Origin of the sequence: Pseudoalteromonas sp. S1727, from assembly GCF_005886375.1 — a bacterium.
In the GTDB taxonomy this organism is placed as follows: domain Bacteria; phylum Pseudomonadota; class Gammaproteobacteria; order Enterobacterales; family Alteromonadaceae; genus Pseudoalteromonas; species Pseudoalteromonas haloplanktis.
This window is the reverse complement of sequence record NZ_PNDT01000028.1, coordinates 1-57,671: the sequence shown is the minus strand read 5'-3', so window position 1 is coordinate 57,671 and position 57,671 is coordinate 1. Positions and strand designations below refer to the sequence as shown.

Below are 57,671 nucleotides of genomic sequence, written 5' to 3'. Positions count from 1 at the left end.
TTGCAGTTTTAATAGTTTTGCAAAATACAGCGAAGCTATGTGTATTTTGTATAAACAACAAATGCAGCAATACAGTGATAACACCAGTAGTCGTAGTTATCGCAATGCTGCTAGAGATTTTGAAAAAAACTGCAGTAACCCACCGCCAGTAGAAAAAACGCAAGCACCGGTAACACAACCAAAAAATTCACTGTCAGAGCCTGTTACTGAGCAAGCTGAAGACAGTAAGTCAATAAAGTCTGAACAAGCGAATGTGGCTGTAAACCCCCTTGACAGCAATACCGAACAAAGCGCTGTTCAAGTAGAGCAAAGCGAAGCCGAAACACCGAGCAAAGTTGTTGGTACATCAACACCTGTGATAGAGCAACGTGAAGTTACAACCACTGTGGCAGAACTAAGTGATGAACCAGTTACTGAGCAAGATGCAGCGCCTGTAAGCGTTTTACCTCCAGTGACACCAATAAATACCGACCTTACCAATAACGATGCGCAAACGGGAGCATTATTAATACCGAGCTTGCTGTTATTAGCTGTATTGTTATTAGCTGGGTTATTGCTGCTGCGTTTACGTGCCAAAAAGAATCCAGCACCTGAGAGTATCAAAGGCAATCAAGAGAGCATGGCTGCAGTATCGAGCACTACAGAGAAAAAACCCAGTAAGCCAATCGCACCAATAGTGAATGATGAGAGTAAATCAATTACAACGCCACAGTCTATAACACCACAGCCTGTAGCCGATATTGCGAATGAGCCTGAGCCACAAAAGGCTGTGGAAGATTCTGTTAACCAAGAGCAATTGACGCAACGCCTGTTAAGCAGTGTGCATGACTTTAAAGAGCCTGAGGTACGGACGTTTGATCCAGATGCTCCATTACCAGGGCAAAAAGCTCGGCAAGAGAGTAACAAGCAAACCAGCGATAAAGTCATTACAAATGACACGGAGCTCACAGTAGATACTGCAACACTGGCGCCTATTTCAGAGCCCGATAATGAAACTAATACAGATATAAATATGTTTGCGGCTAATAATTCTGAACAAGAAATTGTCACTGCGGAACAAGAGGAAATAACTCAGCTTGAAAATGATGAGGACGTAGCACACCTACTTAACAATAAACAGGAAGCTAAGCTGACAGAGGATTCTTTTGATCAAATTCCTGATAATACCGACCTAGATAACGATGATAATGTTGCTAAAGCCTTAGCGGCACTTAATGAAGAACTTGCTGCTGAGCAACAAGGCGATAACCATACAAGTATTGACGAGCAACATGCGTCATCCAGTAGTGAGCGAAAAGCGAATCCATTTGCTAACTTATCGCTGGATCCGAGCTGGGATCCTAATTCGACAGAAAAGCCGACCATAGCGCCGAAAAAAACGGTGCCTAAATCAGCAAAGTTAATCGCTGCCGAAGAACGAGCAAAGCAATTAAAAACGGACGATGAATAACTGCCCCGCATGTATTAGCTCGCGTTTCATGTGGTGAATAAGTTTATCTTGATCGTTTTTGGGCTGGGCTTAGAAGTGATTTTTTCGTGTCTCGCCAATGAAAAAGCACAACGATAATAACCATTAATAAACAGCTCAGTGCAATTACTATTAACGGTGACACTTGCTCTAGTAAACTTATTTGTGTTTGTTGGTTGAGCTGCTTCCCTAAAAAATCAAGAGACTGTGACTGGTGTTTGGGTAAGGTTATTTCAAATGCTTGATCATTAGGGTGTGCTTCTGTACGTGTTGGATTGTTGCTTGGCAGCTCGCTTAGCAGCTGCTGTGCAGCTATATCTTTGGCGCACCAAACAGCTAAATCTTCACCGTGTAGCTGAACATTGCAACGTTGTTGTGGTTGATATACTTCATACCATGCAGTCTGTTTTTGATAGCGGCGAGAAAAATATGACTCAAGTGTTAAACCTGTTAGGGGAGAATTTACTAACTCAGCTAATAGTGGTGCCTCTGTTAGCGAGGTGTCTGTAGATTTTAATGATTGCTGTGCAGTACTTGCTATGCTGGGCGCTACGGCTAAAACCGATAAACTCAGCACCACAGTGAGAAAAATCCATTTTTTCATTAGTTTACGTCCTGTAAAAGATGAGTATACAGCCTACCAGTATTTTTAACGGAAGCCAAATTTATAGGTACAGCTAAGTCAATAATGACAGTTCTGATTGCATAATCACCTGGCTGTGCTAACTTTTAACGGTATTAAATTGGCATATTTTAACCATATCCCACTAGGGTTTTAGCAAAATACACAGCATTTAACAGGATAATTAGAATGAAAAAGTCATTGTTGGTAGTAAGTTTAACTATGTTACTTAGTGCGTGTTCTTCCTCACCACTGAGTGTAGATACCACTGAGCAAACGAAGGATGGTTTATCAAAAGTTGCAAATGCGAAAATGAATATGGCCTACGTTAAAGCAGGCACTGATTGGAGCCGTTTCACGAAAGTTTATTTTGCGCCCGTTATCGTAACTAACGAACACCCAGAAGGTTATAAAGCCCCGCGTATTGACCGCCGTACTGAAGGTTTTGATGCTACCTATGATTTAGATGCAAACGCACTGAGTAAGCTGGCCGATGCGTTTAATCAAACTATAAGCTCAGTGTTTAATGATGAGCAGCCTTACCAATTAGTAGCAACCCCTGATGCGAATACCTTGATAGTTGAAGCTTATGTAACAGATATACGATTAGCTGCACCGATTGAATCGAGTCGTCGTAGTTTCCAAAGTGGCGGGGCTACCTATACACAAAACAGTGGCTCTATGGTGTTACTAGCGCAAGTGAAAGACGGTAAAGATAATACAGTAATAGCAAAAGCTGCCGACCGCGGCCAAACTATGGATCAATGGCAACAAAATACGCAAGTGTTCAATATGGGTGATGTAAAAACGGTGTACCGTAATTGGGCTAATGATTTTAAAAATGCGCTAATGCAAACCCGCGCATCAGCAAATTAAATTTATCAATAAGCCCAACCAGTTATTGCTTAGCTTGAGCTTATTTAATCGCAACGTAGGTTATTTAAATCTTTAACGTTTTTGAATTACATAGCCACTAAAGCTCAGGGCTTTAAAATACAATTTAGGTGTGCTGTAACCTGCATTGTCGAGTAGCTCCGATAGGCGTAATCGGTCGAGTGGGTAGAATTCATGTTCAAAATTATGTTTCATACGTTCTACCCCAATATCAGTTAAGCCTAGTTGCTGGCAAAGAGTAAACTGCGCATCGCGCTCAAAACTAGTTTCCGGACGCATTAAATCGGCTAAATACAAATGCGCAGATGACTTTAATTGTTTAGCCACGGCTCTGAGTAGTGATTTTTTATCACCATTATCAGCTAAAAAGTGCAGTACCAATAAACATAGTGCAGCATCAAACGTGGTTGTTAATTGCGTTATGTCGCCGACATGAATCGTAACACGGTCACTAATCCCTAGATCCGCAAAGCGTTTTTGACCAATATTGAGCATATCGGTTGAAATATCTTGAGCGGTGAATTGCCAAGTTGGGTTGAGTGCGGCCAGTTCGGCAATATCTTTGCCGGTGCCAGAGCCAACGACTAAAATATGGGCATTATCGGGTAATGTTGCTTTGAGCTGCGCAGCTGTAGTGGTATGTAATAACTCATAACCTGGGACTAAACGAGTAATGCGAGAATCGTACTCTTTGGCTTCTTCATCTGTAAATGTTGGCATCAAATCAATCCTTTAAATTATTGAGATAGTTGAATAACCACCGGGCTTTTTGGCAACATGAACCTGCGTTGCAACCCGTTCGGTCATTTGTGATACATGGGAAATGACCCCCACTTTACGCCCTTGTGCTTGTAAAGAGTCAAGTGCATCCATGGCTATACTGAGCGTTTCAGTGTCTAACGTACCAAAGCCTTCATCAATAAACAAAGAATTAATACTTACTTTGTTTGAAGACAGTGACGCAAGGCCGAGTGCCAACGCCAGTGATACTAAAAACGATTCACCACCAGAAAGGGTATTGACTGAGCGTTGTTCGTCGGCCATGTCTTTATCAATGATGGCGATATCTAAGCTTTGTTCTATAGCTGTTAACTCATAGCGTTTATTCAAGGTTCGCAAATGACTATTGGCATAATGCAGTAATATTTTTAAGGTTTGCGTTTGTGCTAAATTACGCATCGTTTTACCGGTTGCATCGCCCAGCACTTTATTGAGTAGATGCCAGTGCTCTACGTGCTGTTGTAGGCTGCTCAGTTCTTGTTGTTTAGTTTGTAGGGTGTGACTGTTTTGGTTATGCTGTTCAAGCGCGGTGTTGATCTCAAGTTGCGACTTTTGCAATGTATTTTGCTGTTCGGTTAGTGTATTTAACTGCGCTGAAAGCTCATCTGCTGTTTGCTGTGGTTTATCGCTGCTTTGGTGTTGAGTATGGGCGTTTTGCTGTTGTTTTAACGCGGCATTTGCATCGACCAGGGCTTGTGTTAACAGCTCATGTTGTTGTAATTGCGCTTTGATATCCTCACTATCTAAAGTTAGTAAAATAGTGATCTGTTCGTGACTGGCATCTGCATATTGGTTTTTAAATTCACTAAACCATTGTTCGTAGCGTGCCGTCAATTCGGCTTGTTCTTGGCTGTTTTCCTGCAAGCGTTGCTGATAATTAGTCATTGTAATCGCTTGCTCATCACGTAGTTTTATTGCTTGATCATGGGCTTGTTGGCTTTGTATTAGCTGTGTTTGGCACTGTTCTCGCTGCGTTGCCAGTTTTGCTTGGTAGTCGTCTGCACTGATCTGTTCATTATTAAACAGCGCTAAGCGCTCACTTTCTGTGCTGCTATATTGCTGTTGTACTTTTGCTAAATCGTCTGATAACGCTTTTAAGGTGTGTTCGCTCTCATTAATGAGTGGCTTTAATTGCTGAGCTTTTTGCTCACTACTATCCAGTTGCTTTTGAGAGACTTCGAGCAAGTTTTGGGTGTGTTGGTAATGCTCCACTTGTTGGGCTAGTTTACTAAGATCAAGTGTGTTGCTCTGTAGTTGCAGCCAAAAGTCACTTTTCGAAAACTGTGCGTCAAGGGCGTGGGTTAGTTCATTAATGTGTAAGCTTAGCTCGTTGTGTTTGTTACTAAGTTGGCTGTGCTTATGGGTTAAATCAACATGTTGGCTATTTAATTGTTGCTGAGCGTGTTGCTCTGCTTTGAGCTTACTTTGTAACTGATTTACTTTTTCTTGCAAATCTTGTTGACGTTTTTGTACTGCAAAATACTGTGTCTTTTGTTCGTTTAGCTGAGTGTAATGTGAATCTAACTGTGCTGCGGTTAAATCATTTAGCTCACAGCGTGCACTTTGCATAGTGTTTTTAATGTCCAGTTGCCTCGCTTGCACATTTTCTATGGTCTGCTTTAGCTGAGTATGTTCTGCGACTAACACGGCATGTAGGGTCTGCTGCTGGTGCAGCTGGGTTTGCGCATTATCATAGTGCTGCTTGGCATGCGTATAATCACTTTCAAAGTCAGCGATTAAGTTATTCAATGGTTGATTCTGCTCAATTACGAATGGGTGTTCAGTAGCACCACAGACAACACATGGCTCGTTTGCTACAAGTTGGGCGCGCAAGTGCTCAACGCGTTCACTGGCACGCAATCGTGCTTGATTAAGCGCATATTCACTGTGTTTAAGAGTTTGTTCGTATGTTGCTAAATTTTGTTGCAATGCTACTTGCTGCTGTTCGCTTTGCTCCAGTTCGCCAACTAGCGTGTGCTGGCGTTGCACGCTTTGTTTTAGCTCTTGGCTAAATTGCTTATAGCGTTCCCGTTGCTCTTTTAAGTAATCTATATTCTTAAGCTGTGCGTCACATTGCTCTATATTAAATTGGCTTTGCTGTAGATTAAGCTGGTTTAGAGTGGTTTGCTCATTTGCAACGGCCTGTTCGCTGGCTGCGACTAGGCTACTTTGCGCCGCGAGTTGCTCATCGTGTTTAGACAGCTCTGTGGTTAATTGTTTACTCTGTGCCGCGGTTGTATTTAATTGCTCACGCGCGTTGATATATTGCTTAAAATTGTGTTGAAAATACGTCCAATCACTGGCTAAAGGTTTAAGTTGACTGTGTTGATTTAACCACTGCTGTTGCTCTGCATACTGTTTTACGGCAGCATCGTGAGCCGATTGGTTTTGCTTAAATTGCAATTGCAAACTGGTTAATTGCGTTTGTTCTTTTGCCGTTTGCTGATCAATGCTTGCTATGCTTTGTGTATACATAGCTAATTGGCTATCGAGATCTCGCGCTTTGGCAATGACAGGTTCGGCACTTTTTTGCTGCTGCTTAGCTATTTGCAAGGCTTCATTATGCTTTTCAAGAGAGTTAGCCAGATCTGCAATCTGTAAAGTGTGGTCAATCTTTTTTAAATCCCTTAGGCTACTATTTAGTTCATTATTTTGTGTTGTTAAGCTACTAAATCGACTGCGATTATCTTTAATTTCTAGCGCACTCTTTGCTTGTTTTGCCTGCTCACTTTGTGTTGCTATCGCAGCAACTGCTGTACTGGCTTGGTGTTGACTTTGTTGTGCATGCAGCAGAGCTTGCTCTAAGCTGTTGGCTTGCTGATACCAATTAACACCTCGTTCGGTGTCAGCGTATTGTTTTTTTGCTTGCTCAATTTGCTGTTTTAAATCAGCAAGCTGGTTGGTTTTTGCCGCAACTTCTTCTTCACTAAGTAAGGTGTAGCTGGCTAAACTGGCCTTAAGCAATGTTAACGCATCTTTTTGTTCTTGGTAGCGCTCATAAATACGCTTACCAATTAAACTGAATTTGTCTGTGCCTGTTAGGCACTCTAATAGCTGTGCTCGCTCATCGCCAGTGGCTTTTAAAAATGCGGCAAACTCGTGTTGTGCAAGTAATACAGCACGAGAAAACTGTTCAAAATTAAGGCCAATTATACGTTCGACCTCTTTACTGGTAGCACTCTTATTGCTAACAAGTAATGACTCATCTGGAAGTCTAGAAAGTTTATGCTCGGCTATTTTTAAGTTGCCATCCGCTTTGCTTCGCGCTCTAGCTATAGTGTAGCGTGCGCGATACAGCTGTTTATCTTGGCCCACAAAGTCAACTTCGGCGTAGCCTTGTCCGGTGCCTCGTCTTAATAAGTTACGCGGATCATTAAGTTTAATGGTGTCGCCATTAAAGTCTATAACATTGCCTCTATCATTGCCGAGTCTCGCCGTTTTTGCATAAAGAGCGAGGCAGATGGCATCGAGTATCGTGCTTTTACCAGCACCAGTGTCGCCGGTTATTGCAAACAAACCGGCATCTTTCAACGGGGCTTTAGTAAAGTCTATCTCTGCATCAACTATTGAGGCTAAATTATGAATGCGTACTGCGGTTATTTTCATTGTTGTTGCTCCGCAAGTTCACTTAGCAGGTCGTTGAGTAGAGTTTTTAGTTCAATAGGAACACTCTGCCCTGCCATATCTTTATTGGTTGCGAATGCTTGTTCTAATAAGGTTTGCGGGTTGAGCATTTCTACTTGGCTTAAATCTTCAAATACAGGGTTATTTTGTTGTTTATTGATTTGCCGAACTCGTTCTATCCCGCAAAATTGCACCGTTTTATTTTCTAACGCTTTTTCTATTTGTTCTCTAAAGGTGGTATCGGTATCCCCCGCACTGAGCTTAACTCTTAAATACGGGGCTTGGTTGTAATTACTGAGGTCTAAGTTTGATATTTGTTCACATAATTGTTCAACAGGAACGCACTCCCCTTCTGGCAGCAGGATAACTTCTGTTGCTCGTGGAATGTAAAGGGGGTTTACAGTCACCTCAACGTGCTTGCTACTATTGGTTGTAAATTCAACAACACATACTTGATGTTTGTAATTACGTTCAGAGAATGACATCGGCATGGGCGTACCGCTATAGCGGATCGTATCAGACTTAGCGACTTTTTGTGCTTTATGTAAATGCCCAAGCGCCACGTAACTTGCTTGGCTGCTGAAGATTTGTGCGGTCACTGATTCTTCGCCGCCAATAATTAAATTGCGCTCAGAATCACTGGAAATATCCCCTCCTTTTGCATGTAAGTGACCCATGATAATTAGTGGCGTAGTCATTGGTTTATCTTTAAGTGCGCACTCGCTACTAAGTTGATATGCCTTAGCAATGCCCTGAGCGTAATCATGGCCGTTATCAGTATTACTTAAGCTAGTTACGTCACTGGCGCGTAAAAATGGCATAGCGACGATATGAGCGTTTACGGAGTCAGTATTTATGCGGATCACCACATCATCAGGGGCACTTACATCAAAGCGCCCTACTACATGGGTATCAAATTGTGCCAGTAACGGTTTAGCGGCCATGATGCGATTTGCCGAATCATGGTTACCAGCGATAATCACTATCTGTAGTGCTGGGCATCGCTTTTTAGCATCTTTGATAAACTGATAAAGCTGATTTTCACTGCTGGCAGGTGGTGTGGCTGTGTGGTAAATGTCGCCTGCAACTAATAGTAAATCGATCTTTTCACTGAAGAGCGTGTCAATTAGCCAGTTAAAGAACTGTTGGTGTTCATTTGCACGATGATGTTCATAAAATTGCTGGCCAAGGTGCCAATCGGAGGTGTGTAAGACTTTCATGTCACGCTCTTAAAATCAGTTAAGAGCGTCAATATACCCAAGCTGAATTAAGATGCAAGGGGGAGAGTATTAATCTTTAAGCACTGAGATTATACCAAGCAAAAATCACAATTGGTAATGCCAGCAAGGCAAGTACTAAGGGGACTTTTAATGCTTTAGTTTGTTTGGCTTGTAGCACTTTTAATGCATTAGATTCGTTACAGGCTGCTACTTTATCAATATAAAAGTAGCCAGAATCCAGATACTGTTTACAACTTTGTTCATCTGCTGGAATTGCAATCAATTCTTGTTGTTTTTTTAGGATATAAAAATCCATATGTTCACCGCATTTTACTTGTATGTTGAAACATATTTGAAAGGAAAAGCCATGCTTTTTAACCCCTCAAATCAAAAAAGTGGGCGATTTTAAATACAAATGACGGTAAAGGTCAACTAAAGAATTCACTATTTAGCAATTAAACTCGAAATAGCCGAAATTAGGCTCAAAGTTACGCTTATAATCAGCAAAGTCCTGCATAAAACACGCCAATTTTTAGCCTTTTTACTTTGGGTTTAAGCTTCTGTAAACCCCCTTTACAACATGCTTACTCACAGAGACTTACTCTCATCGTTGTAACTTCTTAAAAGGGACTGCCAGAGATTGCCATTGTTGCAAAGTAATGCCTAGATATTAAGCCCCTGTGAAACGCTGAATTCTGCATCTTGAGGTGGCTTGGGTATAATCCATTTTTCTACCCTGTAAATGCGGTGGTTTATCGCTATTTTATTGAATAAAATAGCGCAGTTTGACACAGTAAGCTTACGCAAATTTAACAGGATTCATTATGAAAAAAGCAGTAATAACTTTAGGGGCTTTGTTTTTACCATTAGCGCTCTCAAGTTCTGTTTTAGCTTCTTCAGTTGAACAAACAAAAGGCAATTATGTTGATAAGTTTCGTCAACTAGATGAAGCGTTACCTACGCCAAATGTATATCGTAGTGCAGCTGGTGAGCCAGGCGAAAAATACTGGCAGCAAAAAGTTAATTACGATATTGATGTTACTTTAGATGAACAAAAGCGTCGTTTAACTGCAAGTCAAACAATCGAATATAAAAATAACTCGCCACATACGCTTAAGTATTTATGGTTACAGTTGGATCAAAATATTTTTAAAAATGATTCAATCGCTGAACGTACCGCAACCTTTAACGCTGATAAATTACAAGGTCGCCCCGACGCGCAGCCGGCAAAGTTAAGCTTAGGTCAACTTCGCCGTCAGCAATTTATGAGCGATAATGAGTTAGGTTTTACGGTCGCCAATGTTAAAGATGATAGCGGTAAAGAGCTTAAAGTAACGGTTGTCGATACGTTAATGCGCATTGATCTAAACGAGCCACTTAAACCAGGTAAAGATGTTGAGTTTAGCATGGACTTTGCCTTTAATATTGTTGAAGAAGATGCCGTTGGTGCTCGTTCAGGTTATGAGCATTTTGAAAAAGATGGTAATGACATCTTTTTACTTGCGCAGTGGTTCCCCCGTTTAGCTGCCTACACCGACTATGAAGCGTGGACTAACAAAGCGTTTTTAGGTAGCGGTGAATTTACCCTTGAATTTGGTGATTATGATGTTGAGATCACTGTGCCTGCGGACCATATCGTTTCTGCTACTGGTAAATTAGATAACGCCAGCTCAGTACTTACTCGTACTCAACGTAATCGTTTAAAAGAAGCTGAAGACGCTAAGCGCCCCGTTTTCATTGTGACAGAAGAAGAAGCACTCGAGAACGAAAAAGCAGGCACAGACAAAACTAAAACATGGCATTTTAAAGCCGAGAATGTACGTGACTTTGCATGGGCTTCATCACGTAAATTTATGTGGGATGCTAAAGGCTATCACCAAGGTGGCGATGAGCAGCCACTGGTAATGGCTATGTCCTTCTTCCCTAAAGAAGGTGGCGATTTATGGAAGAAATACTCAACTGAATCTGTGGTGCATACCATGGAAGTGTATTCACGCTTTTCGTTTGATTACCCATACCCAGTAGCGCAGTCAGTGAATGGTCCAGTTGGTGGTATGGAATACCCTATGATCACGTTTAATGGTCCACGCACTGAATTACAAGATGATGGAACACGTACTTATTCTCAAGCTGAAAAACGCTTTTTGATTGGCGTAGTTATCCATGAAATAGGTCACATCTATTTCCCTATGATTGTTAATTCAGATGAACGTCAGTGGACCTGGATGGACGAAGGTCTTAATAGCTTTTTAGATGGTGTTGCCGGGCGTGAATGGGACCACACAATCCCTTGGGGTGTTGAGCCTCGGGATATTGTGGCGTATATGAAATCTGAAAACCAAGTTCCAGTAATGACACAATCAGACAGTGTATTACGCTTAGGTCCTAATGCTTATACTAAGCCTGCCGCTGCGCTTAATATTTTGCGTGAAGTTATTTTAGGTCGTGAATTGTTTGATTTTGCATTTAAAGAGTATGCGCAGCGCTGGAAGTATAAGCGCCCTACTCCTGCTGACTTTTTTAGAACAATGGAAGAAGCATCAGGCGTTGACTTAGACTGGTTCTGGCGTGGTTGGTTTTATACCACAGATCATGTCGATATCTCATTAGACAAAGTTTACCAATTACAGCTAGATACAAAAAATCCAGACATCGATTTTAACCGCCTACGTGACATTGAAGCGGCCAAGCCTATGCCATTGTTTGTTGAGCGCAATAAAGCTGAAGGTAAAAAGTTATGGGTTGAAGAAAACCCAGATGTGACAGACTTTTACGATGCCAATGACCGCTTTACGGTTACTAACAAAGAGCGTAACTCGTACAATAAGTTCTTAAAAGGATTAGAGCCGTGGGAACGTAAAGTGTTGGATCGTGCTCTAGAAGAAGATAAAAACTATTATGTTTTAGAGTTTTCCAACCTCGGTGGTTTAGTAATGCCAATCTTGCTTGAACTAACTTACGAAGACGGCACAAAAGAAGAGCAGTACATTCCAGCTGAAATCTGGCGTCGTAATCATAAACATGTTCAAAAGCTTATTATTACGGATAAAAATAAGCCTGTCGTTTCGGTATCTGTGGATCCTCGCTGGGAAACAGCTGACGTCGATGTTGAAAATAACCACTACCCTCGTCGTATTATTCCTTCGCGTATAGAAGTGTATAAACGCGAAAAGAGTAAAGCAAAAGTCAGCCGCGATATCATGCAAGATATTAAAACTGAGCTTAAGCAAGACGATGACAAAGATGACTCGAAGGAGCAAAATTAATGCGCTTTGTGCTCATTTTTTTAGCTCTTTTAATTGCTGCGCCGACAATGGCGCATCAATTAAAAGCATCTGTAACAACGGTATTATTTAATAAGCGAACTAATAATATTGAGCTTATGCATCGTTTTTATTTACATGATACTGAACATGCTGTGGAGCACTTATTTCCTGGTAGTGCTGATATTCTAAGTAATAAAGAGGATCAGCAACGCTTTGCAAACTATATAGAGTCGCATGTAGCTTTACAGACACTTGATGGACAGCCATTAGCCTTGCAGGAGGTGGGGTCTCAAATAGATGGAAAGTTTTTTTGGGTTTACCAAGAGGCACCCATTCCTAAAGATATTAAAGGAATTCGCATGAGCCATGGTGCACTTCGTGATCTATGGCCGGCACAAGTCAATATGGTGAATGTTGAAGGTAAAGGTAAAATAAAAACTTTGCATTTCAGCCAAGATGACACCTGGCTTGAAGCCCGATTTGAACCAGTGGCTAAAACGAGTAATTAATTTAACGTGTTATTTCCCAACCGACGCGCGCAGTAGTTTTGTGCGCGTTTTTTATTACTTTTCTTTATTAAACACTAATATGTTTCTTTTCATATCCAATTACTTAAACTATCTTATAAGAAGTTATTTGGATGAGAATGAAATCATATACAAGGAGCGATATGAATATGCATCAGAGCTTGATTGCTGGGGTCATTTTTGATTTAGATGGTACATTGATGTCATCGGAGTTAGACTTCACTTTGATAAAGGCACAGCTTGGCTGCCCTACAGAGCTCGACTTACTTAGTTTTATTGCACAGCTTCCTTCCCCCTATATGCGAGAAGAAGCAATGAATATTGTTCACCAGCATGAGCTTATAGATGCTCAGCACGCAACCTTACTACCTGGCGTGGCACAGGCTATTAGGCAGCTAAAAGAACAAGCAATACCGATGGCCATTGTAACGCGCAATTATAACCGTGCTGCTGCACTTAAATTAAAGAATAACCCATTGCCAATCCAAACGGTACTAACCCGCAGTGATGCACCGGCAAAACCTGATCCTAGTGCCCTGAATGCAATTGCAACGTTATGGGGAATCGATCAGCAGCATATACTTTATGTTGGTGATTATCTTTATGACATTCAAGCTGCACATAATGCCAATATGCGAGCTTGTTTATATGCGCCGAGTGAAACTCCGACATACGCCAGTCAAGCTGATTATATTTTAAAACACTTCTCTGAATTACCAGAATTAATAAATCAGTTAAGTGAAACGCAGCATCAATCATTGACCTCACAATCGATTGTTTGATGAATTTTACAGGTTATGTTAAATAGCGTGTTGTTTTACTTTTATTAAACCCAAGTCATTAAAAATTAAATATCAAATTGTAATTTTGCAGTCATTTAATCACTAGCTGAAAACAGCGTGAATTGTTAAAATAGCGTCAATATCGAGTTTCCAATAGAGGCATAAGATGGGCAGAGCATTTGAAGTCCGTAAAAACGCCATGGCAAAAACAGCCAATGCGAAAACTAAAGTTAATTCTAAATACGGCAAAGAAATTTACGTCGCTGCAAAAAATGGTGAACCAGATCCAGAAGTAAACCAATCTCTAAAACGTTTAATTGAACGTGCCAAACGAGATCAAGTTCCTGCGCATGTAATCGAGAAAGCAATAGAAAAAGCGGCCGGCGGTGCGGGGGAAGATTATTCACCTGCCCGTTACGAAGGTTATGGCCCAGGAAATTGCATGGTGATTGTTGATTGTTTAACGGATAATCCAAATCGTACTATTAAAGATGTGCGCTTACCATTTACTAAAACAGACTCGAAAATAGGCACTCCAGGCTGTGTTGCTCATATGTTTGATCATTTAGCTGTTTTAGGTTTTGCAGGTGATGATGACGAAGTCGTGCTCGAGGCCTTAATGATGGCCGATGTGGATGTGACAGACGTTGAAGTCGAAGAGGGTAAAGTGTCGGTATTTGCACCGCACACAGAGTATTACAAAGCAAAAACTGCGTTAGAAGATGCATTTGCAGACATTAACTTTGAAGTTGATGAAATCACCTTTGTACCGCAAGTCCATGTAGAAATTACCGATGCAGATGACATCGCCAATTTCGAAAAGTTTATTACCATGCTTGAAGATTGTGATGACGTACAAAATGTTTATCACAACGCCACGGTGATTAGTTAAGGGTAGCTGCGAGTTTACCTCGCGATAATAAGATTATTCGCGGTGGTGAAGATATCACTGAAAGCGCATTATTTTTAATGCGCTTTTTTGTTGGTTACTGAATGTTGGCTATTCATGTGAGTGATGGTTAAAAGGAAATTTAAGCAAAAAAAGCCAGCCCGAAGGCTGGCAATATGACACTAACAAACTCGAAGGGGAGTTATTGTTGCGCTTTAAACTTTATACGAAACGCATGCAATAATGGTTCAGTATAACCACTAGGTTGTTTAACCCCTTCTAACACAAGGGCTAGCGCGGCTTGATAAGCAATGCTGTTCGCTAAACTTTGCTCAGAACCAGCCATAGCTACGTACCCTGTATCACCTTCATTTTGACCATCTACGACTTTTGCCATTTTTGCCATGGTGCTCTCTATTTGCGCTTGCGTGCACACGCCATGATGCAACCAGTTAGCCATATGCTGGCTTGATATACGTAAGGTGGCTCTATCTTCCATTAAACCAATATGATTGATGTCTGGCACTTTAGAGCACCCTACGCCTTGGTCAATCCAGCGCACCACGTAACCTAAAATACCTTGCGCATTATTATCAAGCTCGGCTTGAATATCTTCTTTGCTTAATGTGCTTACATCTGCCAGCAAGGGGGGGGTTAGTAATTGCGCTAAGCTTGCTTGCTGGCGTTGTGAAATGGCTTTTTGACAAGCAGATACATCTACATCATGGTAATGCATCGCATGTAAGGTAGCCGCAGTAGGGGAGGGCACCCAAGCCGTATTTGCTCCAGATTGCGGGTGAGCGATTTTTTGCTCCATCATTAGCGCCATTTTATCGGGCATTGGCCACATTCCTTTACCTATTTGTGCGCGACCACTTAAACCTGTTTGTAAGCCAATATCTACATTGCGATCTTCATACGCTGCTATCCATGGTTGTTGTTTAATTGCTGCTTTAGGAAGCACCACACCTGCAAACATTGAGGTGTGGATCTCATCCCCGGTACGATCTAAAAAGCCAGTATTTATAAAGACAACGCGTTCTTTGGCGGCCGCAATGCATGCTTTTAAGTTTACTGATGTGCGACGTTCTTCATCCATGATCCCCATTTTTATTGTGTTTTTAGGTAGGTGTAGAAGTTGCTCTACACGGCTAAAAAGGGTATTGGTAAAGGCCACTTCTTCTGGCCCATGCATTTTTGGCTTTACAATATTAATGCTAGCTGCGCTGGAGTTCTTTACAGGACTATTGCCTTGTAAATCATGCAAAGCGGCAGTGACAGTGATCACTGCATCCATGATGCCTTCAAAAATATCGCGGCCTTGACTATCTTGTATTGCAGGATTTGTCATTAAGTGGCCTACATTACGCACAAACATCATACTGCGGCCTTTTAAGGTTAATGATTGGCCGTCAATCCCACTGTAGTGGCGATCTGGAGCCAGTGAGCGCTTAATGGTTTTACCTTCTTTAGTGAATGATTCAACCAATGTGCCTTTCATTAAACCAAGCCAATTTTGGTAAACCTGCACTTTGTCTTCACCATCAACAGCCGCAACTGAGTCTTCACAGTCCATAATGGTTGTTAATGCAGCTTCAAGCACCACATCCTTTAACCCCGCTTTGTCGGCGTTACCAATAGGGTGGTTATGATCTATTTGTAGCTCAATGTGCAGGCCGTGGCTGATCAACAAAATAGCGGTTGGGTTTTGAGCTTCACCTTGAAAACCAACGAGTTGGGCTGGTTGTTTTAGCCCTGTTTGCGAACTATCTCGTAAGGTGATGAAAAGCTGCCCATTGACAACCGAATAGTTGGTACTTTCAATATGTGAGCCATTTTCAAGGGGGATAGCTTTATCTAAGAATTGTCTTGCATAGGCCATTACTTTAAAACCACGAACGGGGTTATAAGTGCTGCCTTTTTCGGCGCCGTCGTCTTCACTTAGTACATCAGTGCCGTATAAAGCGTCGTATAACGAGCCCCAGCGAGCGTTTGCTGCGTTTAGCGCAAAGCGTGCATTACTAACCGGCACAACGAGCTGTGGGCCAGCCATTAGGGCTATTTCTGGCTCTACATTATCAGTTTCAATGCAAAAATCAGCAGGCTCAGCAACCAAATAGCCGATATCAGTTAAAAACTGTTGATAGTGCTCTGCATCCCAGTGTTTGTGAGTACTATGATAGCTGTCAATCTGGTGTTGAAGGTCATCACGTTTAACAAGTAACTGGCGGTTAATAGGGCTTAAATCATCAATAATACTGGCAAACCCTTGCCAAAAATGTTGTTCGCTTATTCCTGTGCCCGGCAGTAGTTGTTGGTTAATAAAGTCGGCTAATTGGTTATTGACCGTTAATCCATATTGGCTGTGTGTGAGAGTCATGATCGGTATCCTTTAAACGGTTATGATATTTCAATTATCACGCAATTAAATTGTACATGTTGCAACCATAACGCAAATAAAGTGATTTGCATGCTTTTTAGTCATTCATAAAATATATAGCCAGCATAATAACTATAAATTTACTAAATCTGAAAAAACGGCCTAATGTTGATTTAAGCGCTACGGAGCATGAGCTCTTTAGCCTCTCTCACACACTAATTATTTAGATTAACCCGTTCAAAGGATTTTTATTATGACTACTTATCAACGTGAAACCGATTCGTTAGCAACACTTTGTCAAGCGCAAGGTAAGCAATGGCAAGCTATTAACCCTGAATATGCCAGTCGTATGCGTTTACAAAACCGCTTTCGTACAGGGTTAGAAATAGCACAATTCACCGCAGACATTATGCGTGAGGACATGGCCGCTTATGACGCCGATACGAGCCAATACACGCAATCACTTGGTTGCTGGCATGGTTTTACTGCGCAACAAATGATGATGGCAATTAAACGTCATCAAAAAACCACAAAGCGCAGCTACGTATATTTAAGTGGTTGGATGGTGGCGGCGCTTCGCTCTGAATTTGGCCCGTTACCAGATCAAAGTATGCATGAAAAAACGTCAGTGCCGGCGCTAATCGAAGAAATTTATACTTTTTTAAAGCAAGCAGATGCTCGAGAACTTGATCACTTATTTAAAGATCTTGATAACGCAAAAGCAAGCGGTGGTGACGTACAAGCCGTACTTGATAAAATCAATAATTTTGAAAGCCATGTGGTGCCAATTATTGCCGATATTGATGCCGGTTTTGGCAATGAAGAAGCCACTTATCTACTTGCTAAAAAAATGATTGAAGCAGGGGCGTGTGCAATTCAAATTGAAAACCAAGTGTCTGATGCCAAGCAATGTGGCCATCAGGCTGGTAAAGTAACCGTACCGCACGAAGACTTTTTAGCAAAAATTAATGCGGTACGTTACGCATTTTTAGAGCTGGGTATCGATAACGGGATTATTGTAGCGCGTACAGATTCACTTGGTGCGAGCCTGACACAAAAGGTACCAGTATCAAAAACTCCAGGGGATTTAGCGAGCCAATACAATGCATTCCTAGAAACTACGCCAATTAATGGGGTAGAAGACTTAAACGAAGGCGATACAGCAATGAAGCTGAACGGCCAATTATGTAAGCCAACACGTCTTGAGAATGGCCTGTATCAATTTCGTGAAGGCACAGAAAAAGACCGTGTGGTACTTGACTGCGTAACCAGCTTGCAATCAGGCGCTGACTTATTGTGGATTGAGACAGAAAAGCCACATGTTAAACAAATTGCTGAACTAGTAAACCGCGTTAAAGAGCAAGTACCCGATGCTAAATTGGTTTATAACAATTCACCATCATTTAACTGGACCCTGAAATTCCGTGAGCAAGTTTATCAACAATGGCTTGATGAAGGTAAAGACCTTTCAGCTTACCCAAGTCTTGATGACAATAAAGCATTAATGGCACCTGAAATGGATAACACTGAACTTGCTAAAGCCGCTGATGTATTGGTACAAAACTTCCAACGCGATGGCGCAAGAGAAGCGGGTATTTTCCATCACTTGATTACCTTACCTACTTATCATACTGCTGCATTAAGTACTGATATTCTATCTGAAGGTTATTTTGGTGACTTAGGTATGTTGGCCTATGTACGTGACGTTCAGCGTCAAGAAATCCGTCGTGAGCAGGCGTCAGTGAAGCATCAAGACTTAGCTGGGTCGAATATCGGTGATACACATAAAGAGTACTTCTCAGGTGAGAATGCCCTAAAAGCCGGTGGTGAAGCAAACACCATGAATCAGTTTTAAGTTTCAGGTTATTCCAACTCAACAATGTTACAAAGGGCTTTAGGGCCCTTTTTTAATGTGTACAGATCAGTATTTAACGAAGTACAGATCAGTATTTAACTAGCTGCTACTTTTTATCATTATTATGGATCAGAGTTTTATTAACTAAAGGCTGAAAGCCTATTTACACGTAAAATAGGGCTGTTTTTTGATGTTACAGGCACAAAAATTAATATTTAGTGGCGTTTTTAGGCATTGAAACAAAAATATAAACCGATTTTTTACTAACTCGTGGCAACTACAAACCACTTTTTTACCAACTCAAGCGCCATAAACAGTGACTCAAACCGATTTTTTACCAACTCAACGACCTAAAAATGTCATAAACCGAAATTTTACTAACTCACTTTATGCGCAAAGTCCGATACTTTTTAAGTATGTAAGGAGTTACTCACATTATTGGCGTGTAAAGGGGGTTTACAGTATATTGGCTACGAGCTTCGAGTACCTGCAAAGTGCCCGTAGCTCGAAACTCGTAGTCTTAAGCGTTATTGACTGTGCTTATCAAACCACCATTGGATATAGGCTACTTTAGCCATCAAGTTTGATGGGCGCTGCGTAATACCATGAGACGCATCTGGAATACGTACCATAGCGGTATCAACCCCTTGCAGTTTCAGTGCTTGGTAAAATTGTTCAGTCTCTGAAATTGGCGTACGGTAATCAGCTTCACCAGTTAATAGCATGGTCGGTGTTTTCACATTACCCACATAGCTAATAGGAGAGCGTTTCATATAATGTTCAATATGATCCCATGGTTTACCCGGGAACCAGTAATCGGCAAAAAACGGGTAGAAGTCCGCAGTTAGTACAAAACTGATCCAATTGATAACCGGTTTTGCAACCACAGCAGCTGCAAAGCGGTCAGTGTGACCAACTATCCATGCCGTTAATACACCGCCGCCTGAGCCTCCGGTGACAAATAACTTAGACTCGTCAATAAAACCTTTGGCAATAAGTGCATCAACCCCTGTCATTAGGTCATCAAAGTCATTGCTTGGGTAATTGTGATGGATGGTTTGTGCAAATTCTTTACCGTATGAATCACTACCGCGTGGGTTCATATATAAAACTACACTTCCCTTTGCCGCAAATAATTGCACCTCAGTACTAAAGTGCGGGCCATAGTTAGCCACGGGGCCGCCGTGAATTTCTAAAATAAGCGGGTATTTTTTACTGCTATCAAAACCCGGTGGGTAAGCTACCCAACCTTGAACAGGTAAGCCATCATGGCTCGATTTAACCCAGATCTCTTCTACTTTTGCCAGTTGTTTATTGCCTAGAGCATCGTCGTTTAGCTTGGTTAAACGTTGCATTTTACCATTTTTAATGACGGCGACATCAGCTGGGCGTTGGGTATCAGCAAGCGTAACAGCCACATCACCGTCATCGCTGATATCAAAATCGCCACCAGAATATGGGCGACCAAATGACACACTACCGATCTGTTCAGTAATGACTTTGCGTTTGCCGCTGCGTGGTTGGTAAGCAAGCATTGTTTTCCCTTCACTGGCATAGCTAAAGAAGATACCACTGGAGTTATCCGCCCATTTTATTTGGCCAACATTACGATCAAAGTCATGCGTTATACTGCTGGTTTCACCTGATTCTAAATCGCGAATATATAACTGAGAGTTTTCATAATTGGTCTGCTTATCATCGTATCCTGTGTAGGCGAGGTAGCGGCCATTGGGAGAAACTTGCGGTTGGTTATCAGGTCCCACTCGATCAGTAATTGCAGTGATCTGTAAGTCTTTTAAGCTTAGTTGATAAATTTCCGAGTTAGTTGGTTTGAGCCTAAACTCAACATGTCGATTTGCTGAAAAATACAGTGTATCTCCCTCATTCGCAAAACTGATAGGCCCGCTATGGTCAAAGTCACCAGAGGTTAACTGGCGAGCATTACCGCCATTGGCATCGATACTAAATAGATGGCGAAAGCCGGGTTTTGTATAGCCGCCACCGTCAGCACGATAATACACATCATCAATATATTTGGCTGGCTCAGCCCAGTTCGCACCATCTGGTTTACCAGGTAAGTTCACCGGAGAGACTGTTTTACTAGGAACAAATTGACTAAATAGTAATTGCCGGCCATTAGGCGCCCACTGCAAACTAGACGGACTTTGGGTCAGGTTACTAATTTTTGCAACCGCACCTGTTTTTAGCCACTTAACATAAATTTGGCTACTGCCATCGCGAGTTGAAATAAATGCTAAGCGGGTTTCATCAGGTGATAGCACCGGTGAATAATCCATGTGCACACCAGAAGTAAGCGGCTGGAGTTGTTTTGAATTACTATCGACAGACCAAATATTACTGATCTTACGGTCAGATTTTATGTCCATGCGATTACGAACAAAGTACACCGTTTTACCATCATTGGTCATTTCAATTTGGTTGGCATATTCAAGGTCGAATACATTTTCTAATTGTAAGGTATTATCAGCTTGAGCTGCTACGCCACAAAAGCTCACTGCAACCAACAGTACAAGAGGGGAGTGTAATTTCATTTTTATTCCTTGTTATTAAACAGCATTAATACTGTTATAAAGTAACAGAGAATAAAAATATACATATTTCGATGAATGGTTTCTAGGTCAATTATTTACAACAAATCAGAAAAGGTTTTTTTCAAAAAACTGTGAATAAAAATTATTGTTGATTGTTTGTCGGTAAAAATCCTCGAAGTCCCATGCCGAAAATCTCACCGGATCAGTAGACGATAACCACTTTAAAGCGATGTGCCCTGAAGGCGGGGGGCAGTATAAAAAATGTGGAATACCCTCAATCATAAGGACAGAGAATGAGTAACTTAGTCAACCATGAAACTGTGCAAAAAACTGATGCTCCATTTAGCCAGAAACCGCTGCTGGAACAATCTCAGTAGCACAAAGGCTGGGAATTGTTGTAGGTCCTATTGTTGAGACTGGTGTTTTGGCATCGATAATGGCTTGCCTTATGGGCTGATCGCAGTAATGTTAATGTTAGCTACATCACTGCGATCACCGAAGTAATTCTTTTTCCTAGAAATCTTTCCTAGAAATGTATAGCCCTTACTTGCAGCGCGTAAAGCTGTTTCAGGTAAATCAAAACTGGTAAGTTATTTGCGCACTATAACTGCGAGGTTCACCATAAGCGCCAAAAGTATATACACCGACACTTTCAACGCCTGAGTCCAGAGTCTTATCAGTGATAGATAAAGCTACAAGTTAAAAATAGAAACTGTTATTATTTTTGTTTTCAAATTGGATTTGATCACAATGAAGCCCTTTGTACTATTCCTTATTTCGTTCGTTACTTTACTTACTAATAGTTACGTACATGCAAGCTCGCAGCCTCTTAATCCACAAAAAATTGTGGTTGCAGGGGGCTCAATAACGGAGGTTATTTATGCGCTTGGTGAGCAGCAACGTATTGTTGGCGTTGATAGCAGTAGTATTTTTCCAGCTGCAGCCACCACGCAGCCTCAAATTGGCTATGTGCGTAAAATAAGCGTTGAGGGGATATTGTCATTAAACCCTGATCTTATCCTTGCAGAGGCTGATATAGGCCCGAAGAAGGTGGTTGAGCAATTAAAACGTACCGCTGCTAATTTGGTTATTTTGCACGAAAATGATAGCTTCTGGCGGATTGAAAATAAAATAGAGCAAATAGCCAGCCTGATGCAAGTCCAGAGCAAAGGAGCGGAGTTAGCGCAAGCGCTAACAGTAGATCGTGATGCCTTAACGCATATTTTAAAACAAGTAACGACTAAACCTAAAGTGTTGGTTATTCGCAGTGATCAACTCATGGTTGCAGGTGCTGGTACTACGGCAAATGAGTTAGTAGCTATTGCTGGCGGTAAGAATGTGATGGCGTCTAGCGTAACTAACTGGCAGGCAATATCGAGTGAAGCGGCGCTCGTACTAAACCCTGATGTGATTATTACCATGAGTATTGGTGGGCATGATCAACTACCAAGTTCTGAGTTGTTAAACGCGTTTAAGTTTTCCAATGCAGTTAAAAATAAACGCGTGCATAATTTTGATGTTGCCTATTTGCTAAGTATGGGCCCTAGAACGCCGCAAGCGCTTGTTGAATTAGCACATGCTTTTTATCCTCAAGCGCAATTACCTGATGGGTATCAATATAGGTTTTTAAAATCAGCAGCTAATAGTGCTAAATAGCTTTAATTTAATGGGTTAAGTAGCCAATGCGTGAACAAGCGTTTCTATTTGTATGAGCTTTGTTTGCTCAAGTGTCTTATTGTGGCTTGATGTTGTCATTAGCCAAGCATGGGCATCATCAAGTGATTTAACGACAGCACCGGGTATACCAAAGGCTTTTTGTACACTCATTTTTTGCATTCGTTCAAATTGCTGTTCGGGAACCACAATCAACATAGCTTGAACATGCTGCTGCATTTGCTCTGCCGCTCCCTCTTTTAACCACTTTTGCGTAGCTGGGCCAGCTCCTTTTGGGTGCTGTAAAGACTCTTCATCGCTGTAAACACGAACAACGACAAAGGGCTCCGCTTTTTTAAACCAAATATCCCATGCTTGCAAAGAGTTTAAATGCATTTCGAGTGTGCATTCACCGCGTGCAACGGTGATGGCTAATGGCCAAAGGCTATTATCGTGCTTTAGAATTGTCATATTGTATGAATCCTAGTTATTGTTTTTATGAAGGGGTTACGGCAAGCAGGCTTGCCGTGTAAATTATTCGTTAGATCAAAATGTATACTGTAAACCAGCGCTAATGGTTCGTGGTTGAGTTAAAACGGCTTTATCAAAATGGTTGTCTGGTTCATTACTGTCAGCAGGTGCAGTACCCGGATATAGCGCAACAGGCGCATCTTCATCAAAAATATTACGCACTGAAAGGTACAATTTAGTCTGCTCTGATATTAAATAACTTAAGCTAGTATCAAAGGTGGCAAATGCGTCAGTTTTACTGCCTTCATCGTTCGAAATATTGGTATACCAGCCATCAGTGTACTGACCACTCACATTAATAACCCAATTATTTGACTGCCATGTTCCGCCTAACTTCATAGAAGCAGAAGGAACCATAAATAATGAATTTCCTTCTAATCCAGAGCCAGGATAATCAGTGATTTCGGAGTCTAATAGTGCAAAGCTACCGTACAAATTAAATTGTTCATCAATACGCCAATCTGCGCTAAATTCAAAACCAACAGTGGTAACTTTGTCTGCGTTTCTTACTACATAGGCTTCATCACGGGTATTTTCAGGTGTTAAATCAAAGGGCAATTGCATGTCTGTATATTGCGAGTAAAACAGGTTTTGAGATGTGCTTAGGCTATTATCAGCCCATTGTTGACGACCATATAATTCCAATGAGTTTACGTATTCTTCGTCGTATTCATAGTTCACAATCGGTGCGCCAAAAGAAATACCACCCCCTCCTGCGTTATAGCCGCGGGATAATTGCAAGCCAATGGTATGCTCTTCATTAACTTGATAACTAAGGCCTAGCTTTGGTAAGAGGGCGCTGTAATCATTATCTGATTCAATTTTAGCTATTGCCCTATCTGGATCGCCACCTTCACGTTTGCGGTTTTCTTTCTCGTAGCGTAAACCCGCGGTTAGCTCAAACTTTTCATTAAATGGAAATGCGCCCTCGGAGTAGATTGCAAAATTATTGGAATCATCAGTAAAGCTCTGTTTTACAATAAACTGAATCCAATCATCTTGCTTAGAACTATAGTAGCGACTACCAATAACCCACTGTGTACCGTTATCACCTTGATAACGTAAACGAGGTTCAATCACATATTCTTTCGTATCAACATTAGCTTTAGAGCCGTCTGGTGTGGATTTGCGCTCAAAATTAAAATCTGTTGCTGATGCCGTCACTTCCAGCTCTAGTTGTTCATTTATTGCAGCGTTATATTCAACACCTACACTTTTAGTATGCGTTACATGTACAGGCTGCTGTGGAAAATTAGAGCGTCTTTCATTAAACGGGTAATCAATAATTTCACCATTTGGCCCGGTGTATTTATTGTCAGTAAGGGTGACAACGATGCGGGTATCATATTGGTCATCGCCCTCGTAAAGTAATTTCCCTCTAATTGCACGGCCTTCCATATCAGCTGGATTTTCAACACCTGGGTAAGGTTCATAAGCAACTGGGGAGCGACGTTCAAATTGGTCGGCAGCAAAACGTACAGAAAACTGCTCTGTAAGCGGTTGATTATAAGTGGCTGATAAGCGTTTTTGGTCTAAGTTTCCACCTTCGGCGCGAATTGTAAACTGTTGTTCGAACGTTGGATCTTGCGTTTCAACGCGGATTGTACCTGCGATAGCATTGCGCCCAGCGAGTGTACTTTGTGGACCTCTAAGTACCTCAATCTGATTGAGATCCCAAATGCCTAAGTCGCCAAATACTATTTCGTTATAAGTAGCAGAACGGCCGTCAATTTGCCAGTTTAGCCGTGCCCTGCTGCCGGCAAAAAATGCATTGGCATTTTCTGCGGCGCCAGTACCATCAATCCCTCTAACTGTTGGAGCCTTGCCAGTACCTGTAACCATAGTAATATTAGGGATCTCACTTAGAACATCTCTTACGGTTCTAAGTTCAGGGCGGCTTTCAAGTGTTTTGGTATCAAAAACAACAACACTATTACCACTTTGTAGCAAGCTTCTTGATAACAACTCACCAGTAACTTCTATAAACGTCATTTGATTTACGGTATTACTTTCATCAGTATTTGCTAATACAGTAGTTGATACTAATGCTGCAACAGGGAGTAAGACTTCCTTAATTTTCACTTTAATTCCTTTTTTGCTAATGGTAATTATTATCAATTGTGCCTTTGTTATTGTTTGTGTGCAACAAATATACGATTACATTTAATGAGTTTCTATTTTCATTTAGTAAGCTATGAAATATGGTTTGGGTAGATACAGTAAAAGCGTATCAAATGATGGAGATTGAACTTAAAAAGGCGTTTTAAATTCGCATTCAGTGAGTACTTGCTCGTTGTTACATTGATAAAACACGGTGACGCAAGTGTTTGGGTTATTTTAAATTGCAGTTGTTGTTTATTAAAAGCAATAAGCTTGGCGGCATCAAAACCAAAAAATTGTTTAACGCTTGGGTAATATACCCAAGCCACTTCAAGATGCAGAATTCAGCGTTTCACAGGGGCTTAATATCAAGGCGTTATTTTGCAAGAATGGCCAATCCCTTTTAAGAAGTAACAACGATGAGAGTAAGTGCCTGTGGAACGCCCAAGGGGTTGGTTTAAAAGCGATTTATACTGCGTTATTGATTTTAACAATAGAACCACTATTATTTGCAATCAATGCCTTGCCTAAATCGCTTTTAAATCCAACTGAAACTCACAACTTGAGGTGGTTTGGGTATAAGCTTTAAAAATACTTTCTTTAGCTGAAAAAATAATCGTTAATGGGTGTGATACTTGTTTGGCTAATCGTTGAAATTGAAAAAGTTCATCAGGGTGCAAAATTTGTTGTTGGAGTTCTTGCTCTTGCTTGGCACTCATTAACTGCTCGATATCGATACCTATTCCTGCAATATCGCTACTGTGAGATACCATTGCCATTGCAGTTTGCTGGCTATGGGTAATACTGCCCACTATTTTATTAGGCCAAATGGGAGCACGATCTGCTGCGTTTATTAGTTCAAAGTTATATATTTTATGTGCCGCGAGCACGTGTTTAGCGCACACTCTACCAGCCAAGTATTCGGCTTTTCTTTTATCTACAGCCTTACTCAATTGTGCAGGGAAAGGAATTTGATGCGCCGCAAAGTCTGCATTAGCAAAATTCGAAATTTCAAATTCACAGCAATAGTATGGATACTGCAGTTGTGGCCTGAGTTTTGTAGTTTGCAGTATTTTCATGAAAACTAAAATTTCCCTATTAATTTCTTTGAACATATTGATTGTACTTTATTTTTCAAAAAGAAAGAAAAGCTAATTCTGATAAGAACTAAAAATGACAGCTTAAATGGACTAAATAATGGACTAAATATCACTACACGGGTATCTTGAATATTGTTTAATAATTGATAAGGAATACCGATGATTGGCTATACAATGCTTGGCACTAATAATTTGCCTAACGCCGTGGCGTTTTATGATGAATTATTCTCTTTACTTAATGCGCAACGCTTTCTAGAAACCAATAACTTTGTCGCTTGGAGTATTGATCCGCAGCAACCGGGCTTTGCAATTACTAAGCCTCATGATGGCAATGCTGCAACAGTAGGTAATGGCACAATGATCGCGATAGTAGTCGATACGCCAGCCCAAGTTGATGCCTTTTATGCGAAAGCGATTGAGCTTGGTGCAACTGATGAAGGTGCACCTGGCCCGCGAGAAATGCCAGGGTTTTATGCTGGGTATTTTCGTGATTTAGATGGCAATAAACTTAATGCATTCTGTTTTATCCAGTCTTCATAAGCATATTAATATTACCGCCAAGGTTGGTTGCACGTTGCTTTTGTGCGACATTTAATTTTAAATAGGTGCTGTATATAAAATATTAGTTTTTATATTTTTTCAGCACTTCTTACTAAATATGGATTGTTAATTAAGAATATAGTTTCACTTTTAGCAGTAAGGTAAAATAAATGGTCAACTTTGAGTATGGGATCGCAGAGCAGTTACCAAATGCAAAAGTTTTAATTGTTGACGACCAGTTACTGAATATCACTTTATTGCAAAAAATTCTTGCAGGCTATTATCAAACTAGTGTGGCGCACAGCGGTGAAGATGCCCTAAAAATGATCGAAGAGAGCGCGCCAGACATTATTCTACTTGATATCGAAATGGCGGGTATCAACGGGATCGAAACGTGCCGTGTATTAAAAAGTCGCCCTGAGACAAAAAACATTCCAATCATTTTTATTACCTCATTTGGGCAGCATGAAGATTTATGCTGGCAGGTAGGTGGTGTTGATTTTATCAGTAAGCCGATCAATCCAAAAACGGTCTTTAATCGTGTTACTGCACAACTTACACTTAAATTTCAACGCGATAAGTTACTAGAGTTAGTGTTTTTAGATGGTTTAACGGATGTTTACAACCGTCGCTATTTTGACTCCCATTTAACAAAAACACAGTTGAGGGCAAAACGAGAGCAAGGTGATTACGCGTTAGTGATCATTGATATTGATTTTTTTAAGCAGTTTAATGATATTTATGGCCATATCGAAGGAGATAAAGTTTTACAGCAAGTTGCTCATACTATAAAAACCACGTTGCTGCGACCGTGTGATTTTGTGGCTCGTTATGGTGGCGAAGAGTTTGCAGTTATTTTGCCAGATACAGATTTGCGAGGTGGCGCATTGGTTGCTGAGAATATTTTAAATAATATAGCTAAGTTAAAGATTTCTCACAATTATTCAATCTATCAGTACTTGACTGTGAGTGCTGGGCTTGCGACATTCAAGGGGTTATCGGCAAATGAAAGTATTATTAAATCGGCAGACGAAAAGTTGTATGTGTCAAAACAGCAAGGGCGAAATAAGCTAACATTCTAGTCACTTTTAAACCATCAAGGATACGAATGAACAGTTTATCTAAGGCTCTATTATTGCTATGTTGCTTAACCAGTGCATGTTCTATTTATGCGGCAACTGATAATAGTAAAATTGCAGTAAGTCTTTCTTATGATGATGCACTTGCAAGTCAGCTTGATAATGCGCTACCGGCATTAAATAAGTATAATTTTAAAGCTTCATTTTATTTAGTGCCAAACTCTGAAACAATTACCTCTCGGCTCTCAGAATGGCGTAAAGCCACTCAGCAAGGTCATGAATTAGGCAATCATAGTTTATTCCACCCATGTAGTGCATCAAAACCATCACGAGCGTGGGTGAGCGATGAGCAAAACCTTGATCATTACAGTACTGCACGAGTGATCCGAGAAGTACTTACCGCTAATGTGTTTTTACAGGCCATCGATGGCAAAACGCAGCGCACTTTCACGCCACCTTGCTTTGATACTCAAGCAGCAGGTAATGACTTTATTGAGCCGCTTAGAGCGCATTTTGTGGCAATAAAAGGAGTAGATGACAGTGAGCACACTGTTTTATGGGCGCCCGTAAATGTAACCGGGCAACAACTCATTGATTATGTGAAAAACGTTCCCGAAAATGTACGGCTCATTAACCTTCTTTTTCACGGGATCGGTGGTGATCATTTAAGTGTGTCGGTTACTGCTCATGCACAGTTACTAGCTTACTTAGCTGCGAATAAAGATCAATACTATGTTGATTCTTATATTAATATTATGAAAAAGCAGGAAAAGGAGTGAACTGTGTATATTGGCGAAATAGCAACCCGTTGTGGAGTATCTGTAAAAACAATTCGTCATTATGAAGCGATCGGTTTATTAACGGATATAAAACGCCAAGGCTGCTACCGTATTTATGATAACGCTGATGTAGAGTTTGTAATGCTAATAAAACGAGCGCAACTTTTAGGGTTGAGTTTAACCCAGCTAAAACAGTTAAAAATTGCTCGTCATGACTTAGATTGGCCTGCGGTAATGGTTTTACTTGAGAATAAGAAGCAGCAAATATTGATAGATATTACTGCACTTGAGCAACAAAAAGAGTTACTAGATTTTTATCACCGTGATATAAAAATGTGTTTGGATAACCAAGTATCAGGCTAACGGTACTTGACTCTACCCTTTAGGGGAGGGTGTATGCTACTGCTTTTAAAGGAGTAGTTAGTATGAAAAAACGTATCTTAGTGATTGATGCCAACCCTAAGCAGGGGAGTTTTTGTGATGCTTTAGCAAACGCTTATAAGCAAGGTTGCGCGAGTGAGAGTGAAGTGCACAGCCTCTCTCTTAATGCGATGGTGTTTGAGGCCGATTTAAGCTATGGCTACGATAGTGAACAATTGCTTGAACCTGATTTAGTCGAATTTCAAGCTCAATTACAATGGGCTGAGCATATCGTGTTGGTTATTCCCGTGTGGTGGGGTGGCTTGCCTGCTAAGTTTAAAGGGTTGATTGACCGTACTTTTTTACCTGGTTTTGCATTCAAATATCAACCGAATAAAACCATTCCCGATAAGCTGTTAAAAGGGCGCACAGCTGAAGTTGTGTTAACTCTCGACACCCCTCCTTGGTATTATCGCTATTTTCAAGGCAACCCAGTAAGCAAACAGTTAAAGCACACTATTTTAGGTTTTTCTGGCATTAAAGTGCTTAATACAACCTATATTGGCCCAATTATCAGTTCGACGCCAGAGCAGCGAGCTCACTGGCTAAAGAAAATGGCAAAAATGGCGGGACAATAAGAGTATAGAGTTTCATCAAAAAATGATGTTTAACGGGTTTATCCGTAAATAGAAGTGTGCTCGTATCAGCTTAAGCAAGCGAAAATTTAATTATATTTTAAAAGCCGTGTTGACTTACGGCTTTTATAGTTATCGCTTATCGCTAGCTATTAATAATCAAATTTATGTTTTGTAAATAAGCTTTGCACTTGTTGCCAAATCTGCCCTGGCTTACCATCAGCAACGAGTTGGCCATCAAGTTTTACAACGGGACCCACTTCTTTTGTGGCGCTGGTGATCCATACTTCATCAGCTGCAAACAACTCTTGTTTACTGATAATGCGCTCTTGTACTTTAAAATCACTGTGGCTGTTTAGAATATTAATGATTAACCAGCGCGTAATACCGGGTAAAATCTGATTATCTAATGGTGGGGTGCTTATTATCCCGTCTTTGACGATAAACACATTGCTTGAGCTTGCTTCGGTAAGTTCATCTAAGCGGTTATATAATATAGTTTCATTGTTACCTGCTGCCGCCCCATGTTGATAGTGAATAACATTGCCAAGCAAAGCGGTTGATTTTATGTGGCAACGCTGCCAGCGCTTATCTTGCTCTACAGACACAGTATAGGTTTTAGCATTGTCTATGTCGCTCACAGGCTGTGGAGGAATTTCAAATGCGTAAGCAAATACAGTCGGTGTTATGTCATTAGGATAAGCATGAGCACGTTTATTATCTGCACCGCGGCTAACATGTAAATAAATACCGAGGTTATCACCGTGGTTTTTTTCGCACAGTTGCTGGCAGATTTCACGCCAGGTATCAGTGCTGTAATCGAGCTTAATTTCAATTTCATTTAAACCGTTATTCATGCGTTCTATATGCGCCGCAAAACCGAGCATCTTGCCATTGTAGGCAGGGATCACCTCGTAAATACCATCACCAAATAAAAAACCTCTATCCATAGGTGATATTTTTGCGTGCTCAGCACTCATATAATCGCCGTTTAAATACACCGTGCTCATTGTAAATCCTCATTCTGATTGGCAACACCGCTAAGCTGACGGAGTCTAGCGATGAGTTGTTGGCCATGCATCGCATGTAAACCATCTTCGGTTAATTCGTTTTTATGAGTGACACCGTCGACACTGCCACGTTCACTTAAATATTGTAAGATCGCTAAAGTATCAACTTCAGCGAGTAAATCTTGGTTATGCCAGCGACTTAAGAATGCAATAATGCCGTAGGCCGCCCAGTTTGATACATCAGCCAATAATAACTCATCACAACATGTTAGGCTGGCAGTGATGCTCAGCTCACTCATATACTGAGATAAGTTGCCCATACCAATTTCATTACCGCCATCACCAATTGCAATAGTAGGGCACTGGGCTTGTGTAATAAAAAAATCAAAGCAACCGCAATCGTTTGAAATATCAATACCACGCATGTTGTAATATTTATTATCGTGGCACAGCCCTGGCCGTTCGATTGAAAGTACGCAGCCTGGCTTTAATTCAGCCAGCGCTTTTTGGCTAAAGCTCATGGCATCGACAATATTATTTAGTGGTAATTCAAAGCAGTTAAAGTCAGCTTTTAACGCGCTGTAAAGGGGGTTGCCACATACTAATATGGGGTGTTTACCAAGCGCTTTAAGTGCATTGTATAAAGCTATTGCGCCAACCGGACCATCAGTTTCGAAGGTTTGCTTTACCGCAAATCCAGTGCCTATGAGTATGGTATTACTAGCTGCAAATAAGGATTTAGCCGCACGTAAATAAGTACCCGTTTGCTGATGTACGTAGAGAGTTTGCATGCCGCGCAAATTTTGCTCAACCATCATGGTTTCAATTGTTTTACTTAATTGTTCATCACTTAGCGGGCGTGGCATAGTGTTTTTATCTCTTGAATGAGGGCAATACCTGCAGCATTATCGCCGTGTACGCATAAACTATCGGCATGCAATGGTAACTGTTTACCTGAACGAGTTGTGACGCAACCTGTGGTAAGTAATTGTTTAACCTGTGCTATCAACGCGGGCTTGTCATGAACACTGCCCGCGAGACTGCGTGAAACTAGCAGGCCATCATCAGTGTATTGGCGATCAGCAAATGCTTCTAAAATTAAATCCAGTTGATATTGCTTTGCTAACTGTTGATGCTGCTTAGCGTTTGCAGTGGCAAGTATCATCAATTTTAATGTACTTGGGTAACAGGCAATTGCTTGCATCACAGTGGTTAATAGTGTTTCATCAAGCATCATATCGTTGTACAGGGCGCCATGTGGCTTTACGTATTCTAAACTAAGCCCTTGTACTCTTGCCATACCTTCAAGTGCGGCTATTTGATAGTGCAAACAATTGGTTAGTTCTTGAGCTGATAATGCCATAGAGCGGCGGCCAAAGCCTTGTTTATCTGGATAGCTTGGGTGAGCGCCAATCATTACGTTATGCTGTTTGGCAAGTCGCAACGTACTGGCCATGACATCGCTATCACCACCATGAAAGCCACAGGCAATATTGGCCATATCAATGTGGGGCATTACTTCAGTGTCGAGGCCCATCTGCCATACACCAAAACTTTCACCTAAATCACAATTAAGCTTCATTATTGTTTCCGTTTAAAAAGCTGATATATGTGCATTTTGAATATCTGTGATCAACATGTGCCCAGGACTATGCGTAATACAAAAATCGGGGGCTGCATTTGCTATGGCTATTTGAGGGGTGACACCACAGGCCCAAAAAACCGGTACTTCGCCGTCTTTAATTGTTACAGATTCACCAAAGTTAGGACGGTTTATATCTTTAATGCCGATCGCGGCAGGATCACCAAAGTGGACTGGTGCACCGTGTACATCAGGAAAGCGGCTGCATATTTGAATTGCACGAATAGCGTCTGCAGGTTTCATCGGGCGCATACTGACTACCATGTTTGAATGGAAAATACCGGCACTTTCACAGGGAATGTTCGTCATGTACATAGGGACATTTTTATGTTCAGTGATATTACGTATTTCTATGCCAGCCGCTTTTAATGGTTCTTCGAATGAGAATGAACACCCAATTAAAAAGGTGACCAAATCATCACGCCATTGTTCTTTAATATTGGTCACTTCTTCAATTAGTTGACCATTTTTAAAAATACGATAGCGCGGTAAATCCGTTCGAATGTCTAAATCATGAGCAACATTAGGAATACTTGTGGCCCCAGGCGTCCGGCTGCTTGCTACGATCGGGCATGACTTTTTATTTGCTTGGCAAAACTGTAAAAAATCAAAAGCATACTGCTTTGGCAGAATCACTAAATTAGCCTGCACAAAGCCGGGAACAAACCCAGATGTATGACCGGTGTAATCTTCGTTCCGGATCATATTTCGAATAGCGTAAGGCGTAGTAAGTGATGCGTTATGTTGCATAGTATCCTCGTAAACTTTAGTTGTTATTTATGCCATTAACAGTAACAGGCAAAGTACCTTGTGCTGGCTTCTCACCAACTAGTACTTTAGCAAGAGCTGTAAAAGCTGGCCCTGCTACTTTAACACTATTATCAACATCTATGTTATACGCATAAGTTGCTAAAATTGCATCTGCATATTGGCCAAATGTGGCAATATCATACGGTGCCCGCAAGCTTATGAAAATGGTTTTCTTATCAGCCAGTTGTGCCTGCTTTAGTAACCTCTCAAGTGCAGGGCCTTGCTCTGCTTTGGCAATCGCGAAGCTTGGGTTGTCTGACAGATCATCCATACCGCCTACTTCAACCGCACTTTGATTTGGTGAAGCATTGCCAGCGATAATAATATCAGCATCATTAATTGCTTTTAAGGTTGCAATAGGTTCAAACCCTTGCAAGCTTGTACAGCTAAATGAAATTGGGTGCTGCGAGTTTGCTAAAAGTGCTTGCTGTAGTGCGATACACTTGCGGGTATCAGGCATAATGATATGCACTTTACTATTTGCACTTAGCTTTATTGGTAAAGTCCGCTTGTCATTTTTAACCTCTGTAATCGCTGCGAGGGCAAGCTCAGCTTCTATTTTTCGATGACTTTCATCACCGAGAATTAGTTGCGCTTTTTGCATTGCAAGTGACTCGTTAAGCTCAGTTGTTAATTTAAACTTACTTTTTAAATTAATGATGCGCTGCGCCGATGTGGCGACGTCGTCGGCGTTTAAATTACCTTTTTTGACTTCGCTGACTAAGCGAGCTATAAGTTGATCAAGTACCACTAAATCTTTTGGGCTGCGAATTTCAATTGGCATTAGTGCAATATCGACACCCGCCGCAAAGGTATTAACAACCGCTTCGATAGGCTCAAAAAAGTGGCTAATACCAGCCATGTCGAGTGCATCTGTGATCACGACACCTTGATAACCCATTTCATCTCGTAATAACTCAGTGATGATTTTATGTGACATAGTGGCAGGTTTTATCATGGTCTTGCCATCTTTGCTCACAAAGGTGCTGCTATCAAGCGCTGGGTATTGAATATGCGCAGTCATGATCATACCTGGGTTTTGTTCTTTAATAATGCGTTGAAATGGCGGTAAATCTTTTGCCCAGATAGTTTCTTTATCATGCATTACTTTTGGCAAGCCGGTATGACTATCGACGTTTGTGTCGCCGTGTCCAGGAAAATGCTTGAGTGACGTAATTACGCCGTTGCCTTCAAACCCAGCGACTTGAGCACCGCCTAAAATGCTCACGAGTGTTGGATCTTCGCCATATGAACGGACATTTATCACTGGATTATCAGGGTTCATATTAACGTCTACTGTGGGGGCGTAATTTACATTAACGCCGAGCGCTTTTAGCTCATCAGCAATTACTTGAGCCGACTCAGTAGCAAACTTGGTGCCGTGTACTTTATAACTTGCCCCAATAGACATATTACCTGTGAATGACGTTGCAACATCGCGAGGAATACGGGCAACACGGCCACCTTCTTGGTCAATTGAAATGAACAGTGGGGCACCTAAGCTTGATTTTGCAGCAGCTTGTTGCATAGCATTATTTAATTTTACGACTTGCGAAATACTATCAATATTTTCTGCAAATAAGATAACACCACCAATATTGTGTTTAGTGATCACTTTGGCTAAATCTGCTGGCAACTCTGTAACAGCCTGACGGCATTTCTGCTGTGAATCTTGCTCACAATAATAACGAAAATCGAGCATCAGCTTTTGGCCAAGCTGTTGCTCTAGAGTTAAATTTGTCGCTGCAAAGGTCGATTTCATTGGTAATAAACACCCTAATCCAAAGATAATTGATGATATGGCAAACTTATTTAACACAGTAGGCTCCAAAGCTGAATTGCTTATTTTGATTGTGAATATTTTATTCCTGATGGTAATGCCATTTCGGACTAAAAGACAACTTATTTTTATCACCCTAACGGTTTTTTTTCTAAACTGCAAAAACCACAGACGAATTACAGTATTGCTTGATCCCTACGTAATTATTAAGAATTAATCGTTATTAAGATAGAAAAACACGCTTATATGTTTTTTTATTAATGGTAATTCGCCCATGTTTCAAGTAATAATATATTCCATGTTACTTGGTGGGTCGCCAAGTGAGTCAACTAACTTGTATGCAAAGGGGCGAAGCAATGGCAACGGCATTGACACTATTTCAACAACAACTCAGTGAAAAGCTGCCAGCATCTGCATTTATTGAAGATTACGCTAGGCGCTATGCTTTTGGTACTGATGCCAGTTTTTACCGCTTAGTACCAAAGTTAATCGTGCTGGTTGCTGATCAACAACAAGCGCAACAGGTTATTAGTGCCGCTGCGTCATATAAAATCCCGATTACATTTCGTGCTGCCGGTACTAGCTTGTCGGGCCAAGCGATTACAGACTCAGTTTTAGTACTGCTCGCTGATTCATGGTCAGGCTATGAAATTGAAAACCAAGGTCACAGCATCCGCTTAGAACCTGCAATTATAGGCGCTCGAGTTAATCAGTTATTAGCGCCATTTGGTCGCAAAATTGGCCCTGATCCCGCCTCCATCAATAGTTGTAAAATTGCCGGAATGGCAGCTAACAACTCTTCAGGTATGTGTTGCGGAGTAGCTCAAAACAGTTACCACACAGTAAAAGACATGACCTTAATCTTCGCTGACGGAAGTGTGCTCGATACCCGTTGTGAGCAAAGTCGTAATAATTTTTTACAAACCCATCAGCAATTTATTAGAGACATTGTCGACCTAGCCCAGCAGGTCACTAATAATCCTCAGTTAGCGCAGCGTATTGCGCATAAATACCGGTTAAAAAATACTACGGGTTATGGCTTAAATGCGTTAATTGATTACCAAGATCCCATTGAAATTATAAAACATTTAATGATTGGCTCCGAAGGAACGCTCGGGTTTATCGCCGATATTACCTATCATACCGTCGTAGAACATGCCCATAAAAGCAGTGCGTTTATCATTTTTGATGATATAAGCCAAGTCTGTGAGTTGGTAAAGCAACTTGCTGACTTAGATGTTGCGGCTGTTGAACTACTGGATAAGCGCTCGCTAGTATCGGTTGCTCACCATGACATTATGCCTAAAGAAGTACACAGCTATCCGGCGGAGAGCGCGGCATTACTCATTGAAGTACGCGCTGAAGATGCTGCTAAGTTAGTTAATTTGCAACAACAAGTTGATGAATTAGTAGCCGAATTTAGCACCCATCAATTAGCAACAATGGCGTTTTCAACGGATGTGAAACGCAATGCCTTATTGTGGAATATTCGAAAAGGCACATTTCCGGCCGTGGGCGCGGTGCGTGAAAATGGCACCACAGTGATTATTGAAGATGTTGCGTTTGAGCTGGATGTGTTAGCGCAAGGCGTGCATGCACTGCATCAATTATTTGATCAATATGGCTACGATGAAGCGATTATTTTTGGCCATGCCCTCGCCGGAAACTTGCACTTTGTATTTACTCAAGCCTTTGACACTCCCGCGCAGGTAGCACGGTATGAACAATTTATGCAGGATGTATCGCAGTTGGTTGCTGTTGAACTTAATGGCTCACTAAAAGCAGAGCACGGCACTGGACGTAACATGGCACCGTTTGTTGCGACAGAGTGGGGCGCTGATGGTTTTGCTATAATGCAGCGTATAAAGCAATTATTTGATAAAGAGCATATTTTAAACCCTGGGGTGATCATCAATGCGGATGAGAATTGTCATATTCAGCATTTGAAAACTATGCCCAGTAGTGACGACATCATCGATAAATGTATTGAATGTGGTTTTTGCGAAACCGTGTGCCCATCAAAAGGATTAACACTTACTCCACGCCAGCGGATCACTTTATGGCGACGTCGTACAGAGTTAGTGAATACATTAGCGAAAACCGATGATCTAAGCGCTAAGCAGCAACTTAATCGGCAGTTAAAAAGTATTGAAAATGATTTTCAGTATTTAGGCATCGATAGTTGCGCGGCGACCGGATTATGCGGCATGAAGTGCCCAGTTGGGATTAACACTGGCGAATTTATTAAGTCGTTACGAGCAACGCAGTTAACGAATAATAAAATGGCACACCATGTTGCCAATTTTGCGGTAAAACACTTTGCAGTACTAGCTAGTACTGCACGCTTTGGCTTAACCAGTATGGCTGCAATACGTAAAATAGTTGGTGCGCCAATGCTGCGTAATTTAAGTAAACCAGCTAACAAGCTGCTGGGTACTCCCCTGTACTATTCAGCTTGGCCGCGAGGTGAACAGCCAATCAATCGTAACAATATAACCCCCTCGCAGCTTGATAAAGTCGTCTACTTGCCCAGTTGTGCCAGTCGTGTTTTCGCAGCAGATGAAACTGCGAAAGATCAACGCTCAATCATGCAAGTTATGCACAGTTTAGCTAATAAGGCAGGGATTGAGCTATTACTACCTGCGCAAGTTAATGAACTATGTTGTGGTATGCCATTTGCCAGCAAAGGGCTACCCGAACAAGCGTCTAGCAAAGCAGAGCAGTTATTAGCAGTTGCAGAGCAACTGTCTGAAAATGGTCGTTATCCGATTATTTTTGACGCAAGCCCATGTGCCCTCACCACCTCGATAGTTGCGCAACAGCGTGGTTTAACTGTGCTTGAAAGCGCAGAATTTGCATATCAATACTTACTTCCTAAACTCACCGTAACAGTGCAATCAGAGCCTGTGATGTTACACGTTACTTGTAGCAGTAAACGCCGAGGTAGTGAGCAACAGCTTGTTGATGTTGCTAAGGTATGCAGTAATAAAGTGATCATTCCAGCGGATATAGAATGCTGTGGTTTTGCCGGTGACAAAGGCTTTAACTTACCAGAGCTTAATGCTAATGCGTTAAAAACGTTACGCAGCCAAGTACCTGCAAATTGCGATATGGGGATCTCTAATAGTCGCAGCTGTGAAATTGGTTTAACTCAACATAGTGGCGTGAATTATCAATCAGTACTGTATTTGTTAGATAAAGTGAGTCAAGAAGCCTCCTAGAGAGGCTTATACTTTCCAAAAGATGCCGCGTTTATAGCATGCAAACATGACTAAATATGAGATAAGTAAAAACAACAGCGAAAAAGCAAATGAGCCTAAGTAATTACCCATCATAGGCTGTAGCAAATTTGTATAAATAACGCCTTTTAAGTTACTGTCGCCAATGGGGATCATAATAAGAATACGCGCACTTACACCGGCAAACATAAAGAATAAAATCGCATTTGCGCCAAATACTAAGAATGGCGCACTCCATAAGCGAATTTTACGGATATCGAGAATATAACTACAGAGCGCATAGCATAACATCGCCAGTCCTGAGCTTATCATTACATAACTAGGAGTCCATAGAGCCTTGTTTATAGGGGTTATAGATGAAAGTGAGTACCCGCAAATAATGGCTACCATTGCCACAATGATAAATACTTTGATTTGTTTATTAAGATTTTTCTCAGCCCTTAAATAGAATCCGCAGAGTACCCCTGATAACGCTGTAGCAATGGCTGGTAATGTTGAAAGTAGGCCTTCTGGATCAAAAGCAAATGGTTGCGCGTTGCCATAATAAACATGTTTAGCTCCGAGCAATAGATTATCAAACCAAGCACTGAGATTATTGCCGTATAACCAAAGTCCTTGCACTATTTCACCATTAGGCAATGAGTAAGGTGTATACATCATCAAGGCACTGTAACCGGTTAGTAAGCTAACAAAGGTAAAAGTAATATGCTTTGGTTTTAAATAAAGATAACAAGTTAATGCGATAATATAAACTAGGCCAATTCGCTGCAACACACCCATCACTCTGATACCTAATAACCGCTCATCTACCCAGCTAAAATTAGGATCGCGAAAATTATAATAAAACAGTGCCAAGAACCAGCCTAATGCAATTAGCTTTACTGTTCGTATCATACCTGATTTTAGTATACTGTATTGACTTACGCCTTTTGCACGCATTGCAGATACTGATAGTGTGATCGATATCCCAACAATAAAAATAAAAAATGGGAAAATTAAATCAGTCGGTGTAAGGCCATGCCAATGCGCATGTTTAAGCGGCCAGTACATGTATGACCAACTTCCGGGGTTATTAACTAAAATCATCGCGGCGATTGTGATCCCCCGCAGTACGTCTAGAGCAAGCAGGCGATGGCTTGGTAATTTATTTAATATTGTTTGGCAATGATTGGGCAACATAGTTATTATTATTTCAATTAAAGTTGTCTTATTGTAATAATTTATTCCTTTTAAGCAAGCTGTTAGTCATCGCTTTTTGTTAGAATAGTAAGTACCTTATATTGGTTTTCATATAAAGGATTGATAATGATTAAAAAATATTCACTAGGTGGCTTAGCTTTACTATTAGTAAGCCCACTGACGGTAGCAAAAACAATTTATGCTGATGTACAAGTTACGCCACTAAAGCCATTAAAAAATCATACAGTGTGGGTACGTGCTAACCAAAATACTCCTAAGTATCCTATCGCGCTTGCGAAAAGTGGCGTAAGGGGGTGTGTGGTTTACAGTTTTGACGTTGATCAACACGGTGATATGAATAACATTGAACTAATGGCAGCGGTGCCAAGTCGAGGTTTAGCAAAAGAAACTAAGAAATTACTGAAAAGTTGGCACTGGCAAGTTGCAGAAGGACAACAAGCTGCGCTTGAACATAAAGTCATTCGGCTAGACTTTTGTATAGGGGGGGATAGCGAAGATCAAGCCCAACAACAATGTATTGCACAGTCAAAGATGAATTGTGCAGTTTAAAAAGTACCAAGCCTACAGTGATACCAAGTAGCTACAGGCTTGAATAATTAACTCTACACTTAGGTTTTCCAGCTAACTTACCTGTTTAGTGATGATGATATGTGGCAATACATTGTCTAAGTTCGTTTGTAATTTAGCGTCAATTTTATACACTTCATTTAAGCGTGCCTGAGTGAGTACTTGTTGTGGCGAACCCGCAGCGACAACGCGCCCTTCATTAAGCATATAAATCCGATCAGCAAAACTTGCTGCAAGGGATAAATCATGCACAACAGCGACTACTCCCGCTCCTTGCTCGGCAACCAAGCGTGCTTGGTTCATTACCTCATACTGATGATATAAATCCAAGCTGGAGGTTGGCTCATCAATAAGTAAATAAGCACTTTGTTGATTAACTAAACTCGGTTGTAATTGACATAGCACCCGAGCAAGTTGGGTACGCTGTTTTTCCCCGCCAGACAGTCGAGTAAAACATTGCTGCGCTAAATGACTAATCCCCAAAGCTTGCATAGCATTATGAGAAAATCGCTTTAATGCTAACGAACTTTGCTGCTCTTGATGTGCAAAGTGAGCCATATCAACAACTTCATTAACGGTAAATGGAAAGTCTAATTCATAATTTTGTGTCAATACTGCCCTGAGCGTAGCAAGCTCTGTGATTGTATACTCTGCTAAAGCGCGTTGATTTATACTCACAGTCCCATGTGATAAAGGAATATCACCACATAGCGCTTTGAGGAGTGACGATTTACCTGCGCCGTTAGGACCGATGATCACCACCACTTCATAGGGTTTTACAACAAAATCAACATTATCTAACAGCACTTTCTGGCCTACAGTGGCACTAAGTTGGTTGCCCGTTAACATGACTTATCCTCGTTGTTGGTAAGTTTTTAATAACATGATTAAAAAGAATGGCCCGCCAATGGCGCTAGTGATCAGGCCTATTGGCACTTCTGCAGGGAGTATTACTGTGCGGGCAAATAAATCAGCTAACCCGAGCATTAATGCGCCACCTAGAATGCTGGCAGGCATTAAATAGCGGTGATCCGGGCCTAATATTAAACGTACAATATGCGGCACAATAAAGCCTACAAAACCAATGATCCCGGTAATGGCTACAGCCGCGCCGGTACAAAGAGCAGTGTAAATAAACACCTGCTTTTTTAATTTAGTGACATTAATACCTAAATGCTTTGCTTGTGCTTCACCTAATAAATATAAATTAAGTGGTTTTGCTAAGCGGAGTAAACCGATACAGCAAGCGATGATAATACACAGAGTAGGTGTCATCATCGCAAAGTGATTACCTGCCAGTGAGCCCATACTCCAAAATGTTAAATCACGTAATTGTTGATCATTGCTTATTAAAGTTAAAACACCAATCAATGAACCGACAATTGCGTTTACAGCAATACCAGCGAGTAATAAACTAATAATAGTAAATTGACCACTGTGTGCACTTAGACGATAAATAAATACACAGACACCAATACACCCTAAAAAGGCGCCAACAGGCACGGCATAAATACCAAAACTGTCACTAAAATTAGCAAATATGCTAGTACCGAGTACGATAGTAGCTACAGCGCCAAGCGCGGCACCACTTGATACACCAATTAATCCGGGATCTGCTAGTGGATTTCTAAATATTGCCTGCATAGCAGCCCCACATGCCGCTAAACCTGCTCCTACTATCATGGCGAGCACAATACGCGGTAAACGGATTTGCCAAATAATGGCGTGTTTAAGTTGATCTTCAGCGGTTTGATTAATAATCGCAATAATTTCACTAATGCTGATTGTGACTCCACCTTTACTCAACGCAATAAAGAACATCACAATACAGGCAATAAATAACGCGGGGATGGCAAAGCGGCGCTGCTGTTGTTGAGTGATTAAAGTACTACCAAGTGCCAACATAGTTACAGTTCGCCTTGCTTTTTAGTCACGTTTTGGGCCGTTTGTAAAAACCGGAATTGATAGCCTGACGGTAACTGTGCTTGCGGGTAAAACGTATGAGCTAATTCAACAACTGCTTGCGGTGTACGCGGGCCCATGCCCAGTAAGTAACTGCCGTCAAAGCTATAAACCTGGCCATTTTTGACAGCGTTTGAATATTTAAAATGGGCGAGCTTTTCTATTTTAGGCAGTGGATCATCACCATGGCGGCCCATCGTGATAATTACGTCAGGATTGAGCGCTGATGCCGCTTCACTCGACAGTGGCTTCCAATTAGTGATTTCTGATGCAGCTAAGTTAATACCACCTGCCGCGCTGATCAGTTCATTCGCAGATGTATCAGCCCCAGCAACAATAGGCTGACCACTGCGCACGCTAAGCACAAACAATACCTTAGGTTTAGTACTGGCCTGCTGAAGGAGATAGGCAAGCGCATTACGGTCAATTTGTAATGATTGCGCTAACTGCTCTCCTTTAGTTGGCACGTTTAATAGCTGGGCAATTTTTTTAATCTTGTTTTCAATGCCTAAGAAATTATCGTGCGCATCTAAAATTTGTAAATTAATACCTGTTTGTTTTAATTGTTCGACAACTTTTTTAGGGCCAGTGTCTGATTCACCCAGTACTAAATCAGGGTTTAACGACAAGATACCCTCGGCGCTTATTCTGCGCACGTAACCGATTTGTGGTTTTTCTGTGGCTGAGGCTGGATAGACGCTAGTGCTATCTACCCCAATGATACGTTGCTGTTCATCCAGCGCATAAATGATCTCTGTGATTGAACCTCCCGAAACCACAACACGTTGTGGGCCATCAAGTTGCGCTGCAGCACTAAAAAATGAGCTGACAATAAGCGTAGTCGTAATTAAAAAAGTGCAGAGGGGTTTCATAACTATTCCAATGTTGATATTATTTAATGTAAATATTAACAGTTCGCATTTGCATTTAAAAGATATGAAAATTATTATTTTCCTTATACTATCTATTGGCTGCCATTTAGCGTGGTTGTTGTATCATCCACTGGCTTTTTTGCAGATGCAATTTAACCAGACTCAGCCTGCACAACGGATAGCGGTAAAGATCATTACCTCACAGCCATACGCCCCGCAGCAAGTGGCACGTAAGCCAAAGCCGATAATCGAGAGCCAAGACACGCCCAGTACACAGTTTAATGCGAAAAAAGTACGTATGAAGGCAGAATCAAACCAGCCTCATGTTACCAAGTTAGCGCCAGTAACAGAGCCAAAGCCAAAACCGCTACCAAAAGAACCTGAAATAACCAAACGAGCAAAAGTATCAGATCAAGTCACTAAAGTAGCTCCTGAACAACAGCAAGTAGTGAAACCAGCGCCGGCTTCAAGTGCGCCTGTGATTGCAGCGCAGCACTCATTAAAAAATCAAATTGTTGAAGTACAGACATTACCGCTATTTAAAGCCCCACGACCTGCGCTTAATTATCCATTGCGAGCTAAACGACGCGGTTATCAAGGGGTAACAATATTGCAAATTGAGCTGGATGAGCATGGCCTAATAACTAATTTGAGAGTGTTAAAAAGTAGCGGTTTCACCGAGCTGGATAAAGCAGCATTGAGCAATGCATCATTGTGGCAGTTTCACCCCGTAATGCGTGATAATCATAACGTAAAAGCACGTTTTAGTGTGCCGATAGAGTTTTCTTTGCGTTCATAGCGCATCAATAAAAGAGAGAAAAATATGCAAGATCTATTTACTGCTGTAGGCATAATGGCCTGGCCATTATTTGGGGTATCAGTATTGGCTTTAGCCATTGTACTGGAGCGTATTACCTCATTTAGTTTGGGTTGGGTGCATTTACAACAAATAAAACAGCAGAACAGCGACTTTAACCAACAGTTGCAGAAAAAGACGCAACCAGAGCAGCGTGAACAGTGGTGCCAATTATACCTACAAGATTGTTTAGCAAGCTGGCGTAAAAGGCTAACAATATTAAGCCTATTAGGTACGTTAAGCCCATTAATGGGGCTGTTGGGTACCGTGTGGGGGTTAGTGCTGATGTTTAGAAAAATAGCGCAAACTCAGCAAGCGGTAACTCCAGCATTACTTGCTGATGGGCTATGGGAAGCTATGTACTCTACGATGGCAGGACTTATGATAGCGATCCCATGTTTATTGCTAAGTGGCGTATTTAATACCGTATTAGAACGAATGCAAACCGATTTAACTCGGATCATTAATCACCTAAATTACCAACTATGTTTTGATGAAGCTGCTAATGCTTGAGTTACCACAAAAACCCAGTAACAGCCCGCTAATGCCTGATCTGACAGCATTAATAGATGTATTGTTTATATTATTAGTATTTTTACTGCTAACCGCTGCAGTTAAATTAGAAATGTTGGACGTGGCGCTCCCTGAAGTGGGTAGTGATAACCAAGCTCCACTTGAGCAACAAAAAGCAATCGTGCTGAGTGTTAAATACACTGATCAACAGCTTATTTATGCTTTAGCAAAGCAGCCATTTAGCTCTCTTAATGAAGTGGTAGACGCCTTACGCGAAAAAAAATCCCAACAAGGTGTTTATCTTGCTATTGATCAACAAGTTCCCAGTGGTGACTTGGTTAAGTTATTGGCGGCACTTTCTAAAGAAGATCATAAAATTGCAAATATATTAATAGAAGGTGAATAAAAATGATTATCATTTAATATTGTTTTTGCTATAGTGCCGTTGCTTAAAGTTGGTACGCATTGGTGATGTAGGGGCTAAACCAAGCGTATTTTTATAATTAAAATACTATATGGAGCGACACATGCGCCTTTCAAAACTGGCTCTATGCCTTGCCAGTGTATCATTACCTGTTATGGCCGAAACAACCTCAGCCGATCAACCTCTACTCACAACATCACTTGATGCAATTACAGTGACGGCCACGCGAACACAGAAAACCGCGCTAAACTCTGCACAAGCCGTCAATGTGATCACCAGTGAGAACATTGAGCAGCTTTTATCAACCACTGTATTCGATAGTTTAATAGCAGTCCCTAATGTAACAGCCACTGGTGGGCCTCGCAGTGGCGGACAAAAATTTAGTGTCCGTGGTTTTAACGACGCCGAAGATGTTTTAGTGAGCGTTGATGGCGCCATTCAAACATTTGAAAAATACCGTATGGGGAGTTTCTTCGGTGATGCAGAGCTCTACCGCTCAGTAAGCATTAAACGTGGTCCAAGTACTGTACTACATGGTGGTGGAGCACTCGGTGGTGTGGTCGAAATGGAACTCAAAGATGCCAGCGATTTTTTAGCACCCGAGCAAACTGCAGGGGCTAAAGTTAAGTTAGGCCATCATGGTAACAATAATGAAAATAATGGCACTGTATACGCTTATGCTCGCCCGACAGAGTCACTGGATTTATTGGCATCGTATGTAAAACGTGAAAGTGATGATTTTGAACTTTCAAATGGACAAACACTTGAAAACTCGGCGATCGAAGCAGAATCTATCTTGCTCAAAGGCGAATATTACTTAATGGAAAATTCGTTATTTGGGTTGTCGTACACGCAAAGTGAAGATGCTCAGCGTACTGAATTTAATACTACCGATCCCGGTGCATGGGGGACGGTATACCGTGTTGTTAAGCAATCAGTGACTAACCTGAGCTATGAATTAAACCCCGCCAATAACCCATACGTTGATTTAACGGTACGGCTAGGGAATACCCAAAGCCATGTTACCGAAAGCGATGGCCAAGGAATGCTTGAGGATTACATTGGTGTTGAATCTCACTACGAGTACAATATAAACACCCTAGATATTATGAATACTAGCGTGCTGGGTATGCATGCGCTCACTTATGGGGTGCAATACTCAAATAAAGAGCGCCTAGGTGAGAAGCAAAGCTATCCGTGTGTAGAATACAATCCGCAAACATACGCGTGTTTAGAGTACGCAAGCGACCTGACGTATAGCGAAATGGGGTCGCAACCTGGTGGCGAACAAAAACGTCTTGGTGTGTACATTCAAGATGAATTTACATGGCAGGCATTAACGTTAACTGGTGGAGTTAGATACGAAAAGTACCGTACTACGCCGACAGAAATGTTTGATAGTCGTTACCCAGAATTAGACACAAAAGTAGAGCATTCAAAAGTCGTCCCAGCGTTTACTGCCAATTATCAATTCACAGAGCAATTTGCCTTGTTTGCCAGCTATCAAGAAGGTTTTAGAGCGCCATTAATTGATGAATTATACGACTTGTACAATGGTCGTAATCCAAACCTTGAGTTAGAAACTGAAAATAGCCAAAACCAAGAAATTGGTATGAGCTATCAAACTCGCAATGTGTTTTCAGACGTTGATTCATTAACTGGCCGTGTCATTTATTTTGATACTCAGGTTGATGACGAAATACAGTCAAACACAAGCTCAGTGACCAACCCAGCCCCAGCACCACGTTATAACAACAGTGGTGAAAATGATCGTGATGGCTTTGAACTTGAGGTGAACTATGCCCACAGAGTGGGTTACGTGAATATTTCATACAGTGAGGTTTCAGGCGAAGACAAAAACGGTGAGCCGCTTTGGTACTTACCGGCAAACAAGCTGTCAGTTAGTGGCGAGTTGATGTTTTTTGATGATGCGTTGAGAACTGGCATTAGCATTCAAGATGTTGCTGCTCGAACGCTTCTTGCGTATGACAGTGCTAGCAGTTCATATCAAGAAACCGAACAAGCCAGTTATACCTTAGTGGGCCTGAATGCGAGCTGGGATATTAATGACAACTGGAATGCTCGTTTAGCTGTCGATAACTTATTTGATAAAGAATACCAAGTGATGGCAGGCACCGGCGGTGCAATTGGTGATTACGGCGTGGGCCGCAATATCAAAACACAATTGAGCTTTAAATTTTAATAACTTGGCTATGAGTCTGCTCATAGCCTAGGAGCATACTATGAATATATTAAAAAATTACCGCCAGTTATTAATGCAAGAACCAACGATTCGTGCCGTTGATGCCGCAAAGCAATTACAAATAACGGAAGCACAATTAATTGCTGCGCAGGTTGGTGATGGTGTTACACAACTTAATATCACACACCTTGAAGGTATTTTAAAAGGGTTTAAAAAGCTGCAACATGTTATGGCACTGACTCGTAGCGCCCATATAGTAAGCGAAATCTCAGGTTGCTATGAAAAAATCTATTGCTCAGAACGCAATGGCATTAAAACAGCTATTGCTATTAATCCCGGTGGCATAGATTTACGCTTATTTATCTCTAAATGGCATAGCGCATTTGCTGTACAGACTAACCCTAAGTACAGCAGCATCCAGTTTTTTGATCAGCATGGCACTGCAGTCCATAAAGTGTTTACTACAGAGCAAACAGATATGGCAGCATTTGAGCAGTTAGTAACGCGTTATAAATCGGCAAAGCAAAGCACCGAGTTAGCTATTCTAGCGCCAGAGATTACTGTTAATGAATATAAACCGCTGCCCGAGATAGATATTCAAGGCTTTCGGGAAGGGTGGAAAAATTTACAAGATGTACATCAATTTCCAGCCTTATTAACTAAATTCGCAGTTAGTCGCACACAAGGACTGGAAATAGCAGGAAAGCAATGGGCGCAAGAAGTATCGCCTGATTGCTTAACCGAGGTGTTTGAAACCGTTCGTGATCAACAAAGTGAGTTAATGATTTTTGTTAATAACCATGGCGCAGTACAAATTTACTCAGGTAAATTACAGCACTTAAAACAAGTAGGTAAATGGTATAACGTCCTTGATAATGGCTTTAATTTACACCTGCTAACCGACCAGTTTAGTCGAGCATTTGTGGTTAAAAAGCCAACGGATAGCGGTGCTACAGAAGTTCACTCAATTGAATTTTTTGACAGTCATGGTAATACCACAATGACGTTATTTGGCCGACGTACAGAAGGTAAAGTGCAATCACGGCAATGGGTGGCACTGTGCAACAGGTTACGTGAGCAGGAAATTGCGGCTTACGCATAATCTCTGCGTAGGAATAATTTATTGGCAATAGTTTTTAATTATGTAATATTAACAACCAGTTTTAATTATAAAAGCCAATACAATGCTGTTAAATATTAGTTTTAAAGTTGTGTCATTGCTTGGAGTATGCGCTTTAAGTAATGTCGCAATAGCGAATGAGCCACATAATCCGCTTAGCAGCGTCGACCAATATGACCGCAGTGAGTTTGTTGACGTTGCTACTTTAATACCGACCGCTTTATTCGACATTCGTTATTTTAGCGGGCAAAATTTTGTTGGTGAACCTATCACAGGTTATCAAGCCGCTAAATGCTTACTGCATAAAACTGCCGCTGAAGGCCTTGCAAAAGCGCACACTCAGGCACAAAAAGCGGGATACAATTTTAAAATCTACGATTGTTATCGACCACAGCGTGCTGTTGATCATTTTGTGCGTTGGGTAAAAGACGAAGCCGATACCAAAACCAAAGCGGCGTATTACCCTAACTTAGGGAAAGATCAGCTACTCGGTGGCTACATCGCCGCGAAATCAGGACACAGCCGAGGCTCAACCATAGATCTCACTTTAACTGATGCAAAGGGTGAAGAGCTGCACATGGGATCATTATTTGATATGTTCGATCCGCTCTCAAATACAGACGATCCACGTATTACAGAAGAACAAAAAGCTAATCGCTATAAATTAAAAAATATTATGATTGCCGCAGGGTTTTCACCCTACTCAATGGAGTGGTGGCACTTTACTTATAAACCGCAAGCCTACCCAAATACTTACTTTGATTTTGTGGTGCAATGAAGAAAATAAGCGAGCTGATAAGCAAAGTTCAACTCGTAACTCGTTTCAATTAGCAACCAAGGGGAAAGCTGCGCATGCACTTTCCCCTTGTTATTATCTACTATTGAACGGTCGCCTTTAAACCACGACGTTTTAATAGCGCAGAGGTATCAGGCTCTTGACCGCGGAACGCTTTAAACGATTCCATTAGATCACGTGAGTTACCAACCTCTAAGATTTCTTTACGGTATTTATCACCCATTTTACGGGTTAAACCGCCTTGCTCTTGCACGTATGCAAAGGCGTCAGCCGCTAAGATCTCACTCCACATATATGCGTAGTAGCCCGCAGAGTAACCGCCACCCATTGAGTGTGAGAAGAACGCTGATTTATAACGTGGTGGTATAAATGGTACGTTCACACCATGCTTGGTTAGCGCTTGTTGCTCAAACTTCTCGATATCTTGTAAAGGGGCATCAGCAGGGAGTGAGTGCCATTCCATATCTAAAAGAGCTGCAGCAACGTACTCTAACGTATCGAAACCTTGGTTAAAACTACGAGATTGAATGACTTTAGTGAGTAATTCATCAGGAATTGGCTCACCTGTTTCATGGTGTTTTGCATAGTTAGCGATAACTTCAGGGTACATAGCCCAATCTTCTTCAAACGTCGATGGGAACTCAACGAAATCACGTGATACTGACGTGCCCGATAGAGTCGGGTATTTTACGTTAGAAAACATACCATGTAAGCCATGCCCTAATTCGTGGAAAATGGTGGTAGCTTCGTCATAACTAATCAGCGTTGGCTCACCACTGGCGCCTTTTTGAATGTTCATTACATTTACAACCACAGGCTTTTGCTCTTTTAACCCAGATTGTTTAACAAACGAACTCATCCATGCACCACCGCGCTTACCTTCACGCGCAAAGTAATCAGCAAAGAAAATTGCTAAGCTTTTGCCATCAGCATCAAATAGCTCATAGGCTTTTACGTCAGGGTGATATACCGGTAAGTCATTACGTGGCTTGAAAGTAATACCGTATAAGCGGTTCATAGTGAAAAACACACCGTCTTCTAACACACGGTTAAACTCAAAGTATTCTTTTACTGCATTTTCGTCTAAGTTGTACTTATCTTTACGTACTTGCTCAGCATAGAATAACCAGTCCCATGGTTGAAGTTTAAACTGCTCACCAGAGGCATCGATTTTAGCTTGAATTGCTGCAGCTTCAGCATTGACGTTTTGCATTAACGCAGGGATCATGCTGGCAAACATATCAAATACAGCTTCCGGTTTTTTCGCCATTTGTGACTCTAAACCAAATGCTGCCCAACTGTCGTAACCAAGTAATTTTGCTTTTTGAGCACGTAGCTGGGCGAGCTCAGCGACAATCTCGCGGTTACTATTTTCGCCAGAAAGAGCACGCTCAGCAGATGCGCGCCATACTTTTTCACGTAATTCACGGTTTTTAAGCGCCGCTAAAATTGGTTGGCGCGTTGTATTGGTGATTTTTATTAGGTATTGACCTGGGTGGCCAGCTTCTGTTGCTGCGTTTGCTAATTGCTCAATTTGACCCGCAGGTAAACCTTCTAGCTGCGCTTTATCTGCAACTAATACAACATTACTCTTAGTAAGTGCTAATAAGTTTTGTGAGAACTGCGTGGTTAAGCTTGAGTGCTTGGTATTGATATCACGAATTTGTTGTTTTTGCTCTTCGTTTAATTGCGCACCTGCGCGTACAAAACGTTTGTAATAAACATCGAGTAAGCGGGTTTCTTCAGCGCTCAGTGCGAGTGTATCTGACTCAGCATGAATTGCTGCGACTTTTTCAAATAATGCTTTATTTAAAAAGATATTATCGTTGTGCGCTGCCATTTTAGGCGCAAGTTCTTTTTGTATTTCACGACGTGCAGGGTTTGAATCACTGCCAGCTAGATTATAAAAAATACTGCGTGTGCGAGTTAATAGCTCACCGCTTTTTTCAAGTGCAACAATGGTATTACTAAAGTCCGGTTTTGCAGAGTTATTGATGATCGCTTGTACTTCTGCCATTTGCTCTGTCATGCCTTTATTGAATGCAGGCATAAAGTGCTCGTCTTTAATCGCATTAAAGTCAGGCGTTTCGTATTGTAATGCGCTTTTTACGAACAGTGGATTAGCTGGTTGTACTTGTGCGGCCGTTGCTGTTTGTTCTGTTTGAGTATTAGTGGTTGTTGTTTGAGGTTCAGAACAGGCTGTTAGTAATAACGCTGAACTGATCGCGGTTGCGAGTAAGTGTTTCATTGTTTTTCTCTTGTCAGTTTTTAAAAATTAAATGGTTTTGATATCGTTGTGAGTGCTCAGTTAACTAACACAGTGCTTGCTGTTAGATTAATGAAATTTTATAACAAATGACAGCAGACTGAGATGGATTTGATATCACGAGATGTTTAATAAGTCTAGCATACTGCGGATAACGGCTAATCACCTCATCGGTTGCGATAAGCTGATTAGTGGCTGCGATAAGTGACGAAATTGAATAAAAGTCTGACTGTTGAATAGTGTTTTTGTGGCATGAACTCTATCGTTGTATTGTGTGGTATTAGCCAAAGAGCTGAGGCGATTAATCTATAAAAAGTAAATTGAAATAAATCATAAAGAAGTTGACATAGCCAATTAACTCTATATAGTGGGCCGCAGCTAGAAAGAAAGCATGTAAGCTATAAATCTCCATTTCGATGTTGTATAAGTAATACTTGTAGTACCGTCCTGAAGTTTTTAAAGTACCATCTCATTTTTTGCTACACCCGCTCTTATGAGCAATTTATTTTATTTTTATATCAGGATATTACTATGTCTAACATCGTATCAGGTACAGTTAAGTGGTTCAACGAGTCTAAAGGTTTTGGTTTCATCGAGCAAGAAAATGGCCCAGACGTATTCGCTCACTTCTCAGCAATCAAAAGCGAAGGTTTCAAAACTTTAGCTGAAGGCCAACGTGTAGAGTTCACTCTTTCACAAGGTCAAAAAGGTCCACAAGCTGAGAACATCACTCCAGTTTAATTTTACCTTCTAGGTAGAATAAAAAGAGCAAGCTACGGCTTGCTTTTTTGTGCCTGAAAATTGACGTAATAACTCCTTCCCCCTATATTTAACTATTATCATTCACCTGTAGTGAGACAGGTTATCTTCCGACTTATTTTTCTCGTAGTTAATTTAGTTTTTTCGGCTTTGTGCAGCGCGAAACCACTTATTACTATTTATACTGAGCAATTCCCACCTTATAACTTTTCTAATAAAGGACAGTTACAAGGGATCAACTTAGATATTACCCGTACATTGTGTGAACGCGCGCAAGTAGAGTGTAAGTTTGAATTGCTGCCTTGGTCACGAGCCTATAGTTTAGTACAGCAAAATTCGTTTTCAGGTTTAGTGTCAACTGCACGCAGTGCTGAGCGAGAAGCGTTGTTTTATTGGGTTGGCCCGCTGGTTTCTTCACGGACATTTTTTTATCGTCTTACTGGCAATACACATATCAATCCAACTAATCTTACTCATGTTAGTGACTATAGTTTAGGCGTGGTGAGAGGTAATGTTTATGAAGAGCTCGTGGAGGCGATTGGCTTTAAAGAAAACAAAAACCTCCTAAAAGTTGCGCATCATTATGAGTATATGAACCTTTTTTTTAAAAACAAAATTGATCTAATGCTTGGCTCTGAATTAACGTTAGACTATCAATTACAGCAGTTCGGCCACGGTGGCAAAGAGGTGGTGAAACTTGTGGAGCTGCCAGTGGATGCAGTAAAAGGCAACTATTTAGTGTTTAATAAAGCAATACCTATTGAAATTGTTGAACGTTTTAACCAACAACTAAAACTACTCAAAGAGCAAGATAATTTGGCGCTCTACCGCAACCGGTATATGAAGTAAGCTTGCATAGAGCTAGTTACTGTTCATCAATTGCTGGTATTGTGGTGTGTGCTTAATTTTTAAAAAAGCTTGTTGTAATTCTGCTACCACTTTCTCATCAGTATTTATGTTTGCTGCTAAGTATCCCTCTACCGTTAACCCCTCAATAGCATGAACAAATGTTAGGGCATTTGCGTTAGTCGCTAATTGTTCACTCATTGCAGCAATATAGTTGGCATCATCGATCACTAAATCCACTTTTTTTGCCAGTAATAACTGATATGACTTTTGAATGTCAGTGGTCTGGATCAGCTCGAAGCCGCGCTTTTTCAATATGTCAGATGCAAGGTCATGGCGTTGTGCAGCGATTTTATATTGCTTAGCCTGATCAGTGCTTTCAACGTTTATATCAGTGCGTTCGGTTAGCTTAACAAAACCCATATTAAACTGTGCAACTGGGCCTATCCAATGAAATAGCGCTTCACGCTCAGGTGTACGCGCCATACTATAAATGAGTGTATTACTGTTATGGCTTGCCATTTTGTAGGCACGTGCCCACGGATACATACTGATTGCTGCATCAAGTTGCGCTTGCGAGAGTATCATTTTCACTAGTTGAGTGCTGTGACCGGTTACCTGATTATTTAACAGCATTTGATTCGGTGGTGATAGCTCTGTAACAACGGTTAAGTTTGGCTGTGCAACACTATGAACGCTGATGATGAGTAGAAAGCTGATAAGTAGTCGCATTTATTTACCCAAGTAAGCTCAAGAGTATTAAGTATAACAATAGCAAAGAAAAGGGTGATGAAATTAATAAATTTAACTGCTTAAACGATAAAAGGGCCTTGCGGCCCTTGGTGAAGTATCGTTCAAGTAAGATAGCTCTTTAACCCCTTAAAGGGCTATCCTATTGTTTTGCAACTAAGGCTCATCTCAAAGTTTCTAAGCTAGCGAGAGGAAAAAACCTGCAATTGCGGCGCTCATAAGGTTAGCCATAGATCCTGCTAACACTGCTCTGAGCCCTAAGCGTGCGATATCCTTTCGCCGACTAGGCGCCATACCGCCTAATCCACCTAGTAAAATGGCTATCGATGATAAGTTAGCAAACCCACATAACGCGAATGTGACAATCGCTTGTGTGTGCGTACTTAACGTATCGCGATAATTTATAAAGTCTAAATAAGCAACAAATTCATTCACTACTAATTTTTGACCAATAAAGCTGCCGGCTATAATTGCTTCATTCCACGGTACGCCAAGTAACCAGGCAACCGGTGCAAATATATAACCTAAAATCTCTTGTAGTGTCAGTGTTGGATAATCAAACCAGCCACCAATACCACCTAATAAACCGTTTAAAAGCGCGATTAAAGCAACAAACGCTAATAACATTGCACCGACATTGAGCGCTAAATGCATACCGTTGGCGGCGCCTGATGCTGCTGCATCTATCACATTAACAGGCTTGTCTTCACTTTCTTCAAGATCAGCCAATGTGTCTTTTGGGGTCTCGGTCTCTGGCACAATCATCTTGGCCATTAAAAAACCACCCGGTGCGGCCATAAAACTGGCAGCAATTAAATATTTAAGCTCTACGCCAATAATAACGTAACCGGCCATTACCGAGCCTGCTACAGTGGCTAGACCACCAACCATTACTGCAAACAACTCAGACTTGGTCATCGTTGCTATAAATGGTTTTACTATCAACGGTGCTTCAGTTTGACCAACAAAAATATTGGCGGTCGCTGAGAGCGATTCGGTACGCGATGTTTTTAACAGTTTTTGCAAACCACCGCCGAGGATTTTAATAATCCAATCCATAATGCCAATGTGATAAAGCACTGCAACAAGGGCAGAGAAAAACACAATGACCGGCAACACTTGTACCGCAAAAATAAACCCTAAGGTATCTTGGCTGGCAAGTGAACCGAATAAAAACGATATTCCGTCATTTGCAAAACCAATTACCGATGATACCGCTTTTGACATGCTCACTAAGGCGTTTTTACCTGCTTCAAAAAACAGCACAAATCCACCAATAATAAATTGCATGGCAAACGCAATACCAACCGTTCGTAAACTAATCGCTTTGCGGTTAGTCGATGCCGCAAAAGCAATGCCTAGCAGCACGCACATGCCGACTAAGCTCATAAATGTTGTCATGTTTAGTTATTTCCCGTTGTTATTTTTGCAGTAAATATTTTATTTTACTTTTAATTATATCAATCGCAACACGATTCATACCACCGCGTGTAACCACTAAATCAGCGTTGTGCTTTGAAGGCTCAATAAACTGATAAAACATGGGTCTCACAGTTGCTTGATACTGCTCAACAACGGACTGTAATGTTCTGCCTCGCTGCTCCATATCACGTTGCATACGGCGCATTAGGCAAATATCAAGAGGTGTATCAATAAACACTTTAATATCAAATTCTTTACGTAGCGCTTTATCGCTAAGCAATAAAATGCCTTCCACTATAAGAATTTCAGCAGGCATCACAGTGCGTGTTTTATCACTGCGAGTATGCTGAGCATAATCATAGGTCGGTACTTCTACCGCTTCACCGCTGCGTAATTGAGTCAAATGCTTGTACATTAACTCATGTTCAAACGCATCAGGGTGGTCGTAGTTTGTTTGCGTACGGTGATCAAATGGCAAGTGCGATTGATCTTTGTAATACGCATCTTCTTCGATCACGGCGATAGCGCCTGGTTCAAGCTCGTTAACCAATTCATTATAAATAGTTTGGCTAAAAAGAGATTTTCCCGACGCAGAAGCGCCAGCAATGGCTATTATTGTTCGTGTCACTAAAGTTCTCATCCACACAGAAGGATACATTGTTGGTAGATCACAATAGCAAAAAAGACACGAATAATCTCTCTTGCTTCGTTTTAAGGAGTGAAATTTATAATGTTTAGGTTTTATGAAACAGGACTTATGTCCTGTACGTTAAAAAGCACAAGAATATAAAGTAGCCACATTGGACAGACGAGGTGAGTATGGCAAGAGCAATTATATTGATGGCAGATAGCCTAGGCATAGGTGCAGCCCCTGACGCAGACAAGTTTGGTGACGTAGGCGCGAATACGTTTGCACATCTGCTAAAAGCATACTCAGACGAAACAGGCTCACCACTTTCACTGCCTAACTTATCTTTACTCGGATTAGTTGATGCATGTGAAGCTGCAGGCAATGAACCTTGCCTAGTTAGCGATCGCCAAACGCCGATCGCGGCTTGGGGTTATGCTAAAGAGCTTTCAAGTGGTAAAGACACACCATCAGGTCATTGGGAAATGGCCGGTGTGCCGGTGTTATTTGATTGGGGATACTTCCCTGATACACAACCTTGTTTTCCGCAAGAATTTATTGACGAGTTAATTGCTCGTACGGGAATTCCTGGCATTTTAGGTAACTGTCATGCTTCAGGAACAACCATTTTAGAACAGCTAGGTGAAGAGCACGTAAAAACAGGTAAACCAATCTGTTACACCTCAGCTGATAGCGTGTTTCAAATAGCCGCGCATGAACAAACTTTCGGTCTAGAAAAACTTTATCAGGTCTGCGAAATCACACGGGCGCTGCTTGATGAAATGAACATAGGACGAGTGATTGCGCGGCCATTTTTGGGTTCGACTAATCAGGATTTTGCCAGAACAGGCAACCGTCGTGATTATTCAGTGCTACCGCCAGCGCCAACCTTGCTAGATAAACTAGCAGAAGATGGCGGCGAAGTAATAAGCATTGGTAAAATTGCAGATATTTATGCACACCAAGGCATTACCCAAAAGCACAAAGCCCCAGGCTTACAAAACTTACTAGAAAAAACGTCACAGGTGATGGCGTCAGCGCCTGATCATAGTTTGATATTTACCAACCTCGTTGATTTTGATGAGAAGTTTGGCCACCGTCGTAACCCAGTAGGGTATGCAAAAGCACTGAAAGAGTTTGATGATTATTTACCAACAATTCTTAAGCAGCTTAAACCAGACGACGTACTAATTATTACAGCGGATCACGGTTGTGATCCAACATTCCCGGGCACTGAGCACACCCGTGAATATGTACCTGTACTTGCTTATCGAGCTGGGCTTGAAAATACCCCGCTTGGTGAACGTGCTAGCTTTGCAGACATAGGTCAAACCCTTGCCCAGTGGTTTAACTTACCTGCACTTGACTATGGTGATGGCTTTATTAACAAGCTAACAGCACCAATTGTAAAAGGAAACGAATAATGAGTACTCCGCATATCGAAGCGAACAACGGTGATTTCGCGCAAACGGTATTAATGCCAGGCGATCCACTACGCGCGCAATATATTGCAGAAAACTTTCTTGATGACGCAGTTAAAGTAACAGGCGTTCGTAATATGTATGGCTTTACCGGAACCTACAAAGGTAAGCCTGTAAGTATTATGGGCTCTGGGATGGGGATTCCATCTATGTCAATTTATGCCCGTGAATTGATTGTTAGTTACGGCGTTAAAAACCTTATTCGTATCGGCACCTGTGGCGGTATTGGCAGCGATATTAAAATTCGCGATGTTATTTTTGCCCAAGGCGCCAGCACTGACTCTAACGTAAATCGTGCTCGCGTACGTGGTTATGACTTCTCTGCTATTGCTGATTTTGATCTACTAGTAAACGGCGTTAATGCTGCAAAAGAGTTAGGTATTAAAGCAAAAGTAGGTAATGTATTTACCACCGACACTTTCTATCAAGCTGATAACACCTTTTATCAAGAACTCGATAAACTAGGTATGTTAGCGGTTGATATGGAAACCGCTGGTTTATATGGCGTTGCCGCCGAATATGGCGCAAAGGCAATGGCACTTTTCACTGTAAGTGATCACGTGATCACCGGTGAAGCAACACCCAGCGAAGAGCGTCAAAGCACCTTTAACGAAATGGTGAAGATTGCTCTAGAGTCAGTGTAACTAAACAATGTAAAAAGTTCCTTGGTAACGTATTCACTCGTTTGGAGACACGCCCAAATACAGTGAGACTAACCTCCAAAGCCGCCTAGTAACCCTAGGCGGCTTTTTTTATGAAAACAAGCCGTAAGCTATCAGCTTTCAGCCATCAGATTTTAATACGATCAATAATTCGCAGGCTTGATAGCATTAAGAACTTGACAGAAATTAATGATTTTTTATTTTTTGACCGCTGACCGCTGACCGCT

Annotated in this window: 48 protein-coding genes (1 of these 48 running past the window's edge); 25 read left to right on the top strand and 23 right to left on the bottom strand. The window is 41.3% G+C overall.

What is annotated here, in order from left to right:
- Positions 1 to 1,450, top strand: the 3' portion of a protein-coding gene (locus CWB85_RS08920) for a hypothetical protein (RefSeq protein ID WP_138554672.1). The gene continues 44 nt to the left of window position 1, outside the view; 1,450 of the gene's 1,494 nt are visible here — the last part of the coding sequence; the start codon falls outside the window, past its left edge; its stop codon occupies positions 1,448 to 1,450.
- 43 nt (positions 1,451 to 1,493) lie between these two features.
- Here CWB85_RS08920 and CWB85_RS08915 read toward each other — a convergent pair whose 3' ends face one another.
- On the bottom strand, positions 1,494 to 2,072 hold the full coding sequence (locus CWB85_RS08915; RefSeq protein WP_138554671.1) for a hypothetical protein: 579 nt from the start codon (positions 2,070 to 2,072) through the stop codon (positions 1,494 to 1,496).
- A 207-nt stretch (positions 2,073 to 2,279) separates the two neighbouring features.
- On the opposite strand from CWB85_RS08915, the gene CWB85_RS08910 reads away from it, so the two are divergent.
- Complete coding sequence (locus CWB85_RS08910; protein WP_016706495.1) at positions 2,280 to 2,966, top strand: DUF3313 family protein; 687 nt, start codon at positions 2,280 to 2,282, stop codon at positions 2,964 to 2,966.
- A gap of 72 nt (positions 2,967 to 3,038) precedes the next feature.
- Here the strand turns inward: CWB85_RS08910 and CWB85_RS08905 are convergent, their stop codons facing one another.
- The 4 genes from CWB85_RS08905 to CWB85_RS08890 form a co-directional block, all read right to left on the bottom strand.
- Positions 3,039 to 3,704 (bottom strand): class I SAM-dependent methyltransferase, encoded by a 666-nt coding sequence (locus CWB85_RS08905; protein WP_016706494.1) that lies wholly within the window; start codon positions 3,702 to 3,704, stop codon positions 3,039 to 3,041.
- A 12-nt stretch (positions 3,705 to 3,716) separates the two neighbouring features.
- The gene (locus CWB85_RS08900) at positions 3,717 to 7,370 is read right to left on the bottom strand and encodes an AAA family ATPase (protein ID WP_138554670.1); all 3,654 of its coding nucleotides are present in this window, start codon (positions 7,368 to 7,370) and stop codon (positions 3,717 to 3,719) included.
- Complete coding sequence (locus CWB85_RS08895) at positions 7,367 to 8,608, bottom strand: exonuclease SbcCD subunit D (protein ID WP_138554669.1); 1,242 nt, start codon at positions 8,606 to 8,608, stop codon at positions 7,367 to 7,369. The genes CWB85_RS08900 and CWB85_RS08895 overlap by 4 nt, the downstream gene beginning before the upstream one ends.
- Positions 8,609 to 8,684: 76 nt before the next feature.
- Positions 8,685 to 8,924: a hypothetical protein gene (locus CWB85_RS08890; protein WP_016706491.1), complete on the bottom strand. Its 240-nt coding sequence runs from the start codon at positions 8,922 to 8,924 to the stop codon at positions 8,685 to 8,687.
- Positions 8,925 to 9,432: 508 nt separating this feature from the next.
- Here CWB85_RS08890 and CWB85_RS08885 point away from each other — a divergent pair.
- From CWB85_RS08885 to CWB85_RS08870, 4 genes are all read left to right on the top strand, one after another.
- Complete coding sequence (locus tag CWB85_RS08885; RefSeq protein WP_016706490.1) at positions 9,433 to 11,874, top strand: M1 family metallopeptidase; 2,442 nt, start codon at positions 9,433 to 9,435, stop codon at positions 11,872 to 11,874.
- Entirely contained in the window at positions 11,874 to 12,383 is a 510-nt protein-coding gene (locus CWB85_RS08880; RefSeq protein WP_138554668.1) for a DUF6702 family protein, read from the top strand. The genes CWB85_RS08885 and CWB85_RS08880 overlap by 1 nt, the downstream gene beginning before the upstream one ends.
- Positions 12,384 to 12,544: 161 nt before the next feature.
- A complete protein-coding gene (locus CWB85_RS08875; protein WP_138554667.1) occupies positions 12,545 to 13,183 on the top strand; it encodes an HAD family hydrolase in 639 nt (212 codons plus the stop codon).
- Positions 13,184 to 13,349: 166 nt separating this feature from the next.
- On the top strand, positions 13,350 to 14,075 hold the full coding sequence (locus tag CWB85_RS08870) for a YebC/PmpR family DNA-binding transcriptional regulator (RefSeq protein ID WP_016706487.1): 726 nt from the start codon (positions 13,350 to 13,352) through the stop codon (positions 14,073 to 14,075).
- Positions 14,076 to 14,274: 199 nt separating this feature from the next.
- Here CWB85_RS08870 and CWB85_RS08865 read toward each other — a convergent pair whose 3' ends face one another.
- The gene (locus CWB85_RS08865; RefSeq protein WP_138554666.1) at positions 14,275 to 16,452 is read right to left on the bottom strand and encodes a malate synthase G; all 2,178 of its coding nucleotides are present in this window, start codon (positions 16,450 to 16,452) and stop codon (positions 14,275 to 14,277) included.
- Positions 16,453 to 16,705: 253 nt separating this feature from the next.
- On the opposite strand from CWB85_RS08865, the gene CWB85_RS08860 reads away from it, so the two are divergent.
- A complete protein-coding gene (locus tag CWB85_RS08860) occupies positions 16,706 to 18,307 on the top strand; it encodes an isocitrate lyase (RefSeq protein ID WP_138554665.1) in 1,602 nt (533 codons plus the stop codon).
- A 527-nt stretch (positions 18,308 to 18,834) separates the two neighbouring features.
- Here CWB85_RS08860 and CWB85_RS08855 read toward each other — a convergent pair.
- A complete protein-coding gene (locus tag CWB85_RS08855; RefSeq protein WP_138554664.1) occupies positions 18,835 to 20,859 on the bottom strand; it encodes a S9 family peptidase in 2,025 nt (674 codons plus the stop codon).
- Between the two features lie 750 nt (positions 20,860 to 21,609).
- On the opposite strand from CWB85_RS08855, the gene CWB85_RS08850 reads away from it, so the two are divergent.
- Positions 21,610 to 22,515 (top strand): heme/hemin ABC transporter substrate-binding protein, encoded by a 906-nt coding sequence (locus tag CWB85_RS08850; RefSeq protein ID WP_171038999.1) that lies wholly within the window; start codon positions 21,610 to 21,612, stop codon positions 22,513 to 22,515.
- Between the two features lie 15 nt (positions 22,516 to 22,530).
- Here the strand turns inward: CWB85_RS08850 and CWB85_RS08845 are convergent, their stop codons facing one another.
- The 3 genes from CWB85_RS08845 to CWB85_RS08830 all read right to left on the bottom strand — a co-directional run bounded on the left by CWB85_RS08845 (position 22,531) and on the right by CWB85_RS08830 (position 26,222).
- Positions 22,531 to 22,983 (bottom strand): hypothetical protein, encoded by a 453-nt coding sequence (locus tag CWB85_RS08845; protein WP_138554662.1) that lies wholly within the window; start codon positions 22,981 to 22,983, stop codon positions 22,531 to 22,533.
- Positions 22,984 to 23,058: 75 nt separating this feature from the next.
- Positions 23,059 to 25,125 carry a TonB-dependent receptor gene (locus CWB85_RS08840; protein WP_138554661.1) on the bottom strand — a complete coding sequence of 689 codons (2,067 nt, stop codon included), beginning with the start codon at positions 25,123 to 25,125 and terminating at the stop codon, positions 23,059 to 23,061.
- A gap of 545 nt (positions 25,126 to 25,670) precedes the next feature.
- On the bottom strand, positions 25,671 to 26,222 hold the full coding sequence (locus tag CWB85_RS08830; RefSeq protein ID WP_016706478.1) for a 4'-phosphopantetheinyl transferase family protein: 552 nt from the start codon (positions 26,220 to 26,222) through the stop codon (positions 25,671 to 25,673).
- A gap of 180 nt (positions 26,223 to 26,402) precedes the next feature.
- On the opposite strand from CWB85_RS08830, the gene CWB85_RS08825 reads away from it, so the two are divergent.
- From CWB85_RS08825 to CWB85_RS08805, 5 genes are all read left to right on the top strand, one after another.
- The gene (locus CWB85_RS08825; protein WP_016706477.1) at positions 26,403 to 26,783 is read left to right on the top strand and encodes a VOC family protein; all 381 of its coding nucleotides are present in this window, start codon (positions 26,403 to 26,405) and stop codon (positions 26,781 to 26,783) included.
- Between the two features lie 170 nt (positions 26,784 to 26,953).
- Positions 26,954 to 27,865, top strand: coding sequence for a diguanylate cyclase (locus tag CWB85_RS08820; RefSeq protein ID WP_138554660.1), 912 nt, complete (start codon positions 26,954 to 26,956; stop codon positions 27,863 to 27,865).
- A gap of 26 nt (positions 27,866 to 27,891) precedes the next feature.
- Entirely contained in the window at positions 27,892 to 28,641 is a 750-nt protein-coding gene (locus CWB85_RS08815; protein WP_138554659.1) for a polysaccharide deacetylase family protein, read from the top strand.
- A gap of 3 nt (positions 28,642 to 28,644) precedes the next feature.
- A complete protein-coding gene (locus CWB85_RS08810) occupies positions 28,645 to 29,004 on the top strand; it encodes a MerR family transcriptional regulator (RefSeq protein ID WP_016706474.1) in 360 nt (119 codons plus the stop codon).
- Between the two features lie 62 nt (positions 29,005 to 29,066).
- Complete coding sequence (locus CWB85_RS08805) at positions 29,067 to 29,639, top strand: NAD(P)H-dependent oxidoreductase (protein WP_016706473.1); 573 nt, start codon at positions 29,067 to 29,069, stop codon at positions 29,637 to 29,639.
- A 149-nt stretch (positions 29,640 to 29,788) separates the two neighbouring features.
- Here CWB85_RS08805 and CWB85_RS08800 read toward each other — a convergent pair whose 3' ends face one another.
- Genes CWB85_RS08800 through CWB85_RS08780 form a run of 5 tightly spaced genes read right to left on the bottom strand, consistent with a single transcriptional unit; the run spans position 29,789 to position 34,860 of the window.
- Positions 29,789 to 30,646, bottom strand: coding sequence for an aminotransferase class IV (locus CWB85_RS08800; protein WP_016706472.1), 858 nt, complete (start codon positions 30,644 to 30,646; stop codon positions 29,789 to 29,791).
- Positions 30,643 to 31,512: a glutamate cyclase domain-containing protein gene (locus CWB85_RS08795; protein WP_138554658.1), complete on the bottom strand. Its 870-nt coding sequence runs from the start codon at positions 31,510 to 31,512 to the stop codon at positions 30,643 to 30,645. The genes CWB85_RS08800 and CWB85_RS08795 overlap by 4 nt, the downstream gene beginning before the upstream one ends.
- Entirely contained in the window at positions 31,497 to 32,228 is a 732-nt protein-coding gene (locus CWB85_RS08790; RefSeq protein WP_138554657.1) for a 5-oxoprolinase subunit PxpA, read from the bottom strand. Before CWB85_RS08790 ends, CWB85_RS08795 begins: the two co-directional genes overlap by 16 nt.
- 12 nt (positions 32,229 to 32,240) lie before the next feature.
- Positions 32,241 to 33,038: a putative hydro-lyase gene (locus CWB85_RS08785; protein WP_016706469.1), complete on the bottom strand. Its 798-nt coding sequence runs from the start codon at positions 33,036 to 33,038 to the stop codon at positions 32,241 to 32,243.
- A gap of 16 nt (positions 33,039 to 33,054) precedes the next feature.
- Entirely contained in the window at positions 33,055 to 34,860 is a 1,806-nt protein-coding gene (locus tag CWB85_RS08780) for a glycoside hydrolase family 3 protein (protein WP_138554656.1), read from the bottom strand.
- Positions 34,861 to 35,234: 374 nt separating this feature from the next.
- Here CWB85_RS08780 and CWB85_RS08775 point away from each other — a divergent pair, with 374 nt between their 5' ends.
- Positions 35,235 to 38,099 (top strand): FAD-binding and (Fe-S)-binding domain-containing protein, encoded by a 2,865-nt coding sequence (locus CWB85_RS08775; protein WP_138554655.1) that lies wholly within the window; start codon positions 35,235 to 35,237, stop codon positions 38,097 to 38,099.
- Positions 38,100 to 38,105: 6 nt separating this feature from the next.
- Here CWB85_RS08775 and CWB85_RS08770 read toward each other — a convergent pair whose 3' ends face one another.
- Complete coding sequence (locus CWB85_RS08770) at positions 38,106 to 39,296, bottom strand: acyltransferase family protein (protein ID WP_138554654.1); 1,191 nt, start codon at positions 39,294 to 39,296, stop codon at positions 38,106 to 38,108.
- A gap of 126 nt (positions 39,297 to 39,422) precedes the next feature.
- Between CWB85_RS08770 and CWB85_RS08765 the strand changes: the two genes are divergently transcribed.
- Positions 39,423 to 39,866, top strand: coding sequence for an energy transducer TonB (locus CWB85_RS08765; RefSeq protein ID WP_138554653.1), 444 nt, complete (start codon positions 39,423 to 39,425; stop codon positions 39,864 to 39,866).
- A gap of 72 nt (positions 39,867 to 39,938) precedes the next feature.
- On the opposite strand, the gene CWB85_RS08760 is transcribed toward CWB85_RS08765, so the two are convergent.
- Genes CWB85_RS08760 through CWB85_RS08750 form a run of 3 tightly spaced genes read right to left on the bottom strand, consistent with a single transcriptional unit; the run spans position 39,939 to position 42,718 of the window.
- Positions 39,939 to 40,733, bottom strand: coding sequence for a heme ABC transporter ATP-binding protein (locus CWB85_RS08760; RefSeq protein WP_016706464.1), 795 nt, complete (start codon positions 40,731 to 40,733; stop codon positions 39,939 to 39,941).
- A gap of 3 nt (positions 40,734 to 40,736) precedes the next feature.
- Entirely contained in the window at positions 40,737 to 41,789 is a 1,053-nt protein-coding gene (locus CWB85_RS08755; protein ID WP_138554652.1) for a FecCD family ABC transporter permease, read from the bottom strand.
- A 2-nt stretch (positions 41,790 to 41,791) separates the two neighbouring features.
- Positions 41,792 to 42,718, bottom strand: a complete 927-nt coding sequence (locus CWB85_RS08750; RefSeq protein ID WP_016706462.1) for a heme/hemin ABC transporter substrate-binding protein — start codon at positions 42,716 to 42,718, stop codon at positions 41,792 to 41,794.
- 145 nt (positions 42,719 to 42,863) lie between these two features.
- Between CWB85_RS08750 and CWB85_RS08745 the strand changes: the two genes are divergently transcribed.
- From CWB85_RS08745 to CWB85_RS08720, 6 genes are all read left to right on the top strand, one after another.
- Complete coding sequence (locus CWB85_RS08745; RefSeq protein WP_171038998.1) at positions 42,864 to 43,517, top strand: energy transducer TonB; 654 nt, start codon at positions 42,864 to 42,866, stop codon at positions 43,515 to 43,517.
- A gap of 24 nt (positions 43,518 to 43,541) precedes the next feature.
- The gene (locus tag CWB85_RS08740) at positions 43,542 to 44,087 is read left to right on the top strand and encodes a MotA/TolQ/ExbB proton channel family protein (RefSeq protein WP_016706460.1); all 546 of its coding nucleotides are present in this window, start codon (positions 43,542 to 43,544) and stop codon (positions 44,085 to 44,087) included.
- The gene (locus CWB85_RS08735; protein WP_138554650.1) at positions 44,080 to 44,493 is read left to right on the top strand and encodes a biopolymer transporter ExbD; all 414 of its coding nucleotides are present in this window, start codon (positions 44,080 to 44,082) and stop codon (positions 44,491 to 44,493) included. The genes CWB85_RS08740 and CWB85_RS08735 overlap by 8 nt, the downstream gene beginning before the upstream one ends.
- Positions 44,494 to 44,614: 121 nt before the next feature.
- A complete protein-coding gene (locus CWB85_RS08730; protein WP_138554649.1) occupies positions 44,615 to 46,714 on the top strand; it encodes a TonB-dependent receptor domain-containing protein in 2,100 nt (699 codons plus the stop codon).
- Between the two features lie 40 nt (positions 46,715 to 46,754).
- Positions 46,755 to 47,816 (top strand): hemin-degrading factor, encoded by a 1,062-nt coding sequence (locus CWB85_RS08725; RefSeq protein ID WP_138554648.1) that lies wholly within the window; start codon positions 46,755 to 46,757, stop codon positions 47,814 to 47,816.
- 82 nt (positions 47,817 to 47,898) lie between these two features.
- A complete protein-coding gene (locus CWB85_RS08720) occupies positions 47,899 to 48,612 on the top strand; it encodes a M15 family metallopeptidase (protein WP_138554647.1) in 714 nt (237 codons plus the stop codon).
- A 100-nt stretch (positions 48,613 to 48,712) separates the two neighbouring features.
- Here CWB85_RS08720 and CWB85_RS08715 read toward each other — a convergent pair whose 3' ends face one another.
- Positions 48,713 to 50,878, bottom strand: a complete 2,166-nt coding sequence (locus CWB85_RS08715; protein WP_016706455.1) for a M3 family metallopeptidase — start codon at positions 50,876 to 50,878, stop codon at positions 48,713 to 48,715.
- A 549-nt stretch (positions 50,879 to 51,427) separates the two neighbouring features.
- Here CWB85_RS08715 and CWB85_RS08710 point away from each other — a divergent pair.
- Together CWB85_RS08710 and CWB85_RS08705 are read left to right on the top strand one after the other, a co-directional pair.
- Positions 51,428 to 51,637, top strand: coding sequence for a cold-shock protein (locus CWB85_RS08710; protein ID WP_016706454.1), 210 nt, complete (start codon positions 51,428 to 51,430; stop codon positions 51,635 to 51,637).
- 168 nt (positions 51,638 to 51,805) lie between these two features.
- Positions 51,806 to 52,504, top strand: coding sequence for a substrate-binding periplasmic protein (locus CWB85_RS08705; RefSeq protein ID WP_138554646.1), 699 nt, complete (start codon positions 51,806 to 51,808; stop codon positions 52,502 to 52,504).
- A 12-nt stretch (positions 52,505 to 52,516) separates the two neighbouring features.
- Here the strand turns inward: CWB85_RS08705 and CWB85_RS08700 are convergent, their stop codons facing one another.
- The 3 genes from CWB85_RS08700 to udk all read right to left on the bottom strand — a co-directional run bounded on the left by CWB85_RS08700 (position 52,517) and on the right by udk (position 55,301).
- Entirely contained in the window at positions 52,517 to 53,233 is a 717-nt protein-coding gene (locus CWB85_RS08700) for a substrate-binding periplasmic protein (RefSeq protein ID WP_016706452.1), read from the bottom strand.
- 195 nt (positions 53,234 to 53,428) lie between these two features.
- On the bottom strand, positions 53,429 to 54,652 hold the full coding sequence (locus tag CWB85_RS08695) for a NupC/NupG family nucleoside CNT transporter (protein WP_138554645.1): 1,224 nt from the start codon (positions 54,650 to 54,652) through the stop codon (positions 53,429 to 53,431).
- 19 nt (positions 54,653 to 54,671) lie between these two features.
- The gene (udk, locus tag CWB85_RS08690; protein WP_016706450.1) at positions 54,672 to 55,301 is read right to left on the bottom strand and encodes a uridine kinase; all 630 of its coding nucleotides are present in this window, start codon (positions 55,299 to 55,301) and stop codon (positions 54,672 to 54,674) included.
- A 191-nt stretch (positions 55,302 to 55,492) separates the two neighbouring features.
- Between udk and CWB85_RS08685 the strand changes: the two genes are divergently transcribed.
- Both CWB85_RS08685 and deoD read left to right on the top strand, forming a co-directional pair.
- Positions 55,493 to 56,725: a phosphopentomutase gene (locus tag CWB85_RS08685; protein ID WP_138554644.1), complete on the top strand. Its 1,233-nt coding sequence runs from the start codon at positions 55,493 to 55,495 to the stop codon at positions 56,723 to 56,725.
- The gene (gene deoD, locus CWB85_RS08680; RefSeq protein WP_016706448.1) at positions 56,725 to 57,426 is read left to right on the top strand and encodes a purine-nucleoside phosphorylase; all 702 of its coding nucleotides are present in this window, start codon (positions 56,725 to 56,727) and stop codon (positions 57,424 to 57,426) included. The genes CWB85_RS08685 and deoD overlap by 1 nt, the downstream gene beginning before the upstream one ends.
- Positions 57,427 to 57,671: the final 245 nt, after the last annotated feature.

Excerpts from the sequence above, each read along its gene's own strand:
- CWB85_RS08915 (WP_138554671.1), bottom strand. The coding sequence starts at position 2,072 with ATGAAAAAATGGATTTTTCTCACTGTGGTGCTGAGTTTATCGGTTTTA.
- CWB85_RS08910 (WP_016706495.1), top strand. The coding sequence starts at position 2,280 with ATGAAAAAGTCATTGTTGGTAGTAAGTTTAACTATGTTACTTAGTGCG.
- CWB85_RS08905 (WP_016706494.1), bottom strand. The coding sequence starts at position 3,704 with ATGCCAACATTTACAGATGAAGAAGCCAAAGAGTACGATTCTCGCATT.
- CWB85_RS08900 (WP_138554670.1), bottom strand. The coding sequence starts at position 7,370 with ATGAAAATAACCGCAGTACGCATTCATAATTTAGCCTCAATAGTTGAT.
- CWB85_RS08895 (WP_138554669.1), bottom strand. The coding sequence starts at position 8,608 with ATGAAAGTCTTACACACCTCCGATTGGCACCTTGGCCAGCAATTTTAT.
- CWB85_RS08890 (WP_016706491.1), bottom strand. The coding sequence starts at position 8,924 with ATGGATTTTTATATCCTAAAAAAACAACAAGAATTGATTGCAATTCCA.
- CWB85_RS08885 (WP_016706490.1), top strand. The coding sequence starts at position 9,433 with ATGAAAAAAGCAGTAATAACTTTAGGGGCTTTGTTTTTACCATTAGCG.
- CWB85_RS08880 (WP_138554668.1), top strand. The coding sequence starts at position 11,874 with ATGCGCTTTGTGCTCATTTTTTTAGCTCTTTTAATTGCTGCGCCGACA.
- CWB85_RS08875 (WP_138554667.1), top strand. The coding sequence starts at position 12,545 with ATGAATATGCATCAGAGCTTGATTGCTGGGGTCATTTTTGATTTAGAT.
- CWB85_RS08870 (WP_016706487.1), top strand. The coding sequence starts at position 13,350 with ATGGGCAGAGCATTTGAAGTCCGTAAAAACGCCATGGCAAAAACAGCC.
- CWB85_RS08865 (WP_138554666.1), bottom strand. The coding sequence starts at position 16,452 with ATGACTCTCACACACAGCCAATATGGATTAACGGTCAATAACCAATTA.
- CWB85_RS08860 (WP_138554665.1), top strand. The coding sequence starts at position 16,706 with ATGACTACTTATCAACGTGAAACCGATTCGTTAGCAACACTTTGTCAA.
- CWB85_RS08855 (WP_138554664.1), bottom strand. The coding sequence starts at position 20,859 with ATGAAATTACACTCCCCTCTTGTACTGTTGGTTGCAGTGAGCTTTTGT.
- CWB85_RS08850 (WP_171038999.1), top strand. The coding sequence starts at position 21,610 with ATGAAGCCCTTTGTACTATTCCTTATTTCGTTCGTTACTTTACTTACT.
- CWB85_RS08845 (WP_138554662.1), bottom strand. The coding sequence starts at position 22,983 with ATGACAATTCTAAAGCACGATAATAGCCTTTGGCCATTAGCCATCACC.
- CWB85_RS08830 (WP_016706478.1), bottom strand. The coding sequence starts at position 26,222 with ATGAAAATACTGCAAACTACAAAACTCAGGCCACAACTGCAGTATCCA.
- CWB85_RS08825 (WP_016706477.1), top strand. The coding sequence starts at position 26,403 with ATGATTGGCTATACAATGCTTGGCACTAATAATTTGCCTAACGCCGTG.
- CWB85_RS08820 (WP_138554660.1), top strand. The coding sequence starts at position 26,954 with ATGGTCAACTTTGAGTATGGGATCGCAGAGCAGTTACCAAATGCAAAA.
- CWB85_RS08815 (WP_138554659.1), top strand. The coding sequence starts at position 27,892 with ATGAACAGTTTATCTAAGGCTCTATTATTGCTATGTTGCTTAACCAGT.
- CWB85_RS08805 (WP_016706473.1), top strand. The coding sequence starts at position 29,067 with ATGAAAAAACGTATCTTAGTGATTGATGCCAACCCTAAGCAGGGGAGT.
- CWB85_RS08800 (WP_016706472.1), bottom strand. The coding sequence starts at position 30,646 with ATGAGCACGGTGTATTTAAACGGCGATTATATGAGTGCTGAGCACGCA.
- CWB85_RS08795 (WP_138554658.1), bottom strand. The coding sequence starts at position 31,512 with ATGCCACGCCCGCTAAGTGATGAACAATTAAGTAAAACAATTGAAACC.
- CWB85_RS08790 (WP_138554657.1), bottom strand. The coding sequence starts at position 32,228 with ATGAAGCTTAATTGTGATTTAGGTGAAAGTTTTGGTGTATGGCAGATG.
- CWB85_RS08785 (WP_016706469.1), bottom strand. The coding sequence starts at position 33,038 with ATGCAACATAACGCATCACTTACTACGCCTTACGCTATTCGAAATATG.
- CWB85_RS08780 (WP_138554656.1), bottom strand. The coding sequence starts at position 34,860 with ATGAAATCGACCTTTGCAGCGACAAATTTAACTCTAGAGCAACAGCTT.
- CWB85_RS08775 (WP_138554655.1), top strand. The coding sequence starts at position 35,235 with ATGGCAACGGCATTGACACTATTTCAACAACAACTCAGTGAAAAGCTG.
- CWB85_RS08770 (WP_138554654.1), bottom strand. The coding sequence starts at position 39,296 with ATGTTGCCCAATCATTGCCAAACAATATTAAATAAATTACCAAGCCAT.
- CWB85_RS08765 (WP_138554653.1), top strand. The coding sequence starts at position 39,423 with ATGATTAAAAAATATTCACTAGGTGGCTTAGCTTTACTATTAGTAAGC.
- CWB85_RS08760 (WP_016706464.1), bottom strand. The coding sequence starts at position 40,733 with ATGTTAACGGGCAACCAACTTAGTGCCACTGTAGGCCAGAAAGTGCTG.
- CWB85_RS08755 (WP_138554652.1), bottom strand. The coding sequence starts at position 41,789 with ATGTTGGCACTTGGTAGTACTTTAATCACTCAACAACAGCAGCGCCGC.
- CWB85_RS08750 (WP_016706462.1), bottom strand. The coding sequence starts at position 42,718 with ATGAAACCCCTCTGCACTTTTTTAATTACGACTACGCTTATTGTCAGC.
- CWB85_RS08745 (WP_171038998.1), top strand. The coding sequence starts at position 42,864 with ATGCAATTTAACCAGACTCAGCCTGCACAACGGATAGCGGTAAAGATC.
- CWB85_RS08740 (WP_016706460.1), top strand. The coding sequence starts at position 43,542 with ATGCAAGATCTATTTACTGCTGTAGGCATAATGGCCTGGCCATTATTT.
- CWB85_RS08735 (WP_138554650.1), top strand. The coding sequence starts at position 44,080 with ATGCTTGAGTTACCACAAAAACCCAGTAACAGCCCGCTAATGCCTGAT.
- CWB85_RS08730 (WP_138554649.1), top strand. The coding sequence starts at position 44,615 with ATGCGCCTTTCAAAACTGGCTCTATGCCTTGCCAGTGTATCATTACCT.
- CWB85_RS08725 (WP_138554648.1), top strand. The coding sequence starts at position 46,755 with ATGAATATATTAAAAAATTACCGCCAGTTATTAATGCAAGAACCAACG.
- CWB85_RS08720 (WP_138554647.1), top strand. The coding sequence starts at position 47,899 with ATGCTGTTAAATATTAGTTTTAAAGTTGTGTCATTGCTTGGAGTATGC.
- CWB85_RS08715 (WP_016706455.1), bottom strand. The coding sequence starts at position 50,878 with ATGAAACACTTACTCGCAACCGCGATCAGTTCAGCGTTATTACTAACA.
- CWB85_RS08710 (WP_016706454.1), top strand. The coding sequence starts at position 51,428 with ATGTCTAACATCGTATCAGGTACAGTTAAGTGGTTCAACGAGTCTAAA.
- CWB85_RS08700 (WP_016706452.1), bottom strand. The coding sequence starts at position 53,233 with ATGCGACTACTTATCAGCTTTCTACTCATCATCAGCGTTCATAGTGTT.
- CWB85_RS08695 (WP_138554645.1), bottom strand. The coding sequence starts at position 54,652 with ATGACAACATTTATGAGCTTAGTCGGCATGTGCGTGCTGCTAGGCATT.
- CWB85_RS08685 (WP_138554644.1), top strand. The coding sequence starts at position 55,493 with ATGGCAAGAGCAATTATATTGATGGCAGATAGCCTAGGCATAGGTGCA.
- deoD (WP_016706448.1), top strand. The coding sequence starts at position 56,725 with ATGAGTACTCCGCATATCGAAGCGAACAACGGTGATTTCGCGCAAACG.